We start from the raw sequence: 57,671 nt of genomic DNA, 5'->3' as shown, positions 1-57,671 counted from the left end.
AGCACCTGGCGGGCGTCGCCGAGATACAGCTCGACCGGGCCGAGCCGCCGGTACCGGTAGTGCTCCAGCGCGGTGGCATCAGTCATGCCGCACCGTCCATCGGTGTGGGCACAGCAGCAGCCGCAGCGCGACGGCTGCCTGTTGGGGGACGACGCCGTTGCCGAGGACCCGCAGCGCGGCGGTGCGCGGCACCGCGAGCGTCGGGTCGGTCACGTGGCCGGTGTCCAGGCCCATCAGCCATTCCACGAACGGCGGCGCGAGGACCGGTTTGCCGTGCCGCCCCGGTTGGGTCGGCTCCGGCGCCGGTCGGCCGAGCAGCAGCTCCCACCGGGCCACCGCCGCGGCGTACACCCCCCACCGGTCGGCGTCGGGCTGGCCCAGCCCGGCCACGGTGGTGCGCAGGTCCGCGCCACCGTCACCGTGCCTGCCTGGTCCGTGTGCGTCGGAGGCGCGCGGAGTAGGCAGCGTCCGGACGGGGACCTGCACGGCTGCTGACGGCAGGGTGAGGTCGCCGTGCGACCCGCGTTGCCCGGGGCAGCCCTTGGTGCCGTCGGTTGCCCTGGGGGTGGGCAGCAGCACCTGCGACAGCGGGGGTCGCCATCCGGTGCCGGCCCGCCGGCCTGGGGTGCCGGTGTCGCTGGCTCTCGGCGTCGGCAGCAACCGCGCCGCGTCGGTCAGTGTCCGGCCCGCGTGCCGGGTGGGCGTGGTGCGTGCGGCGGTGGCGTTCGCCGAGGGACGGCTGTCGGCCACTGTCGGCGTCGGCAGCAACCGTGAGGCGATGCCGGCCAGGGACGGCCGGCGGGCCGCCTCCGCTGAGGGGGACATGTTCGCCCCGTGGGCCACTTCGGTCGGCGTCGGCATTAGGCCGTGGCGGGTGCCGGTCGGCTCGACCAGGTCCGGCAGGCCGTACGGGTGGCCGGGGCCCTTGCCGTCACGGGCGCACGGTGTCGGCAACGTCGGCACCCCCTGCCAGTCGTTCGGTAGGGGTGGCCAGCAGGAACAGCCGATCTCTGCGGTGGGCGGCGCCGACCTCGGATGCGCGTAGGCATAGCCAGCTCGTGTCGTACCCGATCGCGGCCAAGTCGGCGTGGACGACGTCGAGTCCTCGCCGCAGGAGGGCGGCGACGTTCTCCACGAAGAGCAGCCGCGGTCGAAGGACGCGAACGGCTGTGGCGACATGGTTCCAGACGCTTGAGTGCTCGCCGGTGATGCCGGCGCGTTTTCCGGCGTTGCTGATGTCCTGACAAGGAAACCCGGCGGTGAGCACGTCGACCGGCTCGACGCGGGTCCAGTCGACGGTGCGGATGTCGCCGAGGTTGGCGACGTGCGGCCAGTGATGGGCGAGGACGGCGGCGGCGTGCCGGTCGGTCTCGGCGTACCAGGCGAGCCGGCCGCCGAGCACCAGCTCGACGGCCATGTCAAGCCCGCCGTAGCCGGTGCAGACCGATCCGATGCGCGGGGAGGTGGTCTGCGCAATGCTCACGCCACCTCCCCGCGCCCGGGGCCGGCTGTCGCCGGCTCGTCGTGGGGGCAGGTCCACGGCCCACAACCAGGGGCATCCGCCGGTTGTGGGCGCGGGCGCAGGACCACCTTGTCGAGCGGCACCCGCTGCCGGTGCAGGAAGAACTGCCCGCGCAGCGGGTGCCCGTCCGCGTTGGCCCGCGCGGAGCCGTTGCGGATGGCGCGGTCGAAGGCGACCGCGTCGGCCCACTCCTGCGGGCTGTGCTCGCGCAGGGCGAGCCAGAAGCCGTCGTCGTGAAACGGGCAGCCCACGCACGACGACTTCGGGGTGTCGGCGAGACCGTGCTCGGCCAGGAAGCGCAGGCAGTCGGTGCGCCGCCAGCCCAGGTCGAGCAGCGGGTGCACGTTGCGCATGTAGGCGACGTCGGAGTCACGGGCCCGGCCGATCTCGTCGACGCTGATCCCGATCGCGACCTCCGCCCAAACCCCGGCCGGCACTCGCCTCGGGTGCGGGTGGCCCAGCCGGCGCCGCACCTCCGCCTTGATTGGTTTGATCTTGTACTCGCCGGTGCATTGCCGGCGGGCCATGCCCCGCTCCCCGTTGGGTCCCAGGGTGAAAAGGGGCATGGAGACGAACCTGTGGCCTGGGTCGAGCGCTTCAGCCCGGATGTCACCGGTGCTGACGCGCACGACCTCGATTCCGGCCTGCTGCGCGATGCCGGTCAGGCGGTCCAGATGCCGGTAGACTGCTGCCGGCTCCCAGCCGGTGTCGGCGAAGATCGCCGCGTCGAACCCGGGGATCGTGCCCTGGGCAGCGAGCAGCAGGAGAGTGGAGCTCTGCACGCCGGCGCCCAGGGACAGGTAGCGGTGGGTGGGTGCGCTCATGCGACCACCCCGGTTCCGTCCTGCGGCGGCGCCGCCTTGGCGAAGATCAGGACGTCCTCGTGCGCGATGAGGTGCATCGGCACCCCGGACGAGCGGGCCTTGCGGACCTGCTGGAGCTGGAAGAACGACGGGCGGGCGACGAGCTGCCCGTCGCGGACCGCGGCGAGGAGGGCGACGCACCGCTCGGTCGGCACGAGCCCGGCGCGCAGCCCGGCAGCGATGACGGCGCTGGGCAGGTCGACCAGCTCGCCGCGCTTGCGCCACGGCCTGGCGGTGACCACGACGACGCCGCCGGGTCGCAGCAGGGTCGCGCAGCCGGACAGGATCTGGGCGAAGCCGTCGGCGAGGCCGGTCAGGTCGCGGTAGGCGAGGTTGCCCTTGTCCTCGCCGTAGCGGTCGTCGTACTTGACGACCCCGTGCTCGCCGGGCCGGACGAGGCCGTGGACGGTCGGCCCGTACGGCGGCGAGGTGACCACGAGCGCCACCTGCCCGGTGAGGGCCTTCGGCACCAGGGACATCAGCCGGGTCGCGTCGCCGCGGATGACCGACGCGCGTCCGGTGGCGCCCTGGTCGTGGGCGTGGCGGATGTTGGCGTCGGCGATGTTCGACCATCGCGGCTCGTACTCGATGCCGAAGGCGTCGCGTCCGGCGTGGACGGCCTCGACCAAGGTGGTGCCGATGCCGCACATCGGATCCAGGACCAGATCGCCGGGCTGGGTGTAGGCGCCGATCGCGTGCGCGGCGATCGCGGGCAGCATCCGGGCGGGATGCTTGACCGATTCCGGCACGTACCGGCCGCGCCGCTGCACGGGGCCGGTCGACTGGGCGGTGGCCCAGACGGACAGGCCGTCGGCCTCGGCGCGGTGGTGGCCTTCGTAGTCGCGGTGCCGGCCCGGGTAGTCCTCGCTGGCTGCGGAGCTGGTGGTGTCCGGCTCGTTCGGGCCGGATCGTCCGGTGGCGGTGTGCTCAGGCACGGCGCTCACCGCCGTCGCGGTCACGGCGCCGTCCCGACCCGGCCGCGGGAGCCGGGTGCGGGGTGAAGACCATCAGGTCGGCGTGCACCCGCAGGTGGGCGACCAACCACTGCTCGGGGTTGGCATGGGCCAGGGTGAGCAGTTCCTCGTCGGCGACGTGGTAGACGAACTGGTCGCCGTCGGTGTCGGCCTCGACGGCGACGATGTGCTGCAGGTAGCCCAGTCCGGCCCGGCTGGCGGCGGCCACGAGCGGCCCGAAGTCCTCCGGCGTGGGCTGCGTGCCGGCGGGCACGCCGACGACGAGAACGAGGCACCCGCCGGGGCGCAGCAGCCGCGCGCAGGCGGCCAGCAGCCAGGCGAGGCGGATCCGGGCGGTTGTGTCGGCCTCGTGCAGCGGCCAGGTGGCGACCACCAGGCTGGTGGCCGCGTCCAGCGGTCCGTCGTCGGGCGGCCGGACGACTGCGGCGTCGGTGCCGGGCAGGTCGGGGTCGGTGAGGTCGTCGCCGAACCAGTCGAGCAGCTCGGGCGGGTCCTGCGCGTCGCCGGCCTCCGGCTCGCCGGGCGCGGTGAGTGGGTCGGTTGCGGTCGTGGGCGCCGGCTGGCCGGTGGTGGCGGGTCCGATGACCAGGGTGGAGCTGTCGGTGAACCAGGCGCGGTGGTGCTGGCGCCCGCCTCGGGCGCAGACCGGCGCCAGGGCGTGGTCGGTGGTGAGGTCGACGACCGCCTCCCCGGGCCGGCTGTACGCGGCGACGAGGCGGTAGGCCAGACGGGTGGGCAGGCTGGTGTGGGTTTCGGCGTCGGTACGGGCCGTGCGCCAGACCGTGATCGGCACCGGCGGATCGCCGGCGACCAGGTCGATGAGAGTGTGCTCGGCCGGCTCGGTGTGGCCGGCCTGGTGCTGCGGGTGCGGCGTGTGCTCGCTCATGTGCTGTCGGCTCCGCGCCGCGCCGTGAAGCGCTGACACCCCCAAACCGGGTTTTGTGAGCCCCTGCGAACACTTGCCGAACCCACAAGCACTCACAACGCGCGACCCGCCATCAGCTTGTCCTGATTTCCGTCACGTTGTCTGTCGCTCGCGACGGGACGAGCCGTCGGCAGCCACCCGACCGCGACGCCGCCCGGCTTCACGCCGGGCACCTTCTGTCAGTGACGCTGTGTCACTGACAGAAGCGATGACGGGCGCCGACGCCAGCGCGGAGAACGCTTCGGACGTCGACGTGGACAAGCGCTGTGACCAGCACTGTGAGACGCGTCGGGCGTCGCGTGCCGGCGGCGATGTCATCGACGCGGCGTCGCCTGTCACAGGGTTCGAGATGTCCAGCGGTGACAGCGCACCTGCGACTGTCACGGGCACTGCCGAGCCCGCGCGGGTCGTCGGTGACAGGGCCGTGACAGTGGCGCTGTGAGGCGACTGGATTGTCACAAGGGACCTTGCGCGCTGCCTGTGAGGTCGTGGACGCCGTGTCACGAGCTCGCGGCGCGCGCCTGTGCCACCGCCTGCGAACAGCGCGGTAACAGGCTCTGTCAGGGTGTCACAGGGCAGGTCAACCGGCCTTTGTCAGACTCTCGGCCAACGATCAGCGGCGATGGAACGTCGTGCGCAGGGGCCACTGACAGCTGGCCGGGCCGACGGCGGTGATCGGCGCTCTGAGCAGCTCTGTCAGTTCCTTGTGAGCCGTCTGTGGCGCAATCGATGCCGCCGGTCGCCATGACATCGCGGCGACGGCATCCCATCCCTGCGGTGTCACAGGAGTGTTGACATGAGCGTGTCCGACGCTACGAACTGGCCGACTTCCGCCCTCGACGCGGCGGAGACCGCCTTCGCCGCGCTGACCTGCGAGCCCGCGCCGCTGGTCCTCGACTGCACGGCGTTCTTCTCCGACACGAAGCTCCCGCAGCCGGTGATGCCGCTGCCGGCGTTGCGCGACTGGCTGCTGCGCCACCCCCGCGCCTACACGGCGCGTGACGAGGTGTGGCGGGAGCTGATCCGCCGCGCGCGCCTCGACGGGCCGCACTGGGTCGTCGCCGCGGTCGGCATGGCGCTGCCGGCGCTGCAGCAGTACGCGGGCCAGCTGTGCGAGGGCTACGACGGCGACCCGGCGGATATCGACGCCGAGATCCTGACCGGGTTCCTGGCCGCGATACGCGACCGGGCGGACCTGACCAAACCCGCGCCGTACGCGAGCCTGTGCAAGGCGGCGTGGCGAGCCGGACGGGACCTGCGGCTGCAGCAGCAGGAGTACCTGCCGGTGGAGGACATCGAGCACATCGCCCCCGGTCCCCGCACCCCCCGGGTGCCGTACGGGCATCCGGACCTGCTGGTCCGCCGTGCGGTGACCCTCGGGATCATCGACCCCGAGGACGAGCAGGCCTACATCGACGTGCGCCTCGGGCGCCGGGCGATCGAGCCCATCGCCGCGAGGAACGGCGTCAGCGTCGACGCCCTGCGCATGCGGCTGTCACGCATCGACAGCCGCCTCGCCGAGGCCCTCGCCGACGGGCTCTTGACCGGGATCGCGTCGCCGGAGACCACGGCGCGACTGCGGCAGCGGGCCGAGCAGCGCGGCCGGCGCCGGGCCGGACGTGCCGCCGCCGCCCGCCGCGAAGCCGCGCGGCAGCACACTGCGGCAGCCGCCTGACAGGCAACCGGCAAGGCTGTGGCCCGACGTGCGACGTCGGGCCACAGCCGTTTCCGCGTGCCGAGCGCCCGTTCCCAGCGAAGCGTGCAGGCGGCAGCGCGCTGCGCCGGTGGCAGATTGGCGCGGAGTACCAGGGCAGGATCGCCAGTCGACCTGCCCCGTCGTCACCCTCTGCGGCGCGGGTGCCGCTCGGCCGTCTGTTCTGCTTCCGCGGCCAGGACCTGTCCGACGTCGTCCTGAGCGCCGGATCGGCGCGCACACAAGCGGGCCTTGTCAAGAGCTGTGAGCCCCGGCGGCACTCACACAACCCACACGCGGCCGGTTCCGCTCCGGCTGTGAGTCCTCGCCCGCAGACCGCGTTGCCGACGGTGGAACAAGCCCTGACCTGCTGTGTGAGCCCTACCCGGACCTGTGCGAGGGCGGCAAGTGTTCGCCAGGGCTCACAAATCCCGGTTTGGGGGTGCGGGACTTTCGACGAGCTGCACCGCTCGCCGGTCCCGCCCGCCGCCGGGCGATGCGAGGAGCCGCGATCCGCGCGCCTCGGGTGCCGCGCCACGTTGATGCGCTGACACCACATTGATGACCGCAACCCACCCCTGAGGGAGGACGAGCTCCTCCCGGGGCTCACGCGGTTCGCGCGCTTCTCGCCTGCGCCCGGCGGCGGTCCCAACGGACCGCTTCGAGCAATCGCCGCCCCCGGTCACACCCTGTTCGTGGCCGGGGCGCGGCGGGAGGTGAACCGCAATGTCCCGCACCCCACACCGCACTCTCCGAATCCCGCGAGCCGTTCGTCTCGCACTCCGCGCCGCCGTACCGCTGGCCGGCGCCGGCCTGTCGCTCGCCGTCCCGGCCTCCGCGTACGCCGACCCGGGCGGCGCCGCCTACCTGGCGGCGAACTCGCTGCCGGTCGTGATCGCCAACCTGCAGAACTGGGTCATGGGCATCCTGGCCGCCATCGCCACCCTCTTCCTCGTCCTGGCCGGCGTGTACTGGGCCACCGCCGGTGGTGACCCGTCGCAGGTCGAAAAAGCCAAACTCGCCCTGCGCAACGCGCTGATCGGCTACGGCCTGGCCGTCCTCGCGCCGATCCTGCTGCAGGTCATCCAGGGCATCGTCGGGGGCTGACCGTCATGGGATGGGTCCTCGACCAGGCTCTTGACTGGCTCACCACGGCGATCCTGGCCTGCCTCAACGCGATCTTCGACCTCATCACCGGCATCCTGCTCACCACACCGAAGGTCACCGGGCTGCCGCAGGTGCAGGCGCTCACCGGCCGGTCGGTCTGGATCGTGGACACCGTCTTCGTGTTGGCGTTCGTCGCCGCCGGCGTGCTCGTCATGGTCGCCGGCGGCGGCGAACAGTCCCGCTACACGGTCAAGGACCTCCTGCCGAGACTGGTCGTCGGGTTCACCGCCGCGCACTTCTCCCAGTTGGCCTGCGACCAGCTCATCGATCTCGCCAACGCCCTGACCGCGGCGATCAGCGAGGGCGGCTACGACGGCGACGGCGCGTTCACCGCGATCCGCAGCCACCTCGCGGCGGCGCAGGACCGCACCGTCCCGCTGCTGTTCCTGGTCCTGATCCTCATCATCACCGTCCTGGTCGTGACGGCCGCGTTCCAGCTGATCGGCCGGTTCGTGGTGCTGCTGGTGATGACGAGCATCGCGCCGCTGGCGCTGGCCTGCCACGCGCTGCCGCAGACCGACGGCCTCGCCCGGCTGTGGTGGCGCTCCTACGGCGGATGCCTGGCGATACCCGTGGCGCAGGCGTTCTTCCTCACCGCGGGCGAGCAGACACTGCTCGACCCGGCGACCATGCTGCCCGTGTTCGGCCTGCCCGTCGACCCGGGCGGCACGCTGAACCTCCTGGTCGTGGTGGTGCTGCTCTGGACCACCGTCAAGATCCCCGGGCTGATGGCCCGCTGGGCGGGCCAGACCGGACGCGGGACGAGCACCATGCTCGGCGCGGTCGTGCGCGTCGTCGTGGTGCAGCAGATCGCCCGCACCATCCCGGGCCTGAACACCCTTCGGAGGACCATCAGATGACCAGACCCGAGCCCGAAGCGCCGATGAGGGCACGGATGCCCGCCGACGTCGACGCCCCCGACAAGGTCGCCTACGGCCTGACGTTCCACCAGCTGGCGATCGTCGCCGCCGGCGCGCTCTGCTTCTACGCCGCGTGGCGCGCCCTGCACGACGTCGTGCCGGCGCCGGTCCTCATCGGCGCGGGCGTGGTGCTCGGCGGGCTGGTCACCGGCCTGGCTCTGGGCCGCCGCGACGGCCTGTCCATGGATGTGTGGCTGCTGCACGCCATCGGCCACACCCGCACCCCCCGATCGCTGTCCACCGCCACCTCCGCCGCCGCCGGCGCACCGCCGGACTGGATCGAGACCCCCAAAACCGGCCGAGTACCGCTACCGGCGCCGCTGCGGCTGCCCGCCGACGCCATCGACGACGACGGCGAGGTCAGCCTCGGCGGCGCCCGGGCGGCGATCGTCGGCACCACCACCGTGAACCTCGCGCTGCGCACCCCCGTCGAGCAGACGGCGCTGATCGACAGCTGGGGTCGGTGGCTCAACAGCCTCTCGACGCCGACGCAGATCGTCGTGTCCGCGCAACCGGTCGACCTGGCCTCCCACAGCCGGGCCCTCGCCGCCGCCGCGCACGCCCAGCCGCACCCGCAACTGCGAGCGGCCTGCGCCGATCACGCCGAGTTCCTCGGCGACCTGGCCGCCCGCCGCGACCCGCTGCGCCGGCAGGTCCTCATCGTCACGCGCACCGCCGCAGGCGAGCACGGACAGCACGCCGCGCGGCGGCGCGCCGACGACACCGTCCGCGCACTGTCCGGCCTCGGAGTGACCCCGCGGGTGCTGGACGGCCCGGCGGTCACCGCCGCCCTAGCCTCCGCCGCCGACCCGTACCGGCCGCCGCGTCCCGGCGGCCTGGCCGCACCCGACGCCGTCATCACCGCCGCCGCACCCACCCGCACCCGCACCAGGAGGAAGAAGTCATGATCAGGAAGAGACGGTCCGGCGGCGACAGCGCACAGTCCCAGCGGGGCTCGCTGGCGTCGGCGGTCGCGCCAGCCACCGTCGAGGTCACGCCCCGGTGGCTGCGCGTGGGCGACGGCTACGCCGCCACCCTGGTGGTGACGGGCTACCCGGCCGAGGTGGGACCTGCGTGGCTGGAGCCGCTGCTGTCCTGGCCGGGCCGCCTCGACCTCGCGGTGCACATCGAGCCGCTGCCGGCGCCGATCGCCGCGTCCCGGCTGCGCAGACAGCGCGCACGGCTGGAGTCGTCGCGGCGGGCCGACTCCGAGCGCGGCAAGCTGGCCGACCCCTACGTCGACGCAGCAGCGCACGACGCCGGTGACCTGGCCGAGCGGCTGGCTCGAGGCGCGGCGAAGCTGTTCCGCGTCGGCCTGTACCTGACCGTGCACGCCCGCACCGAAGACGAACTGATGCAGGCGTGCGCGCAGGTCCGGGCCGCCGCCGCGTCGACCCTGTTGGAGGTGCAGCCCGCGACCTGGCGGCAGCTTCCCGGCTGGACGACCACCCTGCCCCTGGCGACGGACGGGCTGCGGATGCTGCGCACCATGGACACCCAGGCCCTCGCCGCCGCCTTTCCGTTGTCGAGCCCGGACCTGCCCGCGCCGCTGCCCGGCGACCCGCCGGCCACCGGCGGCGTCCTCTACGGTGTCAACCCCGCCAGTTCGGGGATCGTCTGGTGGGACCGCTGGGCGCAGGAAAACCACAACTCGGTCGTCCTGGCCCGCTCCGGGGCCGGGAAGTCGTACTTCGTGAAGCTGGAGGTCCTGCGCAACCTCTACCAGGGTGTGCAGGTCGCGGTGGTGGACCCCGAGGACGAGTACCTGCGCCTGGCCGACGCGGTCGGCGGCAGCATCGTCCGGTTGGGCCTGCCCGGTGTGAAGATCAACCCCCTGGACCTGCCGGTCGGCGACCGGCGTCCCGACACGCTGACCCGCCGCGGGCTGTTCCTGCACACCCTCATCAGCGTGCTGCTCGGCCATCAGCCGCCACCGGCGGAACGCGCCGCGTTGGACCGGGCGATCCTCGCCGTCTACCGGGCCGCCGGGATCACCGCGGACCCGGCCACCCATCACCGGCCCGCGCCGCTGCTGCGCGACCTCACCGCGACGCTGCGCGCCGACGACGACCCGGCCGCCGCGACGCTGGCCGCCCGGCTCGCGCCGTGGGTGCAGGGCAGCTTCGCCGACCTGTTCGACGCACCGACCACCCAGGCCCCGGTCGGACACCTGGTCGTGTGGTCGCTGCGGCACCTGCCCGATGAACTGCGCACCGTCGGCACCCTGCTCGCCCTCGACGCGATCTGGCGCACGGTCGACGCCCCGCACCGCCCGTCACGGCGGAGGCTCGTGGTGGTCGACGAGGCGTGGCTGCTGATGCGCGACGGCGAGGGCGCCCGCTTCCTGTTCCGCATGTCGAAGGCGGCACGCAAGCGCAACGCCGGGCTGACCGTCATCACCCAGGACGCCGCCGACGTGCTGGGCACCGACCTCGGCCAGGCCGTGGTGTCCAACGCCGCCACGCAGGTGCTGCTGCGGCAGGCGCCGCAGGCCATCGACGCCGTCGGCGAGGCGTTCGGGCTCACCGACGGCGAGCGGCGGCTGCTGCTGGCGGCCCGCCGCGGCCACGGCTTGTTGATCTCCGGGGTGAGCAGGACCAGCTTCGAGTCGATCTCCTCCGATGCCGAGCACGCCCTGTGCACCACCGACCCGGCCGAGCTGGACGACCTCGACGAGGAGGAGGACGACCTGTGACACCACCGACCGAAGCCTTCAGAGCAGTGCTCCTGTCACCGGCGCCCGGCCCCACCATCGGCCCGGGCGCCGATCCTATCCCGCCCCCCACCGGACCCGCGTCGGCGCTGGTCGACGCCGCCGTGTGGGCCACACAGCGGCCGTGGCTGGCGGCTGTCGCCGCCGCTCTGCTGATCGCGTGGATCGCGGCCCGCAACCTGGTCGAGATGTGGCGGCACCGCCACCACGCCCGCGGCGCGCGGCTGGTGACGATCGCGCCGCCGCCGGAGGTCGATCCGCACAGCGCGCCAGCGTTGTGGGCGAACCTGGCCGGCGTGCTGACCCCGTCGCGGCGGCGGCGCCTGCTCCACGGCGCCCCGCACGTCGTGTGGCAGTACACGTGGACCGGCCGGCAACTGCTCATCTCGATCTGGGTGCCCGGCAGCGTTCCGCCCGGTGCGGTCGAGGCCGCGGTGCGGGCGGCGTGGCCCGGCGCGGCCACCACCACCGACGACAGCCCGCCACCGCCCATTCCCCTGGACGCGCGTCCCGCGGCGGGTGGGCACCTGCTGCCCGTGTACGCGGAGTGGCTGCCGCTGGCCACCGACCACGACACCGACCCGCTGCGCCCGCTGATGGCGGCCGGCGCGCAGCTCACACCCGGCGAGCACGCGTGCGTGCAGATCCTCGCCCGCCCGGCCACCCCCCGGCGGGCGGCGCGGGCCCGCCGCGCGGCCGGGCGGCTGCGGGCCGGCAAGAGCGCCGTGCCGGCGATCAACCCGGCTGCGCCGGTGCTGTGGCTGCTGGAGGCGTTCCTGGCCGGCAGCGGCGGCACCGGCCGCACCGCGGCGCCCGCCGCCCGTCGGGATCCCACCGTCGACCGCGACGTCCGGGCGATCCTGGATAAGACAGCGCACCCGCTGTGGCAGACCGGCATCCGGTACGCGGTCGCCAGCACCAGCCGGCGGCCCGGCGCCGACCCGCGGGGCCGGCTGCGGGGCATCGCGGACACGATCGCCTCGGCGTTCGCCATCCACACCGGCCGCAACCGGCTCACCCACCGCGCCCGCATGCCCGCCGCGGTGGCTGTGCTGGCCGCCCGCCGGCTCGGCCCCGGATTCCTGACCTCCGCCCCGGAACTCGCCGCGCTGGCCGCCCTGCCACAAGATCTCGCCGTGCCCGGCCTCGACCGCGCGCGGGCCGCGTCGATGCCGGCGCCGGTCGCCGTCCCCGGCGGCGGGCGTGGGGTGAAGATGCTCGGCGACGCCGAAATCGGCGGCCACAGCGTGGGGCTGTCGGTGCCGGACGCGAGGTATCACATGCATGTGATCGGCTCCACGGGCTCCGGCAAGACCACCCTGCTGGTGAACATGGCCCTCGACGACATCAAGGCCGGCCGCGGCACCGTCGTCATCGACCCGCACGGCGACCTCGTCCTGGACATCCTCGACCGGCTCCCCGCCACCGTCGCCGACCGCGTCGTGCTGTTCGACCCGGACCAGGAGAATCCACCGACGCTGAATCCGCTTGAGGGTGACGACCCCGACCTGGTGGTCGACAACCTGGTGTCGATCTTCGGCAACATCTTCGCCAAGGCGTGGGGACCGCGGATGGACGACGTCATGCGGGTGGCCTGCCTGACCCTGCTGCGCCACAACAACGTGACCCTGCAGCACATCCCCCCGCTGCTCAACAGCCCCCAGTTCCGCTCGGCGATGACGGTGGACCTCGACGACCCGGCCGGGCTCAGCGGCTTCTGGCAGTGGTACGACAGCCTCAACGACAGCCTGCGCTCGCAGGTCATCGGGCCGGTCCTCGCCCGGTTGCGCGCGTTCCTGCTGCGCGACTTCGTCAAGCGCACCATGCGCTACCCCCGCTCGAGCTTCGACATGGGCCGCGTGCTCGACGGCGGGGTGCTGCTCGTCCGCATTCCCAAGGGGGTGCTGGGTGAGGACACCAGCCGGCTGCTTGGCTCCCTCGTCCTTGCGCAGGTGTGGCAGGCCGCCACCGCCCGCGCCGGCGTCGCTCCCGACCGGCGCCGCGACGCCAGCCTCATCATCGACGAGGCCCAGAACTTCCTGACCTTGGCCAACAGCCTGGACACGATGCTCGCCGAGGCCCGCAAGTACCGGCTGTCGCTCGTGCTCGCCCACCAGGACCTGGCCCAGTTTCCCCGCGACCTCCTGGCAGCGGCGTCGGCCAACGCCCGCAACAAGGTGTACTTCACCGTGGCGCCGGAGGACGCCAGGCAGCTCGCCCGGCACACCCTGCCGGAACTGGGCGAGCACGACCTGGCCCACCTCGACGCGTACACCGCCGCCGCGCGCCTCGTGGTCAACGGACGGCAGACGCCCGCGTTCACCATGAAGACCCGGCCTCCGAGGCCGGTAGTCGGCGAGGCGACCGCCATCCGCCAGGCCGCCGCCGCGGCGGTACCGAGCCAGGACACCAGCGCCGTCGACGACCTCGTCGAACGGCTCAGCCGCAAGCCCGACGACAAGCGGCGCTCCCGTCCGAAGGGCGACCGCAGCTGAGGAGTCTGTCAGGCGGTGGCGTCGCCCGGGTCGCGCACCGGCTCGCCAGCGGGATCGTCACCGGTGACCGTCGGACATCCGCAGCACAGTGTTGACCTGGGCTGTCAGTGCCGCACACGCCCCTGACAGGCCCTCCGCACCGACCTCCCCCTGCCCAGACACCCCTCCCGATCGGGAGGGGAGCCCCATCCTGCCTAGGAGCAAACGTCGTGTACTCCCGTGTTCCTCCTGCCTCCAGCAGCCCGGATCCGCTCGCGGTGTTCGGTCGCATCGTCCCCCGCGACCACGCCCTCCTCGGGCTGCTCGCCGAGCACTACCTGCTGTCCACCGACCAGATCACCAACGCCTTCTTCGACACCCGGCGCACCGCCCAACGGCGGCTGACGATCCTGCACCGCCTCGACGTGCTGCACCGCTTCGGCCGCAGCGGCGCCCACGGCCGGTACGGATCACTGCTCTACACCCTCGGACCCGTCGGACTGCAACTGCACCCGACGACCTACCACGACCCGAACGGGCTCGGCGGCAAGGCGCCCCGCAGCTCCCTGGAGCGGGCCAAGCGGATCGCCGCCAGCGGCCAGGTCAACCACCTGCTCGGCGTCAACCAGTTCTTCACCGACCTCATCGCCACCGCCCGCCACACGCCCGACGCCCTACTGTCGCGCTGGTGGTCCGAGCAGCACGCCACCACCGTCTACGCCCAGGCCGGCATCCGCCCCGACGGGCACGGCGTGTGGACCGTCGGCGGCACCTCGACCGGCTTCTTCCTCGAGCACGACAACGACACCGAGAACCTCGCCCGGGTCGTGGCCAAGCTGCGCGGATACGAACGCCTCACCACCTTCGGCCCCCGCTACCCCGTGCTGTTCTGGGTCCCCAGCCACCGCCGCGAGGCCAGCCTGCTCGGGGTGCTCGCAGGGCTGCGCACCGCCAGCCCGATCGCGACCGCCGTCCACGGCCCGGACCCGGCGGGTCGGGTCTGGACCCTCGTCTCAGACCCCACCCACCGGCGGTACCTGCACGAGCTGCCCTGCGACCACGGACCCGACACGGTCACCAACCCGCAGCGCTTCGACGACCTGTAGGGCTCACACCGCAGGCCAGCGGGCGGCGGACAGGCCAGCCTCGGCACCTGCGCACAGGTCCACCACCGTCCGCGTCTGTCAGCAAACAAGACCGTCTGTGAGAGCCGGAAGGTCTCACAGCGTCCGCGCCGACGACGGCCCACAGCGGGCCGGAACGTCTCACAGTGCAGGTCAGCCCCGCTTTTCGGCGATCATTTCGTCGGATGGGCCTGACAGAACAGGCCGCTACCGTTCACGGCACCAACACCACCTCATATATCTCCACCCCGGTCCGGTCCCACCTCGGAACCACCGCCGCACCCACCCGGTGCGCCACGCCCACCCGCCCCACCCGGGGCCGGTCGGCGCCGCGCCGCGCGGCGACCCCAGGTCGCACCGCACCAACCCGCACCACACCTCACCCGCAACCGACCCACGCACCCAGTGGGCCGGTCATCTCCGCGCGCCCTGACGCGCCCACCCCACAAGGAGGACCACGCAATGGCCAAGAACCCGACCCGCAAGGTCACCGAGCCTGCTGTCACACCGGCGGCGACGATCCGCACCATGATCGTCTGCGTGCCAGGCGACCTGCCCCGCGAGTCCCTGACCGCACACCAGCTCGACCGCAACTTCGGCGTGCAGGGCACGCTGTCGCCCCGCTTCTGGGCCAGCCCCGCCCTGCACCTGTGGCAGCGCAGCCAGATGTTCGGACTGCGCAAGGGCCGTCCGGCCTACTGCGCCGGCGGACCGGCGCGACTGCTCGACCTGACCGGCATACGCCAAGCCGCCGGCGTGGGAGCGGGCATCCGCCACCACCTGTTCAACCGGGTCGTGCACGGCACCCGCAACGCCACTCCGTGGCACGTCTACGAGGCCCGCCACCTGGCGGACCCACAGGAGTACCCGCGGGACAAGGCCGTCGCGGACTTCACCAACCAGCCCCGGGTCAACGCGATCCGCATGCACAACGCCGCCACCTACGGCGCCGGGCAGATCGCCCTCAACGAACTGGAGATGTACCAGGCCGGCTGCATGGCCTACCAGCACCACAGCGCCCTGACCGCCCTCGCGGGCGACGCGCTGATCACCGCCAACGGAGCCAGGCTCGCCCCGGCCAGCGACGCCATGGCCGACCGGGTGACCTACCTCGACCAGGCCAACCGCCTGCTCGCCGCCATCGACCCCGACCAGCGACTGCTCGCGGTCGCGCTCTGACCCCTCCGGACAGGAAGGAGACACCCCCTGATGGGCCGCGTCATGTTCCTGCTCGACGAGGTCGAGCACCTCGCCGACGCCTGCGTCCGCGCCCAGCGCCGCAGCACGGCGAACCGCGAGGCACCCCACCCGGCGCCACCGGCGCTGCGCGTAATGCACGACGAGTTCCACCAGATCTATCTGACCGGCGCCAGTACCTACACGGGCGACAGTCACCGCCTGCGTCCCGTCACTTCCAGCCTCGCTGGCTGGCGGGAGACACCGGTGCTCGCCGGAGAGCTCACCGGCAGGCGCTACCGACGGCTGCACCCGGGCCGTCTCGGCGACATCCCGCTGTACGGGCCGAAGCACCACCTGCTGCACCTCATCCAGACCGGCGTCGATGCCGGCTGGAGCACCTTCGTCGTCGACTACCTCGACGACACCGTCATCCCCGGCGTCGGCCGCGGGCGCTTCCACGCCCCGCGCTGACACCTGCCGGAATCGACCGGGCCGGCAGCCGCCATCGGTGTACCCGGAGGCGCGCTGCTGCCCGGTCGGCTCCGCCAACCACTTCACCCCTGGTCTGAAGTGGCAAGGGGATCGATCACATGAACTCGATCCCCCGGCTCACGCTCATCCCCGACACCATTCGGGGAGTTCGCCGAGCCCGCCGCAGCCGCCGCGCAGCACGCCGACCCCGTCGATGACGAATCCGCCGGCCCCGCGCTGCTGCTCGTCGCCGACGACGGCGTCCTGTCCATCGGCCTGCCGTAACCGCCGCCCCGGCCCGGATCGGCCTGCGCACTCCACCGTACGGGCGGTGTTCGTCGAGCACCTCGGCCACAACCAGGCGGCCCACGACCGGGACGACCTGCTGATCGCCCCCTTGCCGTCGCGCCCGGCCAGGCACCCACCTTATCGAGCAGCTCCGCCGCAGGCAGCACTGGCCGCGACGCCTTGACCATCACCACTTGCGGTGACCAGCCCAACCGTTCCGGCCATCCACGTGTCCGAGGCGCCGCACCTCGCCTGAGCCCGCCGGCCGCCCCAGGCGGGGGCGCCGACTGCGCTACCGGCCGGGCGAGACGGCCGCTCTTTCCCTCTTCCGGGTCCAGCGCGGCCTCGGATCCGGCGAGCGCCTGTCACCAGGTCGTGGTCACACCCCCACCCAGAGCCAACGGCGACCAAGCCCTGGTCGCCGCCGTCACCCTGTCTGAAGGGACAAAGCAACATGACCCAACTCCCGATCTGCCCCGTGTGCACCGAGCCGGTGACAGACCAGCCCGCCGAGGACTGGACCAGCGCCTACCGCGGCGGCGCCGCCCCGTGGTGGCATCTGGCGGACAACACGCCTATCTGCGCGGCTGCCGACGGCAGCTACGCCCAGGCGGCCTTCGTCGAGGACGGGCTCCCGGTCGACAGCGAGACCAGCAGCTGGATCGACGCGATGAGCCACCTGTTCGCGATCGACGGCCCCTACAACCCGGCCCGGCTGGGCAGCGCCATCACCGCAGCCGAGCACCTCATGCGCTGGCTGCACACGGCCACCGGGCCATTCAGCGCGATGCTGGCCCTCCCGACGCCCTCCGACGTCGCGTCCCTAGTCGGGCACCTGCACCGCACCACGCGGCTGCTCGCCCGGGTGCACGCACAGACCGGGTCCTACCTGCTCGACCAGGCCAGCCAGGCACACTTCACCGGCCTCGACGACGACAGCGAGGTACGCGACGAGGTCATCGACGTCGGCACGTGGCTGCAGGTCGCAGCCAACTGGTCCGCCCAGGCGGCGCAGGAGACAGGTGCCGCCTGGTCCAGCGCACGCAAGATCGCTGCCCTGACCACCTCCGCCGGGCGAAGAGGCGAGGAGGGATCGCCCGCCACCACCGCCGGCATTGAGCCCCCGGAGGAGCAGCAGTGACCAGCGGCAGCGCCCACGCCGGCGAAGGCGCCGACACGCCGCGGGACACGGCACTGACCGACCGCAGCTTCGGCGTGCGCAGGGGAGGCTACGACCTTAGCGGGATCCCGCCGCGCCGGCGGCAGGTCCTCGACGACCTGGGCGCCGGCCGCCGCGACCCGGACCCCGGCCGGTCGGCGCCACGCCGGCCGAGACCAGCCGATCTGGTTCCGCCGTGGCGGTGCCCCGGCCGCCCGCGAGCGCAGGGTGCCCGGCTCGACCCGGTCGAGTGGCCGGTGGCGGTGGCCGATGCCCACTGCTGACTACACGCCGCCGCGAGGCAGCACGGCCCTGTTCTCCGGCCGGTGGCTGCGCTACGAACCGGTCCCCGGCTTCCACCGCTACTACGAGGGCTACCTCGCGACGGTGACCGGCTGGTGGAACGGCGCCTTCGAACTCACCCTCGACCGCGAGGCGGTGACCGCCCTCGCCCAGACGTTCGCCGCGATGGGCAACTACGTCGGCGGTGACTGGCACACCGTCGACTTCGACGGGCACATCCTCACCGTCGCCCGGCCGGTGTCCCTCGGCGGCGGCGTCCACCTCGTGCAGCCCACCGCAGGGCGGTACCGGATCGGCTGGGGCCTGCCGTGGCGCCCGGTCGACCCGAGCCGCTGCGACCGCGTCTTCGGCCACCCGTAGCCGCCCGACCCAGCACCACGGGGCGCGCAAGGCCCCGGCCGAGCGTCGACGCGTCGGCGGGATCCGGTCATCGCACTTGATCTCGAAGCGCCGTCGAAGCGTGCATGGAAGCACGCCACATCCCGGCATATCGAACAGCAGCCCCAAGGGGAGGACAGATGGACCACACAACCGACCAAACTCCGGCACCCAGCGCCCTGGACAAGGTTGCCGCCGCTCTAACAGAACTCGGCCAGGAAACGGCCGCCGCGATCGCACAGCGCGCCGGCGTCGGCTACTCGACGGCCACCAAGCGGCTTCGCAAGCTCGAGGAAGACGGGCAGGCCGAGACGTTTCGCGCCGCCGACGGCCGCACGCTCTGGCGGCACACCGCGAACGCGGCGGCCAGCACTGACAGCGGCGACCCGCCGGCCGCCACGACCGACGCCAGCGGCGACCCGCCCCACGCACCCGCACCGACCGACGACGACGCGAACGCGCCTCAGAGACCGGACGAGCCCCCCGCACCAGCGCAGGAGACGGGCGCCGCCGTAGCGGCGGAACCTGACGACGAGCCAACCGGCATCCAGCCGGACGACGCACTCCCACCAACGCCGGACAGCGACGCGGATCGGCCGACCCCACAGGACCAGCCGCCTCAGGCGGACAGCGGCCTGAGCGAGGCGACAACCGACGCCGAGGCCACCCCGGCTGACGCCGAGGCCCCGGTCGCGGCCGACACATCTGGTGAGGCAGATTCCGAGCCGAGCACGGACCCGGAAGGCAGCGACGGCTCCACCGGGCCCAGCAGCCCAGCCGAGGCTGCGAGCGCGTCGGGTGGCGGGAATCCACGCCGGTCCAAGGGCAGCCTGCGCGGGGCCATCCTCGACGTGCTCGAAGCTCATCCCGACCAGGCGTTCAAGACCAGCCAGCTGTGCAAGGCCATCGACAAGGCCAACGAGGGCAGCGGCTCGGCCAAGGCCAGCGCGGGCGCGGTCGTCAACGCCGTGCACAAGCTCGTCGCCGACAACCTCGCCCTCCAGGTGGTCGAGAAGCCAGCGGCCTTCCAACTCGCCCCGAAAACCAACTAACCCGTTGATCTGGTAGCCCGGGGCGGGCGTCGAACTTGGCGGCTCACGCCCGCCCCGGTGCTCCTTCACCGACAAGGAGCGACATCGAGTGTCTCATCTGACCTCCTACCTCACCGCGGCCGGCGGAGTCCTCGCCGGTCTCGCCGTCGCAGCGGCACTGCTCGTCCGGCAGCGGCGGATCATCCATCACCAGCGACAGGCGCTGGCCGCCCGCGACCGCGACCGGTCGCACTGGCACCGGCTGGCCACGCACAACGACACGACGGACCTGCCGAACCGGCGGGCCCTGTGGACCCACCTCGAGGCCACGTTCTCGCTCGGGGAACCGCTCGGGCTCGTCCTCATCGACCTCGACCGGTTCAAGCAGGTCAACGACACCTACGGCCACGAGCACGGTAACGACCTGCTGCACGAGGTCGCCCGCCGCCTCAGCGCCCTCGGGCCCTCGGTTGCCCTGGCCGCGCACCTGGCTGGCGACGAGTTCGCCCTCGTCGTGCACGGCGACGACGGCGAGGTCGAGACCGCCGCCCAGGCCGCCCACCGGCGCATCTCGAAGCGCCCCTACGAGATCGCCGGCCAGCAAGTCACCGTCACCGCCAGCGTCGGCTACGCCGCCGCCGGACCCGGCATGCTGCCCCGCGACCTCCTGCACGCCGCCGACCAGGCCATGTACCTGGCCAAACGCAAGCGGTGCGGCATCCGCGCCCACGACCCGCACCACGCCACACCCCCGTGCCCCGCCACCCGCTACCGCGACCTGCGGTAACACGCACCCGGCGCAGCACTAAGCGCCGCAACCACCTGGAGCCCCGCAGGCCGATCGGCCTGCGGGGCTTCGCATCCGTCAAGGAGCCCATTCCCCGTGATGTCCTTCAACGCCGTCCACACCCTGACCGGGTGCCTGCTGAACATCGAGGCCGGCACCGACCTTCGCGGCTGGGGCCGTCCGCCTCTCCTGCTGCTCGTGCAGGACCGGCCGGTGCCAGCAGCACCTAACGGCACGAGGCGCCAGATGCGCGCCGTGCACCTACCGCTGAACGACACCCACATGGGCCGCTACCGCGCTGGACTCGCCGATCTCCTGCCGGATCTCGCCGCCGCGCTCGAGGTCAACCAGCCGGTCGCCAGGCCCGCCCTGGCCGCCTGCGTCGACATCAGCCTGATCGCGGACCTCCTCGCCGATCCCACTCCCGGACTTCGACTGCTGGCCTGGGCCGTCTGCTACGAGGACGTCCTCGTCGAGCCCGACGACCTGCACGAGATCCGGCGCATCGACGCGGTCGACGCCGACCGCCGCGGCTACCAGGTCACGAGGCTGCGGGGCGATGCGCAGCCCGTGGTCTGCATCGACGATCAGCTCGACCACGACGACACGGCGACCATCCGCTCTGGACTGGCGCGCCTCGTCGAGACGACGCGCCGGCCCGGCTGATCCACGCCGACGCCCTCCTGACAGCCGCCGACGCCAAGCCGACAACCGCCACTCCCGACCTTGTCCCCGCGCGTCGAGCGCCATGCCCTCCACACCACTTCCGGTAGACGACTTGACCTTGACCGAGAGAAGAGCGTCGATCACACCGGTCACTGTTTCGAGCCGGCCATCAGGTACAACACGCTCAACCTTGGTCGGACGGTGACCCCTGCCCGGAACCCGACGGAAGGTCACCCGCCATGCCTGACCGCAGCCGAATCCGCCCCTCTCACCGCGCCCTGCTCCCCAGCGACGTCACCGACCCCCTGCTGTGGCGGCTGGCCGTGGACGTCCTCACCGCCCACCAACCCGGACCCGGCGACCAGTGCGCCAACCTGCAGTGCGCCGACCAGGTCGGGCCGTGTTCGGCCGCCCGGCAGGCACAACGGGCCATGCGCGCCGCGCGACGGTCCCACCTGCCGCAGCCGACTCCCAGCCGGGAACGAGCGCCACAGCGGCCAGTCCGCAACTCCGGCGGATTCGTCGGCTGGTTCACCGCCGGTCTCGCCGCCACCGCCACGCACCTGCGATCGCGGATCCCGCAGCGGCTGCCTCGCCGAGTTCCCGGCGCGACCCTGACCGCCGCGTACGCCGCGTAGGTCCAGCCCAGGCCGCAACCCCCCACGCCACCCGAACCCGATCAGGAGGAGGACACCCCATGACCTTCCGTACCGAGACCAGCCTCGCCGGCTACGCGCGAGCCGCCGTCGAGATGAAGACCCGTATGCACGAGTACTGCGACAGCACCGCCGGCGGCGAGTACACCCGAGCCTTCGTCGACACCCTCCTCGCCAGCCTTCCCGACGACGACACCGCTCACGCCCACCAGAAACTCGTTGACGTCATCAACCATGCCAACAGCGCAGTGTGGGCACAGAGTGAGGCATACGTCCTCGCCCCCGCCATGACCGCCGTCGTCGCGGCAGCGGCCCAAGCCCTCGACCTCACCGGCGACCTGCTCACCGCCGACGCCGCCCCCACGGACAGTGGCGTGCTCTTCCTGCCCGAACCGATCTACCACCGCAACCTGATCGGCCAGGTCAGCGGAATCGCCGCGATCACCTGGGCCACCATCGCCTCCCCCAGCGGACGGTCATGGCTGGTCTGCGGCTGGGCCGACCGGGACGACCCCGAGGACCCCCACGCCGCCCGTATCCAGGGCTACGCCGACCATGATCCGACGCTACGGTCCCGGCTGGGTCCGTACGTGCTGACGAACCTGGACATGCTGCCGATCGCGGCACCCGTACCCGCCGTCGCGCCCCCGGACGTCGACGAGCCCGACCGCGACTGGGAGACCGCACCCGACGGCCGTTACGTGATCGCCGACGCCGCCGCCCGCACCCGCGTCTGCGCGGCGATCGCCTACGCGTTCTGGCGCATCCAGGCCCAACCCATCAGCGTCGCCGCGCCCGCGCCACTGGACCGGCCCGCGCGCCGCCGCGCCGCCCGCGCCCGCATCGTGCACGACACCCGCGTCGTGATGCTGCGGCGCACCTCAGCGTTGACCGAACCCGCCGACGGACCCGCCAGGTGGCACTACCGCGTCCGGTTCGTCGTACGCGGCCATTGGCGCCGCCTGACCGACAAGCACGGTCAGGCGCGCCGGATCTGGATACACGCCCACATCAAGGGTCCGGGCGACGCGCCGCTGCTGCACGGCGAGAAAGTCGCCGTCCTCGCCCGCTAGCCACAGCACCCAACCGACACCGACGACCGCGCGGCCCACCACGGCCGCGCGGTCGTCGCCGTGCCCGTACCTCGACACCACCCCAGCACGAGGAGACAGACCCGTGGGAACCCCCTGCTACGTCGGCGCCGCCGACCCCGCCCAGCCGAGCATCGTCCGCGCCCGCTACGTCCATGCCGACGGCTACCCCTCATCCCTTGTCCCGCAGCTGCGCGGCATCTGGGCCAGCACCGCCCACCGCGACACCACAGCCCTCATCAACGCGGTCCTCGCCCACGACTGGGACCACCTCGAAGCCGACGTCACCCCCGGCCGGGCGTCCATGCCTGGCCGACACCCGGTCGCGGGAGTCGGCGTGACGCTCGACAACACCAGCCAGGAGCCGGCCACTGTCTTCCCGCTTCACCGCGCCAGCGACCTCGCCGCCTCGTGGATTTACCTGATCAACCCCGCCGACGACACCGTCACCGTGCACAGCGACGACGGCGACCCGGTCGGTGCCTACCCCCTCGACTGACGAGCCAGGAGAACCGCCGTGCCCAGCTCCGCGCCCCGCACCCGCCCGCAGCCAGCCACGCCGGACCACACCGTCGCCACACGAGCACGCCGAACCCGCCGTCTCAGTACCGCCCGCCGGAGGCCCGGATGAAGCTCCGATCCCTGGTGTCACTCGCCGTGGCGCTCGTCGCTGTGGTCATCCTCTGCGCCGGCGGCCTCGGCGGATTCGTCGGCGGCAACGCCGCCGCCGGATGCATCCCCGCGGCCGCATCGCCCGCCGCATCACCGTCCCCGTCGATGTCCCCGCTCGGACCGCCCGCCGGGTGGCCGGCGATCGGTGACTGGGACAGCGGCCAGGTCGGCAACGCCGCCGCGATCGTCACCACCGGCGCCCGCCTCGGGCTACCCGCCCGCGGCTGGGTGATCGCGGTCGCTACCGCCATGCAGGAGAGCACGCTGCGCAACCTGGCTGGCGGCGACCGCGACTCGGTCGGGCTGTTCCAGCAGCGCCCCAGCCAAGGGTGGGGCAGCCCCGCCCAGCTCCAGGACCCCGTCTACGCGTCGGAGAAGTTCTTCGGCAAGCTGGCCACGATCAGCGGCTGGCAGACGATGCCGCTCACCGACGCCGCCCAGGCCGTGCAAGTCAGCGCCTTCCCCGACGCCTACGCGAAATGGGAGGCATCGGCCACCCAACTGGTCACCGCGATCGCCGACACCGCCGGCCTACCCACCGATGGGCTGGCCGGGTGCGGGGCCACCGGCCCGTGGACGCAGCCGGTCCTCGCCCCGGTCGGATCAGGGTTCCGTAGCTCGGACCGACCTGGCCACGATGGCGTCGACCTCAGTGCCCCGCGGGGCACCGTCATCCGCGCCGCGTCCGCCGGGACCGTCCGCACCGTGCGCTGCAACGCCGTCTACGCCGACACCGGCGCCGAATGGGGCTGCGACCGCGACGGCGACCCCGTTCTCACGCGGGGGTGTGGCTGGTACGTCGACATCGACCACGCCGGTGGCCTGCTCACCCGCTACTGCCACATGGACCAACCCCCGATGGTCACGGTCGGGCAGCCGGTCGCCGTCGGCCAGCCCATCGGCGTCGTCGGCTCCACCGGGCACAGCTCCGGCCCGCACCTGCACTACGAGGTGCACCACAACGGCGACGCCAGCCCGAACGGGGCGATCGACCCGGTGCCCTTCATGGCCGCGCAGAACGCCCCGCTCGGCAACCCGCCCGCCTGACCGGCCGCCATCATCCCCGATCCCCGCTCAGCCGAGCGGACCCATGCCCAGCACCTTCGCCAGAGAGGAGCAACACGTGAGCACCACCGACGAGAACGTGGCCCACGAGGAGATGCTGCAGCGCCTGCTGCAGCAGCTGCTCTCCAGCGACGACCTCGACGAACTCTGCGCCGACGCCGGCCTTCCCGTGTTCATCGACAGAGACGGACAGCCCGTGTATGTGCGGGAGGCCGCCCTCTACGACGACGCCGCGGTCATGACCCTCAACCGCGGCCTGGTGATCCGGCTGTCCGACGGCAGCGAGTTCCAACTCACCATCGTCACCTCCCGTCACCCCGACCGACCCGCCCAGGTCCGCCCACCCGGCACCGTCGCCTGAACCGCGCGACGCCCGCCCGCGTCGCGGCGCCGCCAGCCAACCCGACACACGAGCACCCGCCCACCAAGATCACAATTAGCAGAAGGAGTAGCACGTGAGAAAGCTCTGGTTCGACCTGCGACAGTCCTTGCAGCAGGCCGAGGAGACCGCTGCCGACCACCGCGGTGACAGGACGAGCGCACCCCTGGAGCCATGGCTCGTCCTGGACGTCCGCACCGCCCACCTGTGGTTCACCCCGGTCGACGCACCACGCCCCCGCAGCGTCGCCGTCGCGGCCACCCACATCGACGGGCCGCCGCCCGTCGGCGAGCCGTCGCCGCCATACCGGCAGCCCTTGACCGAACCCCACCCGGCCTGCGACACCACGCTGGACCGGCTGCGCGCCGCCGCAGGGCAGGGACACCGGTGGCTCGTGGCCGACCTGTCAACGCCACCCCGGCTGCACACCGCCGCCGCCTACGACACCAGCACCCCGCCGACTACGGCGGTCTGGACCCCAGCCTGGCTCGCCAGCGGCGACCTCGGCCCCTACCCGGGACAGACCGCTCACGGCTACCAGCACCACGGCTCCGCCGTCGCCCGCTTCACCCGCGCGACGGTGCAGCGGATCGCCGCCGACGCCAACGCCCGCGCCCTGCGCTTCCCGGAGCGCGACGCCGACCTGCTGGTACTGCGCCACCACGGCAGCGGCATGGAAATGTTCGTTCTCCGCGCACCGGGCGCGCCCACCGGCGGCCCCGCTCCGGAGCCGTTCGTTGGGGGAGTGCGGCAACTCGCCGCCGACCCCGACGGCTGGTACCAGCTCACCGACGACCGCTTCCCCTGGCGGCAGGCCACCCCACCCACCCTGCCGCCCAGCCGCAGCCGGCCTGGGCTCCACCAGCGCGAGCCGGACGTGTTCGAGCCGCACGACGGGCCTACCGGCAGCAGGTGCACGGTGTGCGGGGCGACCGGCTACGACATCGCCTACCAGGAGCTGCCGTCGATGGCCGGGTTCGGCACCGATGCCGCCATGTCCTGCCGGATCTGCGGCTCCTCGGAGAGCTTCGCGAAGGAGATCGGCTGGAGCAGCCGCCGGGCGATCTGGCCACCGGTCCTCCCGCCGACCGGGCCGGTCGAGGAGGTGACGCGGCCGTGATCGACGACGACTACATCCCCGGCGAAGGCGATGTCATGCCCACCGTCTGGTGGCGGGTCGCGGACCACTTCGACCTCACCAAGCGGATGCGCAGCAGCGAGATCCCCGGCCACCCGTTGATCGCGTTCGCCGACGAGTTCACCCCGACGCTGCGGATGGCCGGCCCGCTGTACGTCAACCTGCTCCCGTACACAGCCTGGGACACCACCTCACCGCAGAACGGGATCCAGCGGCAGATCTTCGAAACCCTCACCGGCAGGTTCCCCGGCATGTTCAGCATCGTCGTCGGCGCTGGCGGGCCAGACGTGTGGCTCGCGCTGCGCCTGACCCGGCTCACCGACGGGATCGCCACCGCGCTGCTCGAGCAGCACGAGCGCTACTGGGCACACCGCCGCAGCACCTCGAGGTAGCGGCCCCAAGGCCCTCTCCGGCCCAGCACGGCCTGACCGCCACGGGTCCGCACCCGGATCGCCATCGGCCTGACCGCCCTGAATTACCGGGCACGCTCCCGGTGACACCCGCGTCTGGCCGGACCGGTCCGATGTCCCTATCCGATCGCGCCACCGCCCGCGGTAGGCGCCCGACCTGAACACCGCTCCGCGCAGCCGAACACGTCTGCGCGCGCTCTTCCCGCCCGCTGTGGCCCACCAACGCCGCCGCGCGCCCCGGGAAGGGGCGCGCGGCGGCTTCATCCGCCAAGGAGCACCCCATGCCACACCTGAACCGCACCCCAGACTGCCAGCCGCTGACCGGCTTGCCGCCATCGCCGGAGCGGCGCGCATGCGACTTGATCACCTCCGAGGCCGCAGGTATCGGTTGCACCCCGACCGCAGCCATCGTCGGAGGTGCCCGGTGACCTCGCCCGCTCGCCCTGCCAAGCCCAAGGCCAAGCCCCGCCCGATGTTCGGGCCGGTCCTAGCGCTGCTCGCGGCCGAACCGCACCGCGCCTTCTCCATCAGCGACCTGGGCAAGGAACTGCCCGGCCGGTCGTCCGGGGCGATCGGCTCCGTGCTGAACCGCCTCGTCGACCGCAGCTGGGCGACGGTGTCCACCGGATCGCCCCGCCGCTACACCATCACCGCCGAAGGCATCGACGCGTTCAAAGCCGGAGCCGGCGCCAGCCGCGCCCCCAAGGTCACCGCCCCCATTCCCACCCACTCCCCTGCGGCGTCCAGCGCGTCGGCGCCGGGCCCGGCCGTCCCCGTTCCCCCGCGTCCCGGCGCTGTCCTGCGTCCCAACGGAGTCTGGTACCTGCCCCGCCAGCTCGGCGACAGCACCGACGTCGAGGTGCTGCGCCGGCTGCGCCGCAACGCCATTCCGGTCCTGCTCTACGGCCCGCCCGGCACCGGCAAGACCAGCCTCATCGAGGCCGCCTACGCCGATGCGATCACCGTCGCCGGCCACGGCGACACCACCGTCGAGGACCTCGTCGGCAACTACGTCCCGCTGCCCGACGGCGGCTTCGAGTTCGCCTACGGGCCGCTCGTGACCGCCATGCGCGAGGGACGCGCCCTGTTCATCGACGACGCCACCCTCATCCCGCCCCGCGTACTGGCCGCCCTGTATCCGGCGATGGACGGCCGGGCCACCATCACCATCGCCGCCCACCACAACGAGAAGGTCACCGCCGTCGACGGGTTCTTCGTCTGCGCCGGCCACAACCCCGGGGTGCACGGCGCCATCCTCACCGAAGCCCTCGCCTCCCGGTTCTCCGTGCACATCGAGGTCACCACCGACTTCGACCTCGCCCGCTCCCTCGGCGTACCGAACGGCGCCATCGACGCGGCGATCGCCCTCAACGCGCGGATGCGCAAGCACGAAATCGACTGGGCGCCGCAACTGCGCGAGCTGCTGGCGTTCCAGCGCGTCGCCGCGAGCCTCGGGCTCGCCGCCGCCGTGGCCAACCTCGCCGCGATCGCACCGGAGCCGGACCGCCAGGCGGTCGTCGAGGCCCTGCAGCGGGCCTACCGCGGCGCCACCATCACCCCGCTCACCCTCGGCAAGCAGAAGTAAGGCAGGCGGCCATGACCAGCGTTTCCGCACATTCGCGCCCCTCCGGCACCAGCCCCGCCCCGGCCCCAGCGGCATCACCCTGGAGTCCATGGTCGGCGGCCTGGACCAAACAGGCCGCGCTGCTGACCAGCCGACCCGACGCCTGCGTGACCGTCACTCCAGCGGCCGGCGGCCCACCCGGCTTCAGCTACCCCGCCACCGCCCAGATCCACATCGACGCCGACCTCATCGGCGACCCGGAGATCGCCGACCCCCGCCGACCCAGCCACCGCTCGAAGGTCCCCGTCGCCTACGGCGTCCTCCTGCACGAATGCGCCCACCTCAGCCACTCGCACTGGGACCCGCCACCGTCGGTGCCGCCCATCGTCCGGGAAGCCGCGCTCCTGCTCGAGGAATCACGCATCGAAGGACGCTACCGCGACACCCGGCCCCGCGACCGGCGGTGGCTACGCCGCGCCGTCACCAGCATCATCGACCCCGCCGACACACCCACCGACACCCCCTGGAGCGCCGCCTACGCCGCCGGACTGCTCCTCGCCCGAGTCGACGCGCGAATCCTCTACCCCGCCGAAGTCCGCGAGGCACGGCGCGCCATCACCAAGGTCCTCGGCCGCAGGCTGATCCGGGGACTACGCGCCATCTGGCGCGAAGCCCACACCGTCGGCGACACCGACACCGAGCGAATGATCGAACTCGGCGAACGCTGGTGCCGCCTGCTCGGCATCGACCCGAACGCCACCCCGGACCTGCCCGCCGACGACGGAGCCACCAGCGCGATCGCGGCGGCCATCGCCGGCACCCTCGACGCCATCCTGAACAACCCCGCCGACACCCCAGAGCCGCCAGGCGACGGACCCCGCACTGGCAGGCCCCGCATCGACGGACCCAGCATCCACGTCGACATCGACGTACCCATCACCTGGCGCGAGCGCGACGCCCGCGACGCCGAACGCCACGCCGCCGACCGGCTCACCGCCCTGCTGCGCCGCGCCCGCCACCGCGAACCCGCCCGCACCCGCGAACCCAGCAGCGCACCTCCGGGACGGCTGCGCACCCGCGCCGCGGTCACCCTCGCCGCCCAGCGAGCAGCCGGTGCCATCCCCACCGCCCAGCCGTGGCAGCGCACCGTACGCCGCCCCATCCCCGACCCCGAGCTGACCGTCGGCATCCTCATCGACGCATCCGGCTCGATGGAGGACTTCGCGAAACCCATGTCCTCCGCCGCGTGGATCGTCGCCCAAGCCGCCACCCGCGCCGGAGCCACGAGCGCCACCCTCGCCTACGGCGACCGGATCACCGTCCTGATCCCACCCGGCCGCCGACCCGCCACAGTCCGCGACATGCAAGCCGACGCCGGCACGGAACGCTTCGTCGAAGCTTGCGCCGAAGCCGACCGGCTCCTGCACCTGTCCACCCCCGGCACCGGACGGCTGCTCGTCGTCGTCTCCGACGGCCACTACGTCAACCCCGACGAAAGCCAAGCCACCATCACCCGCCTCCACCACACCGGCTGCGCCGTCCTCTGGCTCGCACCCGACAACAAAGGCTGGCCGCCCAGGGTCTACGACAACACCACCACCATCACCGTCGACGACCCCACCACCTGCATCAACCTCATCGGCCAAGCAGCCATCGACGCCCTGACCAGGGCCTGAACCCGCACCCCGTCGCGGCGCCTCGTCGACACAGGGCACAGCGGGGACGGATCTCGACCACACATCGTCAGGCCCGTCCCGCTGGCCACACGCAGGTACAAGACCTGCAGCCCAACCGAGCCCACAGACGAACTCCGCGCACGACTTGTCCCCGTCGCCGCATGAAGCGTCAATTTGCCCGAGACCTTCGAGCCAGATGTAGTGCCGCGCACCAAGGCGACCCCACGCCCACACGACTGAGGGAAACAAGCATGTCTGCCGCTGAACCCACCCCGCCGCCGGCCGAACCAATCTTCGTCGACCGCCACGATCTGCCGTACGTCGAGCGTCCCTGGGGGCCGATGTACCTCTCACCCTGCTGCCTCGCGGCCGTCACCATCTTCGTCGACGACGGCGTCCTCTATTGCAAGAAGTGCTACCAGGGCGTCGACGAGCGCCTGGCCGCCATCCCCGAGCCGCGCGAGCCAGCACTACCGCTGCAACAGCACCAACGCCGAGCCGGGACCGCCGTTGCACACCGGGCGCGGCCCGTGCTCGCGATCGACGTCGACGGCGTCCTCAACCCCGACCACCAGCCCGGCTACCACCGACACCACTACGACGGTCCCGGTCCCACCGGCCAGCACATCTCCGGCGAGGTGTGGCTGCACCCCGACCACGGCGCCTGGCTCCGAGAACTCTCCCGCGAGGCCGACCTCGTCTGCTGCACAAGCTGGGGACCGGTCGCCGCGACGTGGGTTGCACCCCGGCTCGGCCTACCGGCCGACCTGCCGGTCATCGACGTAGGCGACGGCGGCCTGCGGTTCGGGCACCAGCTCAAACTCGCCCCGCTGTACCGCGCCATCGGCGGACGGCCGCTGGCCGTCCTCGACGACGAGTTCGGCGGCCAGGATGCCGCAGAGGCCACCGACCGCAGCGCGCGTGGCAGCGCAACCCTACTGGTCCCCATCGACAGCACCACCGGCCTACAACGAGGCAACATCGATCAGATCATCCACTGGCTCCACCAGCTCCCCGCCGACGCGCAGGAGGCGCACGCACCGGGCGATACTGCGACCGGGCCGGCTGCACCTTATGGAGGCGACACGTCATTGGAGGCGGCCCCGGACCTCAGCGTCGGCGATCCGGTCCTGCGGAAGTCACGGATGCTGTCCAGGCAGTGCCGCACGTGCATCTTCCGGCCCGGCAACCTCATGCGCCTTTCCGAGGGCCGCCTCCGTGAACTGGTAGCCGAGGCACGGCGGGACGAGACGTTCGTCGTCTGCCACGACACTCTTGTGCGCCACGAGGCGCCACATCACCGAACGGAGGTGGGAGACCTTCGTCGCCTGGCCGTCGCAGCGGCCGGGTGAAGCTGGGGGCAGCTCGTTGCGGGGAACGCCGTAACGGGTGGTAAGCAGCCCCGACAAAGTCGGGACGGTCCGGAACTGCCAGACGGATCGGGCCCGGTGAGCGAGACCAGAAGGTGTAACGCAAGTGAACCAGTGTCTGACACCCCGTAACGTGGCACCGGCTCCAACCTGGTGGATATGGGCCGGAGGCAGCGCGTGACCCGTCCACGGGCGGGTCAACTCCGACGCCGGATAAGAGTGCCGGCAGGAGGCCGCGTCGAAGGTCTGCGGCGTAGGCGCGGCGATGCTGTCGGGGCTGAGCTGGGCACCTCCCTGGTCGATCGGTATGTGGTGAACGTGGGAACCGCCTGCGGTCGCCGTGCCCGGCGCATCCAACGTCGGGCATGGCAAGGCTCGTTGCTGGCTGACGGCCGTGGGGCGGGGCGGAGGCCTCGTAGTAGTCCGAGCGCGCGAAAGGCGCGTACATGGCGAAGGAGGCCAGCAAGATTGCAGAAGGGGACCGGAATGCCTGGAGGTCGTTGGTGAACACCGACGCGCCGCCGGTGCTGCTGTGGCCGACGCTCGGCCAAGCCGAACGGCGGGTACAAGAGATCCAGACCAAGCTGCACCGATGGGCCGGCGATGATCGTCATCGCAGGTTCGATGACCTGTACAACCTTGTCGCTGACCCGGCCTTCCTGCTCATGGGCTGGATACGGGTCAGGGAGAACCGGGGAGCGCGCACGGCCGGAGTGGACGGCGAAACTGCCTACTACATCGAGGTCGTGCGGGGCGTCGAGGGGTTCCTCGGCGACCTGCGGACGGACCTGAAGAACCGCACCTTCGAACCGCTGCCCGCGCGGGAGCGGATGATCCCGAAGCCCGGCGGTAAGCAACGCCGGCTCGGAATCCCGACGGTGCGCGACCGAGTGGTCCAAGCAGCTCTCAAGCTGGTGCTGGAGCCGATCTTCGAGGCGGATTTCCTGCCGTGCTCGTACGGCTTCCGGCCCAACCGACGCGCCCACGACGCGATCGCCGAGACACGCTTCCTCACCTCCAAGGGATATGAATGGGTGGTCGAGGGAGACATCAAGGCGTGTTTTGACGAGATCTCGCACCCGGCCCTGATGGACCTGGTGCGGGCTCGGATCGCGGACAAGCGCGTCTTGGCGCTGGTGAAGGCGTTCCTCAAGGCCGGCATCCTCTCGCAGGACGGCGGCCTGAGGCATACCGACACCGGCACTCCTCAGGGTGGGGTGTTGTCGCCGCTACTGGCCAACATCGCTCTCACGGTGCTCGACGAACACATCGCCGGGCAACCGGGAGGGCCCCGGTCAACAACGGTCGAGCGCGCGCGTCGCCGCCGGCACGGGAAGCCCAACTACCGGCTTGTCCGGTACGCGGACGACTTCCTGGTGCTTATCAGCGGCACCCGCGAGCACGCCGAAGCTGTCCGGGACGAGCTGGTATCGGTACTCGCTCCGATCGGGCTTCGCCTGTCGGAGGAGAAGACACTGATCACCCACGTCGACGAGGGTTTCGACTTCCTCGGGTGGCGCATCCAGCGACACCGGAAACGAAGCGGCAACCGGCAGTACGTCTACACCTACCCGGCCCGCAAGTCGGTACGGGCGGTCATCGCCAAGATGAAGGCGATCTGCCGCAGGTACATCAACCAGTCGTTGTCACTGCTGCTTCGTCGCCTCAACGCGACGATGCGCGGATGGTGCATGTACTTCCGCTACGGCGTGTCCAGCAAAGCGTTCCAGATCCTGAACCGCGCCTCCTGGCGTCGGGTCATGTGGTGGGCGCGACGCAAGCACGCCCGCATCTCATGGAAGGACATTGCCCGGCGCTTCTGCGCCGGCGGGTGGACACCCACCGACGGGACCGTGACGCTGTTCCAACCCAGCACGATGCGGACACTGCGTTACAAGTACCGGGGTGCGCTGATACCCACACCATGGACAGCGACAGCATGATCGACAGCTGACCCAACGGGGTCTTGTGGAGAGCCCGTTGCCTGGAAACAGGCACGGCGGGTTCGGGAGGCGGCCTGCGGAAACGGGCCGGCCGCAAGGCCGGCACCGCGCCGCAGGCCGACCTCACCCCTACTCACAGTATCCGGAGGTCAAGCCGGCCATCTGTCGGGGTTTCGCCGACCGCTACTCGACCCAGGCGCTCCAGGTCATCGAGCGAACCTTCGGGTTCGTGGAGATTGACCCACCCGGCGAGGACGCGGGCGGAACCGACGAGACCAAGCCGCCCCACGACCACATCAGTACGGCTAAGCGCGGTTCGGCGGGGTAGAACTGCGGCAACCGAGGGGGCTGGGCGGCAGTCGCTCAGCCCACCCACAGGGTAACCGAGTAAGAAGCGCGGCCCTTTTCTCGTCTTTCGGTGTCGGCGTACCGGCGTAAGCACAGAGCAATGCACGGCCCAAAGTGCGGACCCTGAGTCAGGACGACCCACCCGTCGACACTCGGCCCAAGTGACCGTGTGTAACGGATGCTCTGGGCGGGTCGTCGCGCCAGCGGCACCTGAACCAGGCGGCGCCCTGGCGGGACGCTCGTCGACGGACAGGTCACGCGACCCGGTCACCCGCCGGCCCTTCGGCCGGCGCGACCGCGTTCCGCACTCCGGGCACCGCCGCGTCTGCTGAACGGTTACAAGGACCACAACCGAGCCATCGGGTCCGTCGGCCACTTGGGTGACAGCCAGGCCGTCAAGACCCAGCAGCCGAGTCATGCCATGATCCACGCCTGCGGCTCTTCACTTGTGATGGACTTGGACTACAAGATGGGCAATGAGAGCCGCAAGTCACCTCCCGCCGGGGTCCTGTGGATGGTCGGTTATGTCAGCCCGAGGAGCCGACGATGGATGACGAGATTGAGCTGATCACTGACGGCGATGGTCTCGCGGTCATCGGGAACCGGACGGCTGTCGAGCGCTTCCTCGACTCGGTCGGACTGCTGTCATTGTCGAAAGATCTCGGATTGGAAAGGCTCGGGTCTCTCCTCGGCGCCGGGGCTGGAGTCGCACAGGCAGCCTCCGAGATTGCCGCCAACTCAAGTCGGTACGTGAAGCTGACCCGCGAATCCGCCCAGCTTGTCAATGAGTTGGGGCTGATGAAGACCAAGACGCAAGGCGTCAGCCATGCGATGTTGGGGAGACCAGGCTCGATCAGTAGGTGGCTCCAGATCGAGAGTGGGGCGGGATCGTTTGCGACCAACCCGGCGCTTCTCTCGGGTGCTGCGGGGATCATGGCGCAGTTCGCGAGGCAGCATGAGATGAACGAGATCACCCAGCTTCTCACCACGATCGACGAGAAACTCGACGACGTGCGCCGCGCGCAGAGGGACGCCGTGCTGGCGAAGATGGACGGGGCCGCCTCAGCCATCAAAGAGGCCACGACCATCCGGGAGCACGTGGGCCGGGTCTCCGAGGTCGCGTGGTCGAAGGTGCAGGCTACGTCCGTGACGATCGCAGACACCCAGGCGTACGCGTTGCGTCAACTTGACGCACTTGCGGAGAAGATGGAGAGCAAGGCCAAGGTCGGTTATCTCGCTAAGGCGGCCAAGGAAACAGAGCGCGGTGTTGGGGTGTGGCTCGCTGTTCTGGCTCGTTGCTTCCATCTGCAGGATGAGTTAGCAGTCCTGGAACTCGACCGGGTGTTGGACGCATCTCCGGCTGATCTGGACGGGCATCGCCTTGCACTGAGCGTTGCCCGGCAGGGCAGGCGGAAACTCATCTTGCTGAAGACCAAGTACCTGATGAACCGCATGGATGATGCTGCTGGCATCGCCACCTCGAATGTGCTTCTGCACGCCACTACGTCCCGTGCTGTAGTGGACTCTATCAACCATGTCGGAATCGCCGTCGATGACTTCCACGGCCCACTCGGAATCGAGTTCGGCCGAGAATCATTGGATGCGCCCCGATGGTGGGACGCCGCTCGCGATCCAAGGCAGTTGAAGAACGCGGGCGCGGAGGCGGGGCGCATAGCGCTCGTAGGATCCGTCGGGGTGGGCCTGACGGCTGCGTCGGTCGTGGTGGCGAAGATCGCAGCGAAGAAGCGGTGAGCGAACATGGGCCATCAGTAGGGGAGATTTCCTCCGAATATTGGGGATCGACAAGGCGAATGGCGAGCGACACTGAGGTTCGTGGAGCGCAGTGCCGCTGAGTGCCTACAAGTGGCAAGCCTGGGGGTGTGTGGCGATTGCAAAGTGCGCGCGTATGCGAATTTTCTCGTTCGATCGGTTGGGCCGCTGGGCAGTTCATCAGCCCAGCGGCCCAACCGTCTTATTGGTCCGGCCCGGTGCGGAAAGCATCGCCTTTCGCAGCCCGGTCCATCACGCGCTCGACGATCCTGTTGACGACTCGTCCAGTATCGCGCCATTTCATGGCTAGGCGGTCGGTGTCCATACCATGCTCGGCCAGGATATCTCGAAGCTGTTCGAGATCTAGCGCTGATAGCCGTTCGCGTAGCGTCTGTTCGCCATGTTCGGCATACACCGAGAACGGGTCCCACGGCCCGGCGCTTCGACGGGTGCGCCGGGTAGGAGCGGCCCGTGGCGCTCCTACCTTCTCCTCCATCCGCTGTGGTCCCAGCGCGTCGCTTAGCGCGGTGGCCAGTCGCTTGTTTCGGGCCGCCTCGGCTGAGACTGCGGACACAAGACCGGCCAGCGCCAACGCGAGCTCCGGGTTGACGGCCTTGAGTTCATCTATGGCTGGTTGAAGTAAGTCGAGTGGATCCCCGTGCGCCTGTCGTGGCTCCGGCTGAATCGCGCGCTCGGAGGGTTCGGTCATAGGGAGCGCTCCGCCCGCTTTGCCAATTCGTCGGTCAGGGTCTCGAGCCGGTCGTAGTGGCCCTGGTAGCCCCATCGCTGGCGAAGGGTGGAGGAAGCCACGAACTCGGCCGCTGCCGCGACATTGTCCCCTAGGGGAATCATCGTCTCGAAGAGCTGCGGAACCTTATTCTTTCGAGCGTCGGCGCGCAAGCGCCGAAGGGTGTTGTCGTGGGTCGTGGTTCCAGCTCTGTACATGTTGATGATTGTGCCTATTGGAACGATCTCATCGCCCGCTAGGCCCTCGGCGAAGTTCTCTACCCGCGTCATGATCTGCGGGATGCCGTAGGTGCTCAGCACGTCTGGCTTCGTGGGGATCACGTAGCCGTGCGACATCCGGAGCCCGTTCATCGTGATAAGGCCCAGATTGGGCGGGCAGTCGATGAAAACGTAGTCGTAGTCCGGGAGGAGCTTGCGTGTTGCTTTGTGGAGCAGGTCGACGGGCCTATCAGTGAAGAGCCGTCCGGTCGGCATCGTTGCCAGCAGATCTTGTACATCGATAAGTTTCAGGGAACTTGGTAGCAGATCGAGCTTCTTTACCGCACTGACCGGGGAAACACCCAGCTGCAGCGTGTCGTGCAGACTGAACTGAGGCGGGTTCTTGTCTGGTCGCAGGGCGTCCTCAAATAGCGTTGCCAGTGTATGGCCTGCCTGATCCAACTTCTCCCACGACTTCTCGCCGATGAGCATCGCTGTCGCGTTTGTTTGAGGATCTAGGTCGATGACCAGAACCTTCGCGTTGCGCCGGGCCGCCATGATCTCGGCGAGGGCCACGGTAAGGGTGGTCTTGCCGACCCCACCCTTCAAGTTGATCATGGAGATCACGTACGGCATGGATTTCCTCCTGCGGGCGATATATCGCTGGATCTGTTCCAAGCGGAAGACCGGCCCGGCAGCAAGATCAGCTGCCGGCCGCGGAAAGCGCGAGTCTCGGGCTCGCCAGTTCGATACGACGTTTCGGGCCACTCCCGCCAGTTCCGCGATCTCCGCCAAACCGAGAAGGTCAGGTGGCTCCTCGTCAGTTCCTGGGGGGTGCCGCATGCTTGGGGTGTCCGGCAACGGCGCTCCTGTGAATGATGTACACGACTGCTCGGAGTACCTGTGTACCACATACACAACTCCTGGGCAATCAACTTGGCCGTCGCGGGCCGCTGTCACCCGATATGCGCTATTCAGTGACTTGCCGTTGAGTGCCGCCATCCGCAACGAAGCCGCGGGTCGACAGCGCCCTCGCCGGCAAGGGCGCCGCGCTGCTAGGCAACACCCGGCCGCTCGCCGCCACCGACAGCTGCCGCCGCGACCTGGCCCGTGACCGGATCGCAGACCTACGCCACCTGGACCGGCGCCTGCACACCAACCAGGCCCAGATCCGGGAGGTCCTGAGCGAGACGCACTCCAAACACCGACGTCCGCGGCGTCGGGCACATCATCGCCGAGAAGATCCTCGGCCACTTGGGCAACGTCACCCGCTTCCCGATGGCCGATCACTTCGCCAGCTACGCCGGCGCCTCCCCACTCGAGGCCTCCAGCGACGAACGCCGCCGGTCACCGGCTAAACCTCGGTGACCGGCGGGGCGCACGCCAGATGGAAGCCAGACCAACCTGCGGTAGGCAGCCGCGATGAGAGCGACCCCACCGGTCACGTCGACCAAGCCTGGCCGGGCTGCGTTCGTACCACCAGCTAACAGGTAGTCGGGACACGCCCTCCCCGTCGGCGATGCAGCGTCCAACAGCAGTCGGATGAAGGCCATCCCAAGTGACGGTAGGAGCCTCACACCGGCTGCCCAGGCCTCGTCGTCATGTGAATCTTTTACGTGGCGGCGTACGTGCCCTTGCTTTCGGACCTGCTGCCGACAGTCGGCGTGTCGTGGCTGTTGACGTCACTCGCCGTGGTTCGTGCGCCGGGCAGGGCCGGCCTGGCGGCGGGTCCGTCGCCTGGCAATGCCCGGTCGGCGGGGGTAGTCCGGTGGCAGGTATCGGTAGACCGATCGCAGCGACTTGCCGATCCTCTCGGCGAGCAGTTCAGGGTCCAGGTTCGGCTCCTTGCGGAGCCAGTAGGCCACTGCCTGCGCGGTTCCCTGGGGCACCTCCGAGTCCTGGTCATCGTTCGCGTCACCGGCGCCATCCTGATCGCCGTCGCCTGTCTGCTCGTCGGCGTCATCGTCAGTGACGTCCTTGTCATCCTCGCTCCCGTCTGCCGCGTCCGTGATAGCCGGATCGTCCGGTGACACAACTTCAGGCGGGCGAGCGTCGCGGCTCTCGGCAATCTGCTGGTGGCCGATCGGGGCCGGCTCAGGGTCCTCCTCTGGCTCTGGTTTCGGCTCCTGCCGGTCATCGCCTGGCGTGTGCGCCGTCGACGCGGTGGGCGCTGGCGGCGGGGAGAGGGCGGGCTCAAGTGCCGGTGGTGCGTCGGCGAGGCGCTGGCGCCTGAACCAGCGACGGCGTTGACTGGCGCTGTGGGCTGTCATGATCCGCTCTGGGCTGAGGTCCGCAGCCAAGAGCGTGGTCAGGCTGTTGTAGTCGGCGGTGGCTGCGAGGCGTGCGGCGATCTCGTCCAGGTCGTACACCTGCACGGCGATGTCGGCGGTGGTGGGGTCCACGGCGGCTCTGATCTTGCGATGGAGCACTTTGGCGATCGCGGCGTCGCGCTGTCGGCGGGCGACCGCGTCGCGGGCCGCGGTCAGGGACTCGTACAGGTCGAGGCCGTCGGCCTTGGCGATGGACCGCGCCTGGGAGGTGATGACGGGGTGGCGGATCCAGTGGGCGAACACCTCGTAGGACGGCGGTGCGGGTGGCAGGCTCCCGGTGGCGCGCAGCCGGTCGCGGCGCTGGTTGCCGGCGTGCATCAACCAGACGAGGTACCCGAGGGCGGACATGCCCGCGTAGAAGCCGCCGACCAGGTGCTCGGGGTGGGCGGCCCAGTTGAAGGAGACGGCCCCGGCGGCGATCGCGGCGGACAGCAGGCGCGACACGATGGCCTGCTCGCCGAGCCGGCGTCGCACGTCGGCGTTGGCCATCACGACCACGCCGCCCAGCTCCAGCGCCGCGACGGCCGGGACCGCGACTGCCACCGGGACGCCTAGCGTGTCGACGGCGCCGGTGACCTGGCCGATGAGGGCGACCAGCAGCACCAGGACGTAGAACGCGCGGCGTATCCAGGCGGCGTGCCGGACTGCTGTTGCCAGGTCAGCGTCCAACGCGTCGCGAGTCGCCGCGGAGGCATCACGACGTGCTGACCCGGCCTGATCCTCGCCGCCCGGCGTCGTGCCGCCGGCGAGGACGGTTGCCGGCGGTGGCCACGCGGCGCCGTTGCGGGCGACGTTGGCCGGCTGGGGGCAGTCGCCGCCGGGTGTGGGCGGATCGTGCGGGCTGCCGCGACTCGCCTCGGGCGTCGACGTAGGGTGCGGCGTCATGGTTGTCCGCCGTCTCGGGGATCGGGTTTGCCGGTCGGCCGCTGCTTCTGCAGGGCGGCGATGAGCCGGTCGGCAAGCTTGATGGTGTCGTCGCTGGGCTCGGCGTCGATCTCGTCGAGCCGGCGGGTGAGCGTCCGGCGCAGGGTGCGGATCTGCTCGAGGTGTCCCAGTGCGGCGTGGGCGTGCATCGCCCGTTGGTAGAGGGCCTCGGCGTATGGGTCGTGGCGCATCGCGGCTTCCAGGACGGCGAGGGCTCGTGTCGGGTCGGCGGTCGCTGCGGCTAGGGCGAGGTGGGCGTCGAGGGCTTGGCGGCGGATGCCCTCGCGGTGCGCCTCGATCCATTCGTAGCCGGAGCCGTCGGCGAGTGTGCCGTCGTAGGCGTCGACGGCGCGTTGCAGGGCGGCGGTCCGGTCGGCGTCGGTGGTAGCGCGTTCGGCGTCGCGCAGCGCGTCGCGCATCCGCCACAGGTCGGTGTCGAGTGCCTCTCGGTTGAGGGTGTAGCGGCGCGGCGGGTGGGTGAGGTAGGTGGCGGGCCCGCCGGTGCGGGCGAGGGTCTTGCGCAGCGTGGAGACGTAGGTGTGCAGGCGGTGCGGCGCCTTTGAGGCCGGGGCGTAGGGGAGCAGGTCTTCGAGGATGTTGTCCTGCGCGGCGTCGCCGTCCTGCACGACGAGGTAGACCAGCAGTTCGAGGGCTTTCGCCCGCAGCGGCACGCTCGTGTCCATGTCCACGATGCGGGCGTCGCCGAGCACCCGCACCTTCACGCGTCCGCCGGGAGGCGCCGGCTGCTCTTCCTCCGCGGCCTGCGCCTGTTCAGCGGCGGGATCGCGCGGGTGTGCGACGACGGGAGCGGAGTCCTCGACGGCGACGTTCGGCTCGTCGTCGGCGGGCAGTGGTAGATCGGGGTCGCCGTCGTCGGCGTAGTCGTCGGCGTCGGCCGGGGCGGGTTGCGGGTCGGGGCCGCTGGCAGGTTGAGGGGTTTCGGTCGGTGCCGGGGGCCGGCGCTCGCCGGTGTGCGCTTCGGCGAGCGCGGTGAGCAGGTCGATCGTCTCGGCAGGGGTGAGGACGCTGAGGCGGCCGACGTCGGCGGGGTGCGTACCGTGGCGGGTCTCTCCGTCGGCGGGAGTGGTGGTGCCGTCGGCGTCGACGACGGCGGTGTTCCCGTCCGGCCAAGGACCGAGGAGGATGCCGTGGATGTCGAGGCGTTGTCCCTGGGTCAGCAGCGCGGCGATTCTGGCGCGTTCGTGGCTGGCCTCGGCGTCGGCGATGAACAGGATGGGCGGCTGCGGCTCCTCGTAGGGGTCGGCGCGGCGCACCTCGGCGATGGTGTCGACCTCGTGCTGGTAGGCCAGGCGGGTGCGGTGCAGGGTTTGCTCTTCGAGGATGGCCAGGGCGTCGTCGAGGCCGCCGGTGACGGTCAGGCGGGGCGTCTCGGGCAGCGCGACGGCGGCGGCGCCCAGCAGGGTGGCGGCGGTCGCCGAGGGGATGATGACCCAGCTGCGCGCGTCGGGGTTGTCCGCGCCGCCGGTGGCGAGGGCGGCGGTGAGGAATCCGCGGCCGGCGGCCTCCGCGCCGGGGCCGGTCAGTCCGAGGCCGGCTGGTGGCCAGACCGCGGCCAGCGGGTTGTCCAGTGCCGGCACGACCGGCGCGGGGGCGGTGTTCTGCTCTTCCGCTCCTGCGGGGAGTTCGGTGCTGGCCGGGACGTCCTCGACGTGGGCTACCTGGCTGTCGTCGTCGGCCGGAGGGCCGCCGGTGCTGGCCTGGAGGGGGCTGGCGGTGTCGAGGATGTCCAGGCCGTCGGTGTCCTTGCCCGTCTCGGCGCGTAGGCCCCGGCGGATCTGGGTGATGACCGCGGGCATCGGTTCGAGGTCGGGATCGTTGGTTCGGGCGTGCACGCCGGGAGGTCGCGGCTGGTAGCGGCGGCGGCGGTGGGCCCAGACCAGCGCGGCGGCTGCCGCGATGGCGAGGGCGAGGCCGAGGTCGATCCAGCTTCCGGTCAGCAGGGCAATGCCGTGCGGACGTTCCGATTGGTTGGATGGGCTGCTGGCCGGGGCGGGTGTGGTGGCGGCGGGACTGCTCGGTGTGCGGCTTGGTGTCGGCGGCGCAGGGGTAGCAGGCATGGCCGTTTCCGCTGGTGCAGGTCCGATGACGCCGTCGTCGCCTGGCCGGTCTGCGGTTCGGCTCGGCTGGGGCGAGGCGGTCTCGGGGCTGGCTGGCTCGCTCGCCGACGTGTCTGGTGCCGGCGGCTCCGGAGCTGTCGCGGGCTTGTCTGCCGGGGCCGGCGGGTCAGCGGGAGGTGTGGGGCGGGCCGCGGCTGGTGGAACGGCGTCTTCTGGGAGTTCGAGCGTCCAGCCGGGGTAGATGAGGTGGGGGCTGCTGAAGGTGCCGCCGACCGTGTCGAAGTGGGTGCCGCGGTTGAGCGCCCAGATCTCCGGCCAGCGGTTGGCGTCACCGAGCCAGTCCTCGGCGATCTCCGAGAGGGTGTCGCCGTGCCGCACGGTGCAGGTGTAGGTGTCACCGGCGGCGACGAGGGTGATCTGGCCGGCGGCGAGTCGCGTCGCGGGTCGATCCGTTTCGGTAGTCCGCGTCCGGTCCCCTAGGGCAGGCTCAGCCAATGGCGCATCCGGGCCGCCGGTCGCTGTCGCGGCTGCTGTGACGGTGGCGTCGTGTCCTGTCGCGATGGCTGCTGGGGTGAGTGCCGGTGCGGCCTGGGCGGCGGTGGCGAGCACGCCGCCGGTGATGGCGGCTATCAGGAGCGCGGCGAGGCCTCGGGCGGGAGCGATGGCTCTGGGTTGCGGCAGGCGGATGCCCGTCACGGCCTCGGCGACCTCCGCGACCAGTGACCAGATGAACGCCGCCCAGGCCAGCCACAGCAGGCCCACGAGGGTGTTGCCGAGGATCGTGTCGGTCAAGGGGGAGGTGAGGGCCGTGGCGACGTCCTGCCAGGTGGGGGCCTGGCGGGGTAGTGGCCAGCCGACGTATCGGATGAGCGCGTACGGCACGCCGGCGGTGAGCAGGACCAGAAGCGCGAGTCCGGCCAGGCGGCGGGCCGTGGCGGCGAGGAATGCGAACACTGGAGCTCCCGGTCGTGCAGAGGCCTGGTCAGGAAGGGGCGGTGACGCCGGTCAGAGGATCGGCCGTGGCGGTGGCGGACAGCGGCAGGCCGGTGATCCCGACCAGGTGCAGCAACTGTGTTTGCCGGGTGCCGGTGATCGTCACGGTGACGGTGGTTGTGGAGGCGGACGCGGTGACCTGTCCGTCGACGCCGGCTTGCTGGGCGAAGGTCCGCGCGGCTGCGGCGGCCTGGGCGGGCTGGAGCTGGACGGCGCCGGTGGCCCGGTAGGTGGCGAGGTCGATCTCGCGGGCGCCGGCCCGGGCGGCGGCCTGAGCGACGTCGAGCAGCCGCACCTTGTCCGACATCGCCAGGCCCAGGTCGAGGACCAGGCCGGCGAGGATGAGGACGAGGACGACGCCGAAGATCGTCCACGGCGTGATCTGGCCTCGGTCGTCGCGGCGGGCCTGCCGCAGGCGTCGACGCGATCGGCTCGTGGCACCCATGTCACGCACCACCGCTCGGGTTCGAGTCACCCGAGGATTCAGGAATCCCGAACCCGAGGGGAACCCCGCGGTAGGTGTCGAGGGGCTGCACAGAAGTGCCGCGGATGGTGATCGTGCCAGGCAGGCCGAGGCCGTAGAGGTCATCGAGGCGGACGGTGCACGCCACGGTGGCGCTGACCTGCCCGCCGGGGACGAACGCGCCCGGCTCGACGGTGACGGTGGCCGGCTGGCAGGTGAAGGTCCGCCCAGCCAAGGTGGCGGAGGCGCCGTCCGCGCCTGCGGCGCGGGCCTCGCCGGGCGTGCGGGCGAGCGACGCCTGCCGAGCCGCGGCGGCCGCAGCGGAGTTGACGTCGATGGCGGCCGAGGCCAGGCGCAGGCACGCCACCACCGCGAGGGCAGCCAGGACCATCAGCGGTACGTAGCTCAGCGCCATCTCGACGCTTACCGAACCTCGGTCTCCGCGCAGCCGCGCTGCAGGCCGGCGGGGTGATTGTCCGCTGCGGCCCTGCTGGCGGATCACGTCGAGTCTCCTTCCACTCCAGATGGCAAGGGGGCCAGCGACAGAGTCAGCCGGAAACGCTCGACCGGGGCGCTGGCCTGGGTGCTGACCTGCAGGCGCAGGAACGGCACGACGGCGGGCACCCGGCCTGCCACTGCCACGGTGGCGGTGTCGGCGGTTCGGGTGACCGACACGCGCGGGTCGACGACGACCTGCCCGGCGACCTGGTCGAGGACGGCGGTGGCGTCGGCGTGGCCGGCGGCGGCGGTGCCGCCGGACACTCTGGTGGTTTGCAGGGCGTGGTTGGCGGCGTGCTGGACGCCGAGTTGGGCCAGGGCCCACAGGGCGAACTGCACGCCGACGAGGACGAGCAGGAACAGCAGGGGCGCGTAGAGGACCACCTCGGTGGTGACGGACCCGCGGTCACCACCGAGCCGGCGTCGCCTGCCTCGTCGGGTGCGGTTCATGGCTAGAGGTTGATTCCGGTGATCTTGGTGATGATCTTGCCTTGGAAGATGGCGTAGACGGCTAGGACGAGGGTGACGAGCAGGGCGATCCACATGACCTTCTCGGTGGTCTCGGAGCCTTGGTCGCCGGAGTCGCGCAGCCGGCGGGCCCGGTCGGTGAGAGTGAGGTGTGCCAGGGTCAGCAGGGCCATCAGCTTGCTGGGGTGCACGGTGTTTCTCCTTCTGGTGTGTCGGGGTCAGAAGCTGTCGACGGCGGTGACAGCCGGGTAGAGGAGGAACAGCATGTAGGCGGCGGCCAGGAGCATGACCGGCATGGACATGCGTTCGGTGGCGGAGTTGGCTCTGGCCTCCAGGGCGGCGGCCTGGTGGGCGCGCAGGGTGGCGGCGCGGATGGTGAGGGAGTCGCGGATGCGGGCGCCTTCGGTGCCGGCGAGGCTCATCGTCGCGGCGAGTTCCTGCAGTTCGACGACGCCGGTGTCCTCGCCGAGCTGGCCGAGGGCCTGCCAGGGCGGGATGCGCAGTAGCCGGGCGGTGGCCACGGCTCGGTTCAGGCGTCCGGCGGCCCAGCCGTGGGTGTCGGCGCAGGCGTCGTCGAGGGCTTGTTCGAGTCCGGCGCCGCCGGCGAGGGAGATGACGACGAGGTCGAGCACGGCGGACAGGGCGTAGCGCAGCTCGTCGCGGCGCCGCTGGGCCTCGGCGTGCACGGTGGTCTCGGCCAGCCACCAGCCGCCGGCCGCGCCGGCAAGTGACGCCCACAGCGGCATGCCGGCGGCGAAGCTGACCCCGCCGGAGGCGAGGACGGCCATCGCGACCGGGGGCAGGAGCAGGCCGGCGAGGACCGCGAGGGCCTGGTCGGCCAGGTGGGTGGCGGTCGGCCGTCCGAGTACGGCGAGGTCGGCGCGCATCCGCTGCCGAGGCAGGCCGAGGGCACGCAGGGGCGCGGCGAGCAGCCGGGTCCTGGCCCCCACCGGTTCTTCCGGGGCAGTCGGGGTGCGGCGCAGGGCGTCGAGGGCCTGGGCGAGGCTGGGCCGGGCGGGATGCAGGCCGGTGCCGGCCAGGACCAGGCCGAGCCCGGCGACGACGCCGCACGCCACCACGAAAGCGGCCATCACGCCACCTGCCCGAGCTGGTCGGCCGAGAGCACCCGTGGCGGTTGCGGGACGCGGGAGGCGCGGGCCAGCCACCAGAACCCGCCGGCGAACACCGCCCCGACGACAAGGAGCACGAGCTGTCCGGTGACGCTGCGGTACGGGGCGAGGAACCCGCGGTTGAGCAGGATCAGCCCGGCGACCATCGCCACCGACGTGCCGGTGATGACCCGGGCGGCCGTGCGGGTCGCGGCCCGTTTGGTGGCCACCCGCATCCGGATGCCGGCGAGCTCGCGGGCGGTGGCGGCGAGGCTGGTCAGGCACTGGGACAGTTGCCCGCCGTGGTAGCCGGCGGCCTGAGTCAGGGCGCGCACGACGAGGTCGGCGGTGGGGTCGGCGAGGTCGGCGGCGAACGCGCGCAGCGCGTCGGGCAGCCGCGCACCGCCGCGCACCGCCCCCGCGAGGGCCTGCACCTGGGGACGGATGGGCTGGGGGGTAACAGGGGCGGTGGCGGTGATGGCCTGCTCCAGGCCGGCTGCCGAGGACAGGGTGTCGCGCAGCAGCTCGGCCCAGGTCGCGATCGCCTCGATCCGGGCGATCGCGCGGGTGTGCTCCCGGTCCGGACCGAGGACGCGGGGCAGCGCCCACACCGCGGCGGCGGTCAGCAACGCCGCGACCGGCCAACGGGTCGCCGCCGCGGCGGCGAATCCAGCGACGATGGCCGCGAGGAGCCGGGTGCGGTCGGCCGCCGTCCACCGTTGCCGTGTCCGGGTGGTCGGGGTGCCGGGTGGGCGGCGGCGTATCCCGTCGGCGACGAGGATCAGGCCTGCGGCGCAGCCCAGGCCGAGCAGGATCGGCAGCAGGCCCATGCTCACCACCGGTCCCGAACGAGGAGGTCGGGGTTGAGGCCGGCGGCGGTGAGCTCGTCGAGGGTGTCGGCGCGGATCGGCGCTGCGGGGATGGCGCGCCGGTCGGGGCCGGGGCGGAAGATCTCGTTGGAGGGGACCTGGGTGCCGTCGGTCTCCAGGACCTGGCGGATGGAGGACACCACCCGGGTGCCGTCGGTGGCGACGTCCAGGTGGATGACGAAGTCGACGGCCTGGCCGATGAGCACGTTCGCGGCGTCGAAGGTCAGCTTCTCCGGCGCCTGCATGACGTACATGGCCAGCCGGGTCAGCGCCTGCTTGCTGGAGGAGGCGTGCAGGGTGCACATGCTGCCGTCGTTGCCCTGCGACATGGCCAGGAGCATGGGTACGGCCTCGGCGCCGCGGGTCTCGCCGACGATGACCCGGTCCGGGCGCATCCGCAGGCCCCAGCGCACCATCGTGGACATGTCGATGCCGCCGACGCCTTCGAGGTTCGGTTCCCGCTGCTGCAGGGCAGTGGTGTTCGGGTGCGCGTCGCTGTCCTCGTCAAGACCGAGTTCGTAGGCGTCCTCGACGGTGACGATCCGCTCGTGCGGGCTGATAGCGCCGGCGGCGGCGCGCAGCATGGTGGTCTTGCCGACGCCGACGCCTCCGCAGATCACGATGTTCTTGCGCGCCCGCACCAGCGCCCGGATGAGTTCCCGCAACCCCACCGTGATCTCTCCGCGGTGCAGCAGGTCGTCCAGGGTCACCCGGTGCAGGGTGTTGCGGCGGATCGACAGCGAGGGGCGTTTCGCTACCGCCATCACGGCGAACAGGCGTTGCCCGCCGGGCAGCCGCAGCGACAGGCCGGGGGAACCGCGGTCGAAGCGGCGCTCCTCCTGGCCGCTGCGCGCCGCCGCGATCCGCACGAGGTCGATCAGGTCGTCGTCGGAGGCGGCGACCGGCGGCACCCGCTGCACCCGCCCGTCGGTGGTGCGGATCCACACGTTGTCGCAGCCGTTGGCGAAGATGTCCTCCACCCGCGGGTCGTCGATCAACCTCTGCAAGCCGCCCAGGCCGGTGAAGCTGTCCCGCAACGCCCGCGCCAAGGCCGCCTCGGCCTGCGGAGTGAGCGGCACACGGCCGGCGGAGATGTCCTCGCGGGCGTGGACGACGAGTTCCTCGGCGATGTATCCCGCGATCACCGCGTGCCGCTCGCCGTCGGGAAGCTGCGCGCCGTGCGCGGCCAGGCGGTCACTGACCCGGGCCCGCAGCCGCGCCACCACCTCCGGCGGCGCCGCGGTCGTGCCGCCGTTCAGGGTCGAGGCGGTCACCGCACGACCTCCAGCGCCGCACCGGCGGGCCGCCCGCCGGCCGCGACGGACGCGGCGAGGGCGCGCAAAGCCTGGGCGAGGCGGGTACGTGTCCACGCCCGCCCCGTCATCCGCCCGGCGAGGACGCCCGCGCCCCACCGGTCGGCGGGCAGTTGCGCCCACACCGGGACACCGAGGCGCCCGCTGATCTCGGCCGGGGTGTAGGCGGACCTGCCGCAGACCGCCAGTCCAACAACTCCCGGCCGCGCCGCGGCGCGCAGCGCCGGCAGGCGGGTGTCCAGGTGGTCCAGGTACTCCGTCGACCCCGACGTGACCAGCACGACCGCGTCAGCGGAGCGCAGCAGGCCCCATGCCGGGCTGTTGGCGTAGAGGCGACCCGCGTCGGCGACCACTACCGGCGCCAGGCGTGCGACCGCCTCGGCCTGGCCGGCGAGGACCGACACCGCCCCCGCGGCGGTCTCGGCCGCCCCCGGCCCGACGAGGACGTGCAAACCCAGCGGCACCTGCTGCACATACGGTGCCGCCCCGCCGGTGTGCCCGCCGTGCCGGGCCGCCGCCGCCAGGGACGCCAGTCCCGGCTCCTGCGCCAGCCCGAACCGCGCCGCGACCACCCCACCACCGGGGTCGGCCTCCACCAGCAACGCCGGACGGTCCGGCCACAACGCCGCCATCCCCAACGCGGCCGTCGACGCGCCCGGCGCGCCGGATACCGACGCCACCACCACCAACATCTCACGCACCTCCTCACGTCTCACTGAGACGGGCCGAGCTGCACCAGCGACACGTCCCCCGGAGCCGCCGCGACCGCTTCCGCCGCATCCGCGGCGAGCAGCACCGTCACCAACTGCGTGCCCACCTGGTCCGCGCCCGCCGCCACGGACACGACCGTGGCCACCGCCCGGCGCACACCGTTGTTCTGCTGCGGCGCCTGCTGCCCGCCCCCCGCAGGCGGGGCGACCAGTACCACCACCCGCGACCCGGCGGTCAGGCTCGTCGGGGCCCGGCCCGGCTTGACCGGCACCGCGATCACCGCCTGCCCCGCCGCAGGCCACGCCGCCGGCCCGACCTGCGCCGACACCAGCAGGCTCCCTGCCGCCAGCGGCACCGCCGCCGAACGGCCGACGATCCCGCCGCGCTGCTCAGCTCGCACGAGGTCCAGGCCGGACGGGTTCGCCACCCGCACCACCCGCACATCGGCGTCGGTGATGACCTGACCCGCCGGTACGTCCCGCGCGACGGCGAGGAACTGCTCGTCGGCGTGCCGGCGCAGGTCCACCTGCCAAAACGTCACCACCGTCGCCAGGACCAGCAGCAGCCCGGCGACCACCCGCCGGCCGCTGCGCCGCCCCACCCGCCGCATACCGGTGGACACCGGCGGCAGATCCGCAGCGGCGGTGCTCCCCGCGCGGGAACGCTCCGTGGTGACGCTCACCGGACACCTCCGACGATCGCCTGGGACTCCGCCACCCGCACGGACACCGTCGAGGTCGTCGTGAGCGGAGCGAGAGTGCCCCCACTACCGGCACCAGACCAGGTGACCGACCACGTCACCGTCGCCCGCAGCCGGAACGCCGCCCCCGCCGCGACAGCGGACGAGGAGGTGTAGGTGTGCCCGCACGGCGAGGCCGCCCGCGGGTCCGTGCCCGGCTTCCACGGCTTGCCCGGACCAGTGCACGTCAGGTCGTCGCTGCCGTCGCCGAAGGACCACACCACCCGGGTCGGTGTCGCGGCGGCGGTGACCGACACCCCAGGCACCGACGCGGTCGCCGATTGGGCACCCCACGTCGCCGGGTCCACCCATAGCCACACCGGCACCTGCACCAGCACGAACGGCGCGGTGGCGGGATTCGTGCGGATCTGCGGCGAGGGCAGGCGCAGCCGAGAACGCGCTGTCTGCGCCAACGCCGCCAAGTTCACCGTCGGTGCCTGGTCCAGCCACACCGGCACCCCCTGCGAACCCAGCCCGTTGCCCACGCAGGTCCGCGAATACCAACCGCCCTCCGGGCCCTTGCCCGGCGGGGGCGGGAGACCCACGTCGACCGGCGCCCAGTAGCAGCCGTCCTCGCCACCGCCACCCGAGCCGTCACCGGACCCGCCGCCGCCCTGGCTGCCGCCGCTGGAGCCGCCAGGGCCGCCGGGGGTGCCGGCGCTGATCTCGCATTCGGGAGCCGACGGGTTCTGCGTGCAGCTGACCCCGCCGATACCGCCGTCGGCACGTGCCGGGCTTCCGGATGCCAGCACGACCGCTGCCGCGCCCGCGGCGATCAGGCATCGAGCGGTGCGACGCATCAGCACGACCCCACGTCCTGGACGCCGAAGCTGGTGACCTTCCAGCCGCCGGCCGCGAGGTTCGTGACCGTGGCCCGCGCACTCCGCCGGCCCCCAGGCACGTCGTTGATCGGCTCGCCCGACAGGTTGTAGACCAGGAACTTGCTGTCGTCGATGCAGTCGGTGACTGTCACCGTCGCGGGCGAGGACGCGAGTGCGACCTCGGCCGCCTGCGGGCTCAGGACGTACTCGCCCTTGAGTACCTGCTTCTTGCTCCGGTAGTCAGCCAAGCCGTTCCTCAACGTCTTCAGCGCGCCGTCACTGGCGAACTTGCTGAGGTCGGGCTCGTCGGGATTCGCGGTGAGCCCGGCCTTCGCGTACGCGGCCCACATACCGCGGTAGGCCTCCAGCGCGGCACCTTCGGCGGCACCGCGCGGATCCTGGCTCGGCGCGGAAACAGCGACGGAGACAGTGGGAGACGGACCCTGCCCGGTGTTCCCGGCGTCGCAGGCTCCCGCGCCGGCCGCCAGGCACAGGCCGATCGCCGAGCCCGCTACCCGGAAGCGGCGGGCTCCCACCCGGGCAGTGGAGGTTCGCTGTCTGTTACGGATTGTCATCTGCCGCCCTGCCTCCTGACGGTTCTTGGCGACAGCGACGCGAGCTCGCCCCGCTGTCGTGGAAGTTGCACGTACGAATGCCTGAACCCACCTCTACACCCGGCCCCCGCGGTTACCGCAACGTGCTTACCTCTCCGTGATTACCGTCAGGTGCTCACCCCGGGGTCACCTCCAATGCAGATATCTCGGTGCAATACGACCGCTGGGTGTCGGGTTCGCGACACTATGCCCGCAGGGATCGAAGGCCCTAGAATCCTCAGAAAATGTCAAGGGAGCGCCCACCATGAGCCGCATCGCCGAGGGCCCTCAGCCCGCCGACCTCGCCGAGGAGCTCGCCCGCCGCTCCACCGCCATCGCAACTTTGGTGACTATGCGTGATCGCGCGGCTGTCACGATCGGGGATCTCGGCGGCGTGGACGAGGCGTCCCGCGAGGCGCTGCGGGCCGACCTGTGCTGGCTCGCGGCGACCGGACTCCTGCGGCGGGAACCGCACGGCAGTTGGGACGTGATCGCCGCCACAGGTGCCTACCGCTTGTCCAACATGGGGCGCGCGCTGGCCGATGCCCTAAATGCGCTGGCCGAGGGCTACCGCCACCTGACCAGCGCGCCAGCTATCCAACGACGCGACTCGATACCGCAATGATCTCCGCCTCACTCAACGTGAATTCTCTGTTCACGTAGAGCAGTCGATCACCTAGACTCGTCCTCTGGCCGACCTTGACGGGGAGGGGAGGCGGATGGACGACGACCTTCACGCCGTGCACGACGCGATCAAACTGTGCGCCCAGCGGTGGACCCTGGAGATCCTCACGGCACTCGGCCAACGGCCGATGCGATTCTCAGAGCTGCTGCGCGAGATCCACCCGGCACCGAGCTCGAAATCGCTCAACGACGCCCTGCGCCGCCTGCGCGACAGTGGCTTGGTGCACCACACCGACGACGCGGGCGCCGGTACCTACACCCTGACCGCCGCCGGCACCCACCTGCTGCCGCTGCTCTCATCGTTCATGCGCGAGATGCGCCGCTGGTCAGACACCTACCGCGACGGCTACGCCCAACCAACCGGCGCGGACGCCGGACCGGCGTAGGCCCATCGCGCCTCACCACGGCGACAGCCGATGAATCCCACGGCGCTGGGGCTGGCGCTGTTCGGCGGCGCCCTCGCCGGCTTGACGCTGCCCCACGTGTACATCTGGCTGGTGGCCAAGCCGCAGGCCAGCGCGGACCTGCCACCGCCCCAGGCGGGCGGAAGCGGCACCTCGGCACCCCGCTGCGTTCCTGTCAGGAGAGCGGCGATGCTGGTGGCCGTCTCGGAGTTGTGCGGCATCGGGCTGGCTGTTGCCTCCGCCGGCCTGGCCTGGCTGCTGCGCGACGCCCCAGGCGGACTGCCTCTGCTGGCGGTCTGGCTGGTAGTAATGCACACCGGCGTGCTGCTCGCCGCCGTCGACGTCGCGGTCCGCAGGCTGCCCACCCCCGCGATCAGCGCCGCCGCCCTAGCCGTCGGCGTTGTACTGGCCGGCCAGGCAGCGACCACGGGCCAAGCCCACACACTGGTCACCGCCGCGCTCGCCGCAGCAGCGCTCGGCGGTCTGTACCTGACTTTGGTCCTCGTGGCGGGCAGCGCAATCGGCCTGGGCGACGTGCGGCTGGCCGCGCTGCTCGGCGCAGCACTGGGCGCCACCGGCTGGCCCGCGGTGCTCCTCGGCGGCCTCCTGCCCTTCGTGCTCGCCGTCCCCGAAGCGCTGGCACGCCTGGCGCTGCACCGCGCACACATCATCGCCTTCGGCCCGTACATGCTCGCCGGAGCGCTGCTGGCAGCCGCAACCATCAGATAACCCCTAGAAGGAAGCGCCGGAAGCGCGGCATGCGTCAGCGGCCTCGACCGGCCGGGGAGGCCGCATTGAGCAGGTGGGGCTTGACGACGAGCTGATTAAGGGCATCAGCGATTACGCAGCCGAACACCACGGGCGACGGGGTGCCTGGCGGACGGCGTACCGACGGGGAACCCAGACTGGGTACGTCATCATTGACGCCGATACTCTGGCCGGCACAAGGCAAGAGGAGGGGGCGCCGAGTGACCGCCGACGAGGCAGCAGCAGTTCTAGTCGCTGCAACAGCGCAGCCTGACTGCGATCGAGCCGTCGCTTGGCTTGCAGAAGGCCGAGATTTGCGTACATCGACGCAAAGCTGGCGCGACGTGTTCGCCGCCCTGGCAGTCCTTCCAGTGACACGGCTGTCAACGGAGGCCCTCAGGCAGGCGGCGGCTCGTTCGGCGGTTTCGCATCTGGACAGCAGCGCTGATCTGCTCGCGATTGACCGCGTTGTCACGCCTAACCAACACCAGGCGGCGCTCGACACTCTCGCGGTTCACGCTGTTGGGCACTCACTAGCGAACCTCACGGCGGAGGTAGTGCACGCGGCGCAGGCGGATAACAAGCACGTGATGACCTGCCTCTGTGACATCGCCGGACTCTCATACCGCGACCTCGCTGACAGGTTGAGGTCCAGCGGCGCAGCAGCGCCTCCCGGGGAGCCGGATGGGGCGTGGAGCACCACCCAGGTTAAGGCGGCGTGGAGGGTTCTGGATACTCACGTGGCTGGCGAGCTTACTTCGATGGTGACGGGAGGAACGCCTGCACGGGCGATCGAGCACCTGTTCGGCGTGCCAGAGCGAAGCGCGACTGGGTGGGAACTCGTGTCCGATCTGTACCAGAACGGCGTGCCATTCTCAGTGCTCCTTGCCCAGCGAGGTGCTGGCGGAGCTTGGCTCGCCCACCGCAACCGCACCAACAACCTCCTCATCGGCGTCATCACAGACGAACTCGAAGCGGTCCTCGGTGCCGAGGGCATCGAGGTCCTCACGCAACGCAACCTCGGCCGCAAGCTCTGGCACCAGCTCCTTGGACCGGCTGCCGGCCCGCTGCAGCTGTGCGCGATCCGCCGCGACAGCAACCATGATCCGGAGCCCATCTTGGGCGTCACCATCGCGAGCGCCCGGGACGGTGGCACCGTGCGAAAGAGTGTCGGGCAGCTTGAGCCCCTGCCTCCGCAGTTCCCGCACCTACTGCTCGCCGCCGTCGTTGTGGGTCCCGGGTGGGCTGACCGGGTGCAATCCACCGCCGGACTCGCGCGCGCCTTCGAGGGCCATGTCTACACCGAGCGACAGCTGCCGGCGCTCGCGCAGTTGGCGACCCAGCTGAAGTAGCCTCGTCTGTCGTACCTGTTCCTGAGATTGTCGTACCCGTCGGGGACAATGACGCCGACCTCCGGTGGAGTGATCGGCGGCTACTCTTGTGCTGGGAGATGTTCAAGTGACGACGACCGTTGGGGCGCGAACCGAGGCCATCGAGGCCGCCCGTCAGGCGGCTCTTGCCAGCGGGAGCGCTCGCCGCGAGCTGATCACGTACAAGGGTAAGGACGTCCTTCTCCCTGTGGTAAGCATCCCGCTTGAGCTCACCCTGTACAGCCCCTCAAGCCACCGCATCCGAGCGCAGATTCTCTCCGCTTCGGAGGAGGTGCAAAAGCTCTTCCAGAAGGAGCCGTGGGGCGAGAAGGCGCAGGCTTTCCTTGAGGAACAGCTGCGCGCTACGGAGGGATATCCCCGCATCAAGGGTGCGCTTGAGGCTGATGGCCAGCGCTACCCCGGCGTGGTGAGTCACACCGGCGTGCTGGTCAACGCGAATACGCGCGCCGCTGCGCTCCGCGACCTCGGCAAGCAGTACATCGAGGTCGTCGTCCTGCCGACGGACGCCACGGACAAGGAGTTCCGGGCGATCGAGGCGTCCCTCCAGATGGAGGAGGACGTCAAGCAGGGGTATTCCAACGTCAACACACTGCTCTTCGTCAGGGACCTCCTGCAGGACTACTCGAAGGAGGAGATCGGCCTCCTCACGTGGCGTGAACTCCGCGCAAAGGGCGACAGGGGCCGGAAGGAGGCTGCAGCCAAAGTCGACCAGGAGTTGTCCATCCTCCAGATCATCGAGAGTGTCAGGGCGAGGTCGCAGCCACCGATCCCGTGGACGTTCTTCGAGGGGATGCGCCAGAGCCTTCTGGAGATCGCCGCCGGGTATCAGAAGACCGCCAAGACGAACCCGGTGAAGGCGGCCCAGATCCGAGATGCGCGGATTGTGGGCATGCTTGCCGGACTTGGATACTCGAAGCTGCGCGAGGTCGATGACACCCTCGTCGCCTCATACCTCGGTGATGCCTTCGCTGAGAACTCCGTGGTCGGTGTCGTAGCAAATCGTGAGACCGCAGTTGGCCTTGCCGAGCCCGAGGGACTCGACCTGTTCGGCGATCCCGATGCTGACGGCTCGGCGGCCAGCGACTCTCCTACGGCCGTACCGTTCGGTGACCTCGTCACGCTGCTTGCAACGACGGTCGACGCCCCCACGGTCGAGATCTCGTCTGCGGATGGCACAGCGCAGACGATCAGCCGCCAGCAGCTTCTCGGGGGTATCTCCACCGCTTACGCCACCGCCATCGAGGCCAAGAGTCTTGACGATGCACAGGGCGACGAACTCCTCGCGCCGACCAAGCTACTCAAGGAGGCTGCGAAGCGGATCGACGCCGCACGATCATCGTACGAAAGTGTGCGCGCCCGCGCGGACTTCGACGCAGGGGCGTGGAAGAAGGCGTATGAGGCTTTGGACCGCGCGATCCAGGAGCTCACTGACGCCTATCCATCTGGTGGCTCAGCATGACCACGCCTACCGCGACGGCGCCCAAGGTCGCGTTGCGTCTGGACGGAGCCCCACCGCGGGTACACGCCAGGCGGGGCGAGGGGGTCCCCGACAGCTTCTGGTTCGAGCTCATGACGGAATGGGCGGCCGACCCCACCGTCGGAAACGCCAGTTCACAGGCACTCTGCAACCTCGAACGCGTTCTGAGCAGGATGGCCTGGGTCGGACCAGCAGGGCGGCGGGACCGTGTCGGCTTAGACATCTCCCCCGAGTTGCAGGACATCCTTCGTTCAACTCACGCCGAGCGCACGACCCTGTCGGGCATCCTCGAGACCCTGCCACGGCTCACGCCGCAGCAGGCTCAGGCCCGGCTCGACGCGAGCCGCTTCGTACGCGCACTGCGTCCATTCCAGCTCCGCGACCTTGCGCACCTGTTGAGCCTCCCGCACGGCGCGAACTTCTCAGTGCCGGGGGCTGGCAAGACGACAGTGGCTTACGCAACGTACGAAGCTGAGCGTGTCGCCGGCCGGGTTGAACGACTCCTGGTGGTAGCGCCACTGTCGGCATACGATGCCTGGACATCCGAGGTCGAGGTCTGCTTCGACGGTGGCCAGCCACCCGCCGTACGGGCCTACAACGGCGGGTATATCCCCCACGAGGCCGAGATCCTGCTCGTCAACTACCAGCGACTCGCCGCGAACTACGAGGACCTGAGTGCCTGGGTTCGCGCGAAGCCGACAATGGTGCTCCTCGACGAGGCGCACCGGATGAAGAAGGGCTGGGACGGCCAGTGGGGCAGCGCCTGCCTCTCGCTGGCGTTCCTCGCCGCTCGGCGCGATCTGCTCACGGGTACGCCCGCCCCGCAGTCGCCGGCCGACTTCGTTGCGCTCATCGACTTCCTGTGGCCCGGCCAAGCCCGACGCGTTCTGCCGCCGGAGGCATTGGTGAACCCAGCCCCGCCGGGCGCGGGTGCGGCGATCGCGTCGCGCATCGCGCCCATGTTCACCCGCACCAAGAAGGCCGAGCTGGAGCTGCCACAACCCAGCATCCGAGCTGTCCCGGTGCCGCTGGAGGGCCTGCAGGCGACCATCTACGCCGCCCTGCACGACCAGTACGCTGGCGAGCTGCGTCTGAGTATGAACGCCCGGGTGGAACTTGCCCGCATGGGCGACATCGTCATGTACCTCCTCGAGGCGGCCACGAACCCGAAGCTGCTCAGTGCTGGCTCAGCGGGCGACGACATCTTCCGGCACCCTCCGCTGGATGTTCCTCGAGGAACGCCGCTGTGGGAGGTCATGCAGCGGTACAACCAATACGAGACGCCGGCGAAGTTCCGAGTGCTCCTCTCGATGATCAAGGAGAATGCGGACCTGGGTCGTAAGACACTGGTCTGGACGAACTTCGTTCGCAACATCAAGCTTCTCGAGAGCATGCTGGCGACCTACACGCCGGCGCTCATCTATGGCGGCATGCCGTCGTCACTCAGCCAGCCCGATGCCGAGCGGACCCGCGAGACCGAACTGGAGAAGTTTCGGTCAGACCGCCACTGCATGGTCCTTATCGCGAACCCAGCGTCGATGAGTGAGGGGGTCAGCCTGCACAAGGAGTGCCACGACGCTATCTATCTCGACCGAACCTTCAACGCCGGTCACTGGTTGCAGAGCATCGACCGCATCCATCGACTCGGTCTACTGCCTTCGGACGAGACGCGTATCCGGTATCTGGTGACTACCGGCACCGTCGACGAGGTGGTGGACGCTCGCATCCACATCAAGGCGAAGAATCTCGCAGAAGCACTCGATGATCCGAGCCTTGTGGGTACTGCGCTCCCAGATGAAGACTCTGAAACGCTCGAACGCGCCGTCGACAGTGACGACCTCCGGGCGCTCTTCGCTCACCTGCGAGCGGGACCGAGCGGCTCCCGAGACCTCGTCGACTGATCATGACGCCTCTCTGCCCTACAGCGTTCGAACTTGAGGCTGCTGTCCGAGCGTGCCAGCTGATCGGCGCCGGCGCTCACGCCATGGACGCACGCCATTCGTACGCTGTCGCGCCAAGCGGCGGCATCTTCAACGCACGCCACCTGGAGGACGGGCAGGCGCTGCTGGAACGCGTCGGGGTCCTCGTCCGTACAGGCGACTGGCTCGCGCCAGCCGAAGAGTTCGCGACCTTCGCATCGATGCCACTCGACGCTGCTACCGAGTTCCTGCTAGCGCACTGCCTCATGCGTGAGCCGCCTCTATGGCTCTTCACCGTGGCGGATCAGGGCGATGCGATGATCCCGGAGGACGTGCTAGACGCGCTTAGCACGGTCTTTGACGCGCAACGCCGCGAGAACTTCCTGCTCATCATGGGCCGAAAGGTGGACGATGAGCGCATGAAGGTGATCGGGGCAGCCGGTGAGGAGTTCGTCGTCCAGAGCGCCCGCGAGTGGCTCCAGGGACTCGGCAGACACGATCTCGCGGCGGACGTCTGCTGGCTCAGCCAGCACAGCGACGACCTGGGGTACGACGTCAGCTGCCCGGATCCCGGCGGATGCCGACATCGCCTTGAGGTGAAGACGTCCGGACCGAAACCCGGGGTCTTCTCCTTCTTCCTCAGCCGCAACGAGGCCCGCACCGGCGCGGCGGACAACCACTGGTCTCTGGTCGCGGTCAAGGAGAACCTCGCCAGCGAACTCTATGTCGCGGGCTGGCTGACCGGGGATGATCTTCGCCCCTTCCTGCCGACCGACCATGGAGGTGCCCGATGGGAAACGGTCCGCATCGAGATCCCGACAACGAGTCTTCGGCCGGGGCTTCCTATGCCCGGCCATCAGCACGGTGTGCCCGTGCCACCGCAAGCAATCGGCCCGACCGGGGGCGGTTCCAAGCCCGCTGACCATGTACTCGACGTGCCTGATAAATGATCACCCCAGCAACATCGATGCCGGGCATTTCAGCTATGGTGCGGGACGACGTATTGTGACGACGAGAGGGGAAAGATGTGACCGTCACTACCCCGCGCGCCGTCGCCACGGCCTCAGTATCAGAGGCACTCGCGCCCGTTCTCCGCTCTCCGCTTCGCCACCTCGACGTCAACGTGATCAGTGCCGCCGCGAAGGCGGAGAGCCGCAACCGTGAGGTCCACCTCCCTCCGGTGAGTGTGTACCGGTGGTGGGCCCGCCGAACCGACGCCGTGAACGGTTCCCTAGTTCAGGCCGTTGCCGCCGAGACGAACTCTCCGATGCTGATCGTCGACCCCTTCGCCGGCGGCGGCGTCATCCCGCTTTCCGCGGTCACCAGGGGGCACCAGGTCTACGCACAAGACCTCAACCCGTGGGCAGCGACCGGACTCGCTGCGATGCTCGCACTGCCCTCACCTGACGACCTGCGGGAGGGCGCCGCATCGCTGACTCAACGCGCCACTGCACTGGCGAAGGCCGCCTACGGCAC

Annotated in this window: 57 protein-coding genes and 1 pseudogene (2 of these 58 running past the window's edge); 37 read left to right on the top strand and 21 right to left on the bottom strand. The window is 71.0% G+C overall.

What is annotated here, in order from left to right:
* The 6 genes in view from FB455_RS27095 to FB455_RS27070 are tightly spaced (each overlapping or abutting the next) and all read right to left on the bottom strand, a layout consistent with a single transcriptional unit that may run on beyond the window.
* A protein-coding gene (locus FB455_RS27095) for a DNA methyltransferase (protein ID WP_145755256.1) crosses the window boundary here: on the bottom strand, positions 1-86 show its beginning. 1,090 nt of this gene lie to the left of the window's left edge; the window shows 86 of its 1,176 coding nt (coding positions 1-86); the start codon lies at positions 84-86; its stop codon lies beyond the left edge, outside the window.
* The gene (locus FB455_RS27090; protein ID WP_486481592.1) at positions 79-963 is read right to left on the bottom strand and encodes a hypothetical protein; all 885 of its coding nucleotides are present in this window, start codon (positions 961-963) and stop codon (positions 79-81) included. Before FB455_RS27090 ends, FB455_RS27095 begins: the two co-directional genes overlap by 8 nt.
* The gene (locus FB455_RS27085) at positions 932-1,483 is read right to left on the bottom strand and encodes a DNA cytosine methyltransferase (RefSeq protein WP_145755254.1); all 552 of its coding nucleotides are present in this window, start codon (positions 1,481-1,483) and stop codon (positions 932-934) included. The genes FB455_RS27090 and FB455_RS27085 overlap by 32 nt, the downstream gene beginning before the upstream one ends.
* A complete protein-coding gene (locus FB455_RS27080) occupies positions 1,480-2,346 on the bottom strand; it encodes an adenine nucleotide alpha hydrolase family protein (protein WP_145755253.1) in 867 nt (288 codons plus the stop codon). The genes FB455_RS27085 and FB455_RS27080 overlap by 4 nt, the downstream gene beginning before the upstream one ends.
* Entirely contained in the window at positions 2,343-3,329 is a 987-nt protein-coding gene (locus FB455_RS27075) for a DNA methyltransferase (protein WP_145755252.1), read from the bottom strand. Before FB455_RS27075 ends, FB455_RS27080 begins: the two co-directional genes overlap by 4 nt.
* A complete protein-coding gene (locus FB455_RS27070) occupies positions 3,313-4,245 on the bottom strand; it encodes a hypothetical protein (RefSeq protein ID WP_145755251.1) in 933 nt (310 codons plus the stop codon). Before FB455_RS27070 ends, FB455_RS27075 begins: the two co-directional genes overlap by 17 nt.
* 247 nt (positions 4,246-4,492) lie before the next feature.
* On the opposite strand from FB455_RS27070, the gene FB455_RS34405 reads away from it, so the two are divergent.
* The 28 genes from FB455_RS34405 (at position 4,493) to FB455_RS26915 (ending at position 34,701) form a co-directional block, all read left to right on the top strand.
* The gene (locus FB455_RS34405; RefSeq protein WP_186466444.1) at positions 4,493-4,726 is read left to right on the top strand and encodes a hypothetical protein; all 234 of its coding nucleotides are present in this window, start codon (positions 4,493-4,495) and stop codon (positions 4,724-4,726) included.
* Positions 4,727-5,080: 354 nt separating this feature from the next.
* Positions 5,081-5,959 (top strand): hypothetical protein, encoded by an 879-nt coding sequence (locus FB455_RS27065; protein WP_145755250.1) that lies wholly within the window; start codon positions 5,081-5,083, stop codon positions 5,957-5,959.
* A gap of 744 nt (positions 5,960-6,703) precedes the next feature.
* Positions 6,704-7,084, top strand: a complete 381-nt coding sequence (locus FB455_RS27060; RefSeq protein WP_145755249.1) for a pilin — start codon at positions 6,704-6,706, stop codon at positions 7,082-7,084.
* Positions 7,085-7,089: 5 nt separating this feature from the next.
* The gene (locus FB455_RS27055) at positions 7,090-8,004 is read left to right on the top strand and encodes a TrbL/VirB6 family protein (RefSeq protein WP_145755248.1); all 915 of its coding nucleotides are present in this window, start codon (positions 7,090-7,092) and stop codon (positions 8,002-8,004) included.
* A 35-nt stretch (positions 8,005-8,039) separates the two neighbouring features.
* Positions 8,040-8,972, top strand: coding sequence for a PrgI family protein (locus FB455_RS27050; RefSeq protein WP_145755281.1), 933 nt, complete (start codon positions 8,040-8,042; stop codon positions 8,970-8,972).
* Complete coding sequence (locus tag FB455_RS27045) at positions 8,969-10,759, top strand: TraG/VirB4 family ATPase (RefSeq protein WP_145755247.1); 1,791 nt, start codon at positions 8,969-8,971, stop codon at positions 10,757-10,759. Before FB455_RS27050 ends, FB455_RS27045 begins: the two co-directional genes overlap by 4 nt.
* Before the next feature lie 26 nt (positions 10,760-10,785).
* The gene (locus tag FB455_RS27040) at positions 10,786-13,272 is read left to right on the top strand and encodes a type IV secretory system conjugative DNA transfer family protein (protein ID WP_486481591.1); all 2,487 of its coding nucleotides are present in this window, start codon (positions 10,786-10,788) and stop codon (positions 13,270-13,272) included.
* A gap of 209 nt (positions 13,273-13,481) precedes the next feature.
* Entirely contained in the window at positions 13,482-14,357 is an 876-nt protein-coding gene (locus FB455_RS27035; protein WP_013289201.1) for a replication-relaxation family protein, read from the top strand.
* Positions 14,358-14,837: 480 nt separating this feature from the next.
* A complete protein-coding gene (locus FB455_RS27030; protein ID WP_145755246.1) occupies positions 14,838-15,554 on the top strand; it encodes a hypothetical protein in 717 nt (238 codons plus the stop codon).
* 30 nt (positions 15,555-15,584) lie between these two features.
* A complete protein-coding gene (locus tag FB455_RS27025) occupies positions 15,585-16,025 on the top strand; it encodes a hypothetical protein (protein ID WP_145755245.1) in 441 nt (146 codons plus the stop codon).
* Positions 16,026-16,767: 742 nt separating this feature from the next.
* Positions 16,768-17,454, top strand: a complete 687-nt coding sequence (locus FB455_RS27015; protein ID WP_145755244.1) for a hypothetical protein — start codon at positions 16,768-16,770, stop codon at positions 17,452-17,454.
* Entirely contained in the window at positions 17,451-17,756 is a 306-nt protein-coding gene (locus FB455_RS27010) for a hypothetical protein (RefSeq protein ID WP_013289197.1), read from the top strand. The genes FB455_RS27015 and FB455_RS27010 overlap by 4 nt, the downstream gene beginning before the upstream one ends.
* The gene (locus tag FB455_RS27005) at positions 17,743-18,135 is read left to right on the top strand and encodes a hypothetical protein (protein WP_145755243.1); all 393 of its coding nucleotides are present in this window, start codon (positions 17,743-17,745) and stop codon (positions 18,133-18,135) included. The genes FB455_RS27010 and FB455_RS27005 overlap by 14 nt, the downstream gene beginning before the upstream one ends.
* 158 nt (positions 18,136-18,293) lie before the next feature.
* Entirely contained in the window at positions 18,294-19,205 is a 912-nt protein-coding gene (locus FB455_RS27000; RefSeq protein WP_145755242.1) for a MarR family transcriptional regulator, read from the top strand.
* Positions 19,206-19,293: 88 nt separating this feature from the next.
* Entirely contained in the window at positions 19,294-19,971 is a 678-nt protein-coding gene (locus tag FB455_RS26995) for a GGDEF domain-containing protein (RefSeq protein ID WP_145755241.1), read from the top strand.
* Positions 19,972-20,070: 99 nt separating this feature from the next.
* A complete protein-coding gene (locus tag FB455_RS26990) occupies positions 20,071-20,637 on the top strand; it encodes a hypothetical protein (RefSeq protein WP_486481595.1) in 567 nt (188 codons plus the stop codon).
* A 239-nt stretch (positions 20,638-20,876) separates the two neighbouring features.
* Positions 20,877-21,275 (top strand): hypothetical protein, encoded by a 399-nt coding sequence (locus tag FB455_RS26985; RefSeq protein ID WP_145755239.1) that lies wholly within the window; start codon positions 20,877-20,879, stop codon positions 21,273-21,275.
* Between the two features lie 59 nt (positions 21,276-21,334).
* Positions 21,335-22,366 (top strand): hypothetical protein, encoded by a 1,032-nt coding sequence (locus FB455_RS26980; RefSeq protein WP_145755238.1) that lies wholly within the window; start codon positions 21,335-21,337, stop codon positions 22,364-22,366.
* Between the two features lie 103 nt (positions 22,367-22,469).
* Positions 22,470-22,883, top strand: a complete 414-nt coding sequence (locus tag FB455_RS26975; protein WP_145755237.1) for a hypothetical protein — start codon at positions 22,470-22,472, stop codon at positions 22,881-22,883.
* Positions 22,884-23,011: 128 nt separating this feature from the next.
* Positions 23,012-24,103 carry a M23 family metallopeptidase gene (locus tag FB455_RS26970; protein ID WP_145755236.1) on the top strand — a complete coding sequence of 364 codons (1,092 nt, stop codon included), beginning with the start codon at positions 23,012-23,014 and terminating at the stop codon, positions 24,101-24,103.
* Positions 24,104-24,179: 76 nt separating this feature from the next.
* Positions 24,180-24,482 (top strand): hypothetical protein, encoded by a 303-nt coding sequence (locus FB455_RS26965; protein WP_486481590.1) that lies wholly within the window; start codon positions 24,180-24,182, stop codon positions 24,480-24,482.
* 94 nt (positions 24,483-24,576) lie between these two features.
* Positions 24,577-25,620, top strand: a complete 1,044-nt coding sequence (locus FB455_RS26960) for a hypothetical protein (protein WP_145755234.1) — start codon at positions 24,577-24,579, stop codon at positions 25,618-25,620.
* Positions 25,617-26,030, top strand: a complete 414-nt coding sequence (locus FB455_RS26955; RefSeq protein ID WP_145755233.1) for a hypothetical protein — start codon at positions 25,617-25,619, stop codon at positions 26,028-26,030. The genes FB455_RS26960 and FB455_RS26955 overlap by 4 nt, the downstream gene beginning before the upstream one ends.
* Before the next feature lie 490 nt (positions 26,031-26,520).
* Complete coding sequence (locus FB455_RS26950) at positions 26,521-27,633, top strand: AAA family ATPase (protein ID WP_145755279.1); 1,113 nt, start codon at positions 26,521-26,523, stop codon at positions 27,631-27,633.
* Positions 27,634-27,779: 146 nt separating this feature from the next.
* Positions 27,780-29,288, top strand: coding sequence for a VWA domain-containing protein (locus FB455_RS26945; RefSeq protein WP_145755232.1), 1,509 nt, complete (start codon positions 27,780-27,782; stop codon positions 29,286-29,288).
* Between the two features lie 161 nt (positions 29,289-29,449).
* Positions 29,450-30,640 carry a hypothetical protein gene (locus FB455_RS34400; protein WP_222434153.1) on the top strand — a complete coding sequence of 397 codons (1,191 nt, stop codon included), beginning with the start codon at positions 29,450-29,452 and terminating at the stop codon, positions 30,638-30,640.
* Between the two features lie 464 nt (positions 30,641-31,104).
* On the top strand, positions 31,105-32,601 hold the full coding sequence (gene ltrA / locus FB455_RS26930) for a group II intron reverse transcriptase/maturase (RefSeq protein WP_145755231.1): 1,497 nt from the start codon (positions 31,105-31,107) through the stop codon (positions 32,599-32,601).
* 894 nt (positions 32,602-33,495) lie between these two features.
* The gene (locus tag FB455_RS26915; protein ID WP_145755229.1) at positions 33,496-34,701 is read left to right on the top strand and encodes a hypothetical protein; all 1,206 of its coding nucleotides are present in this window, start codon (positions 33,496-33,498) and stop codon (positions 34,699-34,701) included.
* Positions 34,702-34,921: 220 nt separating this feature from the next.
* On the opposite strand, the gene FB455_RS26910 is transcribed toward FB455_RS26915, so the two are convergent.
* Complete coding sequence (locus FB455_RS26910; RefSeq protein ID WP_145755228.1) at positions 34,922-35,428, bottom strand: hypothetical protein; 507 nt, start codon at positions 35,426-35,428, stop codon at positions 34,922-34,924.
* Positions 35,425-36,300 (bottom strand): ParA family protein, encoded by an 876-nt coding sequence (locus FB455_RS26905; RefSeq protein ID WP_222434152.1) that lies wholly within the window; start codon positions 36,298-36,300, stop codon positions 35,425-35,427. The genes FB455_RS26910 and FB455_RS26905 overlap by 4 nt, the downstream gene beginning before the upstream one ends.
* 585 nt (positions 36,301-36,885) lie before the next feature.
* Here FB455_RS26905 and FB455_RS26900 point away from each other — a divergent pair.
* A pseudogene (locus tag FB455_RS26900) lies at positions 36,886-37,032 on the top strand (transposase); the annotation flags it as partial.
* A 314-nt stretch (positions 37,033-37,346) separates the two neighbouring features.
* On the opposite strand, the gene FB455_RS26895 reads toward FB455_RS26900, so the two are convergent.
* From FB455_RS26895 to FB455_RS26835, 13 genes are all read right to left on the bottom strand, one after another.
* The gene (locus tag FB455_RS26895; RefSeq protein ID WP_145755227.1) at positions 37,347-38,879 is read right to left on the bottom strand and encodes a hypothetical protein; all 1,533 of its coding nucleotides are present in this window, start codon (positions 38,877-38,879) and stop codon (positions 37,347-37,349) included.
* Complete coding sequence (locus FB455_RS26890) at positions 38,876-41,950, bottom strand: BTAD domain-containing putative transcriptional regulator (RefSeq protein WP_145755226.1); 3,075 nt, start codon at positions 41,948-41,950, stop codon at positions 38,876-38,878. Before FB455_RS26890 ends, FB455_RS26895 begins: the two co-directional genes overlap by 4 nt.
* Positions 41,951-41,978: 28 nt before the next feature.
* Positions 41,979-42,434 carry a pilus assembly protein TadG-related protein gene (locus tag FB455_RS26885; protein WP_145755225.1) on the bottom strand — a complete coding sequence of 152 codons (456 nt, stop codon included), beginning with the start codon at positions 42,432-42,434 and terminating at the stop codon, positions 41,979-41,981.
* A 1-nt stretch (position 42,435) separates the two neighbouring features.
* Positions 42,436-42,867, bottom strand: coding sequence for a TadE family protein (locus FB455_RS26880; protein WP_145755276.1), 432 nt, complete (start codon positions 42,865-42,867; stop codon positions 42,436-42,438).
* Between the two features lie 83 nt (positions 42,868-42,950).
* Positions 42,951-43,400: a TadE/TadG family type IV pilus assembly protein gene (locus FB455_RS26875; RefSeq protein ID WP_145755224.1), complete on the bottom strand. Its 450-nt coding sequence runs from the start codon at positions 43,398-43,400 to the stop codon at positions 42,951-42,953.
* A gap of 2 nt (positions 43,401-43,402) precedes the next feature.
* Positions 43,403-43,591 carry a hypothetical protein gene (locus FB455_RS26870; protein WP_145755275.1) on the bottom strand — a complete coding sequence of 63 codons (189 nt, stop codon included), beginning with the start codon at positions 43,589-43,591 and terminating at the stop codon, positions 43,403-43,405.
* A 45-nt stretch (positions 43,592-43,636) separates the two neighbouring features.
* On the bottom strand, positions 43,637-44,509 hold the full coding sequence (locus tag FB455_RS26865) for a type II secretion system F family protein (RefSeq protein WP_145755223.1): 873 nt from the start codon (positions 44,507-44,509) through the stop codon (positions 43,637-43,639).
* Positions 44,509-45,357 carry a type II secretion system F family protein gene (locus FB455_RS26860; RefSeq protein ID WP_145755274.1) on the bottom strand — a complete coding sequence of 283 codons (849 nt, stop codon included), beginning with the start codon at positions 45,355-45,357 and terminating at the stop codon, positions 44,509-44,511. Before FB455_RS26860 ends, FB455_RS26865 begins: the two co-directional genes overlap by 1 nt.
* Before the next feature lie 2 nt (positions 45,358-45,359).
* Positions 45,360-46,670 (bottom strand): ATPase, T2SS/T4P/T4SS family, encoded by a 1,311-nt coding sequence (locus tag FB455_RS26855; RefSeq protein WP_145755222.1) that lies wholly within the window; start codon positions 46,668-46,670, stop codon positions 45,360-45,362.
* The gene (locus FB455_RS26850) at positions 46,667-47,401 is read right to left on the bottom strand and encodes a P-loop NTPase family protein (protein ID WP_145755273.1); all 735 of its coding nucleotides are present in this window, start codon (positions 47,399-47,401) and stop codon (positions 46,667-46,669) included. The genes FB455_RS26855 and FB455_RS26850 overlap by 4 nt, the downstream gene beginning before the upstream one ends.
* Positions 47,402-47,421: 20 nt before the next feature.
* Entirely contained in the window at positions 47,422-48,102 is a 681-nt protein-coding gene (locus tag FB455_RS26845; RefSeq protein ID WP_145755221.1) for an SAF domain-containing protein, read from the bottom strand.
* A complete protein-coding gene (locus FB455_RS26840) occupies positions 48,099-48,965 on the bottom strand; it encodes a hypothetical protein (protein WP_486481589.1) in 867 nt (288 codons plus the stop codon). Before FB455_RS26840 ends, FB455_RS26845 begins: the two co-directional genes overlap by 4 nt.
* Positions 48,959-49,516 (bottom strand): hypothetical protein, encoded by a 558-nt coding sequence (locus FB455_RS26835; protein WP_486481588.1) that lies wholly within the window; start codon positions 49,514-49,516, stop codon positions 48,959-48,961. The genes FB455_RS26840 and FB455_RS26835 overlap by 7 nt, the downstream gene beginning before the upstream one ends.
* A gap of 322 nt (positions 49,517-49,838) precedes the next feature.
* Between FB455_RS26835 and FB455_RS26830 the strand changes: the two genes are divergently transcribed.
* From FB455_RS26830 to FB455_RS26795, 8 genes are all read left to right on the top strand, one after another.
* Positions 49,839-50,198 (top strand): hypothetical protein, encoded by a 360-nt coding sequence (locus FB455_RS26830; protein WP_145755219.1) that lies wholly within the window; start codon positions 49,839-49,841, stop codon positions 50,196-50,198.
* Positions 50,199-50,292: 94 nt separating this feature from the next.
* Positions 50,293-50,643, top strand: coding sequence for a winged helix-turn-helix transcriptional regulator (locus FB455_RS26825; protein WP_145755218.1), 351 nt, complete (start codon positions 50,293-50,295; stop codon positions 50,641-50,643).
* Positions 50,644-50,673: 30 nt separating this feature from the next.
* A complete protein-coding gene (locus tag FB455_RS26820) occupies positions 50,674-51,390 on the top strand; it encodes a prepilin peptidase (RefSeq protein ID WP_145755217.1) in 717 nt (238 codons plus the stop codon).
* A 362-nt stretch (positions 51,391-51,752) separates the two neighbouring features.
* Positions 51,753-52,760: a hypothetical protein gene (locus FB455_RS26815; RefSeq protein ID WP_145755216.1), complete on the top strand. Its 1,008-nt coding sequence runs from the start codon at positions 51,753-51,755 to the stop codon at positions 52,758-52,760.
* A gap of 106 nt (positions 52,761-52,866) precedes the next feature.
* Positions 52,867-54,258: a ParB N-terminal domain-containing protein gene (locus FB455_RS26810; protein ID WP_145755215.1), complete on the top strand. Its 1,392-nt coding sequence runs from the start codon at positions 52,867-52,869 to the stop codon at positions 54,256-54,258.
* Positions 54,255-56,177 carry a DEAD/DEAH box helicase gene (locus FB455_RS26805; protein ID WP_145755214.1) on the top strand — a complete coding sequence of 641 codons (1,923 nt, stop codon included), beginning with the start codon at positions 54,255-54,257 and terminating at the stop codon, positions 56,175-56,177. The genes FB455_RS26810 and FB455_RS26805 overlap by 4 nt, the downstream gene beginning before the upstream one ends.
* An 83-nt stretch (positions 56,178-56,260) precedes the next feature.
* The gene (locus tag FB455_RS26800; RefSeq protein ID WP_186466441.1) at positions 56,261-57,145 is read left to right on the top strand and encodes a protein NO VEIN domain-containing protein; all 885 of its coding nucleotides are present in this window, start codon (positions 56,261-56,263) and stop codon (positions 57,143-57,145) included.
* 317 nt (positions 57,146-57,462) lie between these two features.
* On the top strand, positions 57,463-57,671 hold the beginning of the coding sequence (locus FB455_RS26795; RefSeq protein WP_145755212.1) for a hypothetical protein. Its footprint extends 1,507 nt past the window's final position; the window shows 209 of its 1,716 coding nt (coding positions 1-209); it begins with the start codon at positions 57,463-57,465; its stop codon lies beyond the right edge, outside the window.

The sequence above is a fragment of the Micromonospora sp. CNZ296 genome (assembly GCF_007827635.1).
This window is presented reverse-complemented; position numbering and strand designations above follow the sequence as displayed.

Bases quoted from the DNA above. Each gene is read 5' to 3' on its own strand.
- FB455_RS27080 (WP_145755253.1), bottom strand. From the start codon at position 2,346: ATGAGCGCACCCACCCACCGCTACCTGTCCCTGGGCGCCGGCGTGCAG.
- FB455_RS27070 (WP_145755251.1), bottom strand. From the start codon at position 4,245: ATGAGCGAGCACACGCCGCACCCGCAGCACCAGGCCGGCCACACCGAG.
- FB455_RS34405 (WP_186466444.1), top strand. From the start codon at position 4,493: ATGACGGGCGCCGACGCCAGCGCGGAGAACGCTTCGGACGTCGACGTG.
- FB455_RS27065 (WP_145755250.1), top strand. From the start codon at position 5,081: ATGAGCGTGTCCGACGCTACGAACTGGCCGACTTCCGCCCTCGACGCG.
- FB455_RS27060 (WP_145755249.1), top strand. From the start codon at position 6,704: ATGTCCCGCACCCCACACCGCACTCTCCGAATCCCGCGAGCCGTTCGT.
- FB455_RS27055 (WP_145755248.1), top strand. From the start codon at position 7,090: ATGGGATGGGTCCTCGACCAGGCTCTTGACTGGCTCACCACGGCGATC.
- FB455_RS27050 (WP_145755281.1), top strand. From the start codon at position 8,040: ATGCCCGCCGACGTCGACGCCCCCGACAAGGTCGCCTACGGCCTGACG.
- FB455_RS27045 (WP_145755247.1), top strand. From the start codon at position 8,969: ATGATCAGGAAGAGACGGTCCGGCGGCGACAGCGCACAGTCCCAGCGG.
- FB455_RS27030 (WP_145755246.1), top strand. From the start codon at position 14,838: ATGGCCAAGAACCCGACCCGCAAGGTCACCGAGCCTGCTGTCACACCG.
- FB455_RS27025 (WP_145755245.1), top strand. From the start codon at position 15,585: ATGGGCCGCGTCATGTTCCTGCTCGACGAGGTCGAGCACCTCGCCGAC.
- FB455_RS27015 (WP_145755244.1), top strand. From the start codon at position 16,768: ATGACCCAACTCCCGATCTGCCCCGTGTGCACCGAGCCGGTGACAGAC.
- FB455_RS27005 (WP_145755243.1), top strand. From the start codon at position 17,743: ATGCCCACTGCTGACTACACGCCGCCGCGAGGCAGCACGGCCCTGTTC.
- FB455_RS27000 (WP_145755242.1), top strand. From the start codon at position 18,294: ATGGACCACACAACCGACCAAACTCCGGCACCCAGCGCCCTGGACAAG.
- FB455_RS26990 (WP_486481595.1), top strand. From the start codon at position 20,071: ATGTCCTTCAACGCCGTCCACACCCTGACCGGGTGCCTGCTGAACATC.
- FB455_RS26985 (WP_145755239.1), top strand. From the start codon at position 20,877: ATGCCTGACCGCAGCCGAATCCGCCCCTCTCACCGCGCCCTGCTCCCC.
- FB455_RS26980 (WP_145755238.1), top strand. From the start codon at position 21,335: ATGACCTTCCGTACCGAGACCAGCCTCGCCGGCTACGCGCGAGCCGCC.
- FB455_RS26970 (WP_145755236.1), top strand. From the start codon at position 23,012: ATGAAGCTCCGATCCCTGGTGTCACTCGCCGTGGCGCTCGTCGCTGTG.
- FB455_RS26950 (WP_145755279.1), top strand. From the start codon at position 26,521: ATGTTCGGGCCGGTCCTAGCGCTGCTCGCGGCCGAACCGCACCGCGCC.
- FB455_RS34400 (WP_222434153.1), top strand. From the start codon at position 29,450: ATGAAGCGTCAATTTGCCCGAGACCTTCGAGCCAGATGTAGTGCCGCG.
- ltrA (WP_145755231.1), top strand. From the start codon at position 31,105: ATGGCGAAGGAGGCCAGCAAGATTGCAGAAGGGGACCGGAATGCCTGG.
- FB455_RS26915 (WP_145755229.1), top strand. From the start codon at position 33,496: ATGGATGACGAGATTGAGCTGATCACTGACGGCGATGGTCTCGCGGTC.
- FB455_RS26910 (WP_145755228.1), bottom strand. From the start codon at position 35,428: ATGACCGAACCCTCCGAGCGCGCGATTCAGCCGGAGCCACGACAGGCG.
- FB455_RS26905 (WP_222434152.1), bottom strand. From the start codon at position 36,300: ATGCCGTACGTGATCTCCATGATCAACTTGAAGGGTGGGGTCGGCAAG.
- FB455_RS26895 (WP_145755227.1), bottom strand. From the start codon at position 38,879: ATGACGCCGCACCCTACGTCGACGCCCGAGGCGAGTCGCGGCAGCCCG.
- FB455_RS26885 (WP_145755225.1), bottom strand. From the start codon at position 42,434: ATGGGTGCCACGAGCCGATCGCGTCGACGCCTGCGGCAGGCCCGCCGC.
- FB455_RS26880 (WP_145755276.1), bottom strand. From the start codon at position 42,867: ATGGCGCTGAGCTACGTACCGCTGATGGTCCTGGCTGCCCTCGCGGTG.
- FB455_RS26875 (WP_145755224.1), bottom strand. From the start codon at position 43,400: ATGAACCGCACCCGACGAGGCAGGCGACGCCGGCTCGGTGGTGACCGC.
- FB455_RS26870 (WP_145755275.1), bottom strand. From the start codon at position 43,591: ATGGCCCTGCTGACCCTGGCACACCTCACTCTCACCGACCGGGCCCGC.
- FB455_RS26865 (WP_145755223.1), bottom strand. From the start codon at position 44,509: ATGGCCGCTTTCGTGGTGGCGTGCGGCGTCGTCGCCGGGCTCGGCCTG.
- FB455_RS26860 (WP_145755274.1), bottom strand. From the start codon at position 45,357: ATGGGCCTGCTGCCGATCCTGCTCGGCCTGGGCTGCGCCGCAGGCCTG.
- FB455_RS26850 (WP_145755273.1), bottom strand. From the start codon at position 47,401: ATGTTGGTGGTGGTGGCGTCGGTATCCGGCGCGCCGGGCGCGTCGACG.
- FB455_RS26830 (WP_145755219.1), top strand. From the start codon at position 49,839: ATGAGCCGCATCGCCGAGGGCCCTCAGCCCGCCGACCTCGCCGAGGAG.
- FB455_RS26825 (WP_145755218.1), top strand. From the start codon at position 50,293: ATGGACGACGACCTTCACGCCGTGCACGACGCGATCAAACTGTGCGCC.
- FB455_RS26820 (WP_145755217.1), top strand. From the start codon at position 50,674: ATGAATCCCACGGCGCTGGGGCTGGCGCTGTTCGGCGGCGCCCTCGCC.
- FB455_RS26805 (WP_145755214.1), top strand. From the start codon at position 54,255: ATGACCACGCCTACCGCGACGGCGCCCAAGGTCGCGTTGCGTCTGGAC.
- FB455_RS26800 (WP_186466441.1), top strand. From the start codon at position 56,261: ATGGACGCACGCCATTCGTACGCTGTCGCGCCAAGCGGCGGCATCTTC.